The following is a 43,005-nucleotide window of genomic DNA, read 5'->3' on the forward strand; positions in this document are numbered from 1 at the left end:
GTGCAGGTGAAGAAACGGTATTAGCGCGTGTAGGTGAGGGTATTGTATCTTCAATCGGTTCTTCGATGTCGCACAAGGCGGTATTGGAAAACCCGGATTCAATCTCAAAAGTGGTTTTGGAAAAAGGACTGGATGCAGGTACCGCATTTGAAATTCTTTCCATTGATATAGCCGATGTTGACATAGGTAAAAACATTGGTGCGGTTCTGCAAATTGACCAAGCTGAAGCGGATAAAAACATTGCCCAGGCCAAAGCCGAAGAGAGAAGAGCGATGGCTGTTGCGGAAGAGCAGGAAATGAAAGCCAAAGCCCAAGAGGCAAGAGCCAAAGTGATCGAAGCAGAAGCTGAAGTACCATTAGCTATGGCAGACGCATTTAGAAATGGTAATTTGGGTGTGATGGATTATCTAAAAATGAAGAATGTTGAGGCCGATACCGCCATGAGAGACTCTATTTCGAAGACGCCACCAGATAAACCCGAAAAAAAATAAACTAAATATATGGGGCTTAACAAGCCCCTTTATTTTTGTGCTGCAATTTGTTACAAAAACCGAACAGTAAAGTGTGTTTATTTAGCTTTATTTTTTTTATAAATTGTATTGCAGCATTAAAACATTTTCCTACATTTGCACTCGCAATAACGAAATGAGTATTGCTGACGGGGCTTGAAAAGTGAGGCCCGAACAAGTATTGGAGAGGTGGGTGAGTGGCTGAAACCACATGTTTGCTAAACATGCGTACTGGGAAACTGGTACCGGGGGTTCGAATCCCCCTCTCTCCGCATCTTACTGAAATCAAAGAAAAATATCACGGGGTGTAGCGCAGTCCGGTTAGCGCACCTGGTTTGGGACCAGGGGGTCGGGAGTTCGAATCTCTCCACCCCGACTTAAGATAAAATAAATTATAAAAAGCCCGTAAATCATCGATTTACGGGCTTTTTTCGTTTTACTCCTATTAAATCATATCAATTGAAATCAATGTAAATGCGGATCACGCACAAAGTTTGGGTCTGTTAAAAAAAGTATCCCAATGGATAGTGATGATAAATAGACTTTTTTTAAGTATGTATCTCTGTGTAATCGGCATCCGTTTTATTAAGCAGAATATGGCAATAAAAATTTGGAGGAAAGTTTATTATTCATCGGCTAAAAGTTATTGCTCCCTTTAAAATAATAATATTTAACCTGGTAACTACTTGTTGAAACCTGCCAACACCATTGTATTCCCCGTCAAACAATATAAGTCATTCAACTGTTAGTTAATTCATTCAAAGATGATTTTTTACTTTCATCAATAGTACGTTTTTTATAAATGTTAAGTATAAAACTGATATTAAAATGCTATTAAAACATTCCAACACAGTAGGGCTGCTTATCTTATTTCTGTTTTCAAATGCTGTTATTGCGCAAGAAAAATCGGTTGAGGTAAAGGGTGTTGTTGTAGATAATCAGGGAAATAAGCCCATTGAGTTTGCCACAATAATCCTGAAAGATAAAGAAACAGGTAAGAATATTACCGGAAGTGCTTCGGGAGAGGACGGTTCATTTGTGGTTCAGTCAAAATCAATCAATTTTTACGTAGAGGTCAGTTTTATCGGCTATCAGCCAGTTATTATTAAGGATATCAAAGCAAATGATATGGGTGTGGATTTAGGGACGGTGGCTTTGTTGAAAAGCAATAACCAAGTAAGTGAGATAATGGTTAGGGCAGAAAAATCCCAAACGGAATTTAAACTTGATAAGCGGGTTTTTAACGTAGGAAAAGATATTAGTAGCACAGGCATGAGTGCCCTGGAAGTGCTTAACAATGTGCCATCGGTAAATGTTAATATTGAAGGGGAGATAAGCCTGAGAGGTAGCAGGGGAGTCCAAATTCTTATTAACGGCAAACCTTCGGTCATCGCAAGCGAAGAAAGCAACGCACTCGGTACAATAACAGCCGAAATGATTGAGAAGATTGAAGTTATCACCAACCCATCGGCCAAATACGATGCAGAGGGTACATCTGGAATCATTAATATAGTGATAAAAAAAGATGAGCGGAAAGGCCTCAATGGTTCTATCTCTATGAATACCGGAAGCCCAGACAATCATAGTGCAGGTATTAGCCTTAATCGTCGTACCGAGCGGTTTAACTTGTTTAGTCAGTTTGGAATTGGCCATCGAGAATTACCGAGAGATAAAAAGAGCATCAATAGTGACTTAATCAATAACTCGTCGGTATATACCGAAGGAACCGAATACAGGAATGAGACCTTTTATAATGTGATATTGGGAACAGACTATCACCTAAATCAATACAATGTATTAACCCTTTCCGGTAATTTTGCCTACGAAGTGGAAGACCAACCTTCGTTAATAAATTACAGCTTGCTTAACAACGGTGCAGAAGAGGCTGGCTGGTTCCGGGAGGAATCGACCGATGCAAACAATCCAAAATGGAGGTATGAGTTGCAGTATAAAAAGGATTTTAAGGATCATAAAGAGCATCAGCTATTGTTTAGTGCCTTAGGAAACTTTTTTGGCAAGGATCAGTCTTCTGAATTTACCAACACCGTTACTGCCGGAAGCATTCAGGAGGATGACCAGCGTACGGCAACAGATTTTAAAGAGGCCAAATACACATTCAATTTGGACTATACCAAGCCATTTTCAGAAGAGTTTACCATGGAGGTGGGCGGTCAGTATGTGTTACAGCAGGTGAGCAACGACTACGAGGTACATAACTGGGATAATAACATTTGGGTTCAGGATGCTGGGTTAACCAATGTGTTTGAATACGATCAAAACGTGTTGGGATTGTACGGAACGGCTGCATACGAAGGGGAAAAACTAGGGGTAAAACTTGGCTTGCGCTTGGAACATACCGATTTAAAAACTTTACTCATCAATACCAATGAGGGCAACGACCAGAATTACGGTAATTTCTTCCCGTCGCTCCACACTTCTTTAAAGTTGACAAGTCAATTTTCGCTGCAAGCCGGTTATTCCAGAAGGATATACAGACCGAGGCTTTGGGACTTAAATCCGTTTTTTAACATCAGAAATACTTACAGCATCAGGGCCGGGAATCCTAACCTGAAACCGGAATTTACCGATTCCTATGAACTAACCAGTATTTATGTGCTCAACAAAGCCTCTTTAAATTTTGGTGTCTATTACAGGTATACTACAGATGCCGTTGAAAGGATTTCGGTTTATGAAAATAATGTGAATACCACAATGCCCATGAATATTGGGATCAATCATGCCGGGGGAATTGAATTTAATGGCAAGTACAGTCCCAATAATTGGCTGTCTTTCAATGGGGATTTCAATTATAATTATTATAACAGGCAAGGTGAATATGACGATACTTTATTTGACTTTAATGCCGACCAGTGGTCGTCGAAACTGGTGGGTAAAATTATATTGCCGGCAGAGATTGAGGTTGAGGTGACCGGCAATTTTAGTTCGAAACGAAAAACAGTACAACTTGTATATCAGGATGATTTATATGCCAGCTTAGGTCTGAGAAAGAAAATGTTGAAAGGTAAAGCTGTTTTAAACCTGGGCGTCAGAGATGTTTTTGCTTCCCGAAAATCAGAAAGCGAAACCAACGAAAACGATTATTACCTATATAATTTAACTGAGAGTGGCAGGTTTGTCACACTAGGGATAAGTTATGGCTTTGGAGATGGTGAGGCAATGGAGTATTCCGGAAGACGAAGGCGTTGATTCATTTGAGTGATCTCAAAACAGTAAGGTAAAATCCGCATACAACAAAAAAATCCACCCCAAACTAATGGAGTGGATTTTTTTTAAGACTATGTTGTCTAGTTCTGAAATAACGTTACACAAAAGGCCATGTTATGGAAGAAAAGGTTAAACCCGGATTATGTATTGGGGGTTCGTCATGAGCATTGCAAGTACAATAAAACAAGGCATTACCGAATCGAGGCATAACATCGTTCTGGTGAGTTGAAGTGATGCAACGAAGTGTCTTGTTTTAAAGTAATTTCAATGTGTAATAGAATTTCTAATGCATATTGCGGGTTAAACAAGAGTAACGCATGAATTGGCGTTTTTTTGTACAGACTATCTATCTTTTTTAAGTCTATCTGCCATAGCTTGTCCTAACTTCAAACAAGCCTCGTATTTATCCGCTTTAAGCGCATGTTTTTCCTCAACGCTCTCGCCAACGATTTCCCATTTGAGCTGTTCGCCGACAGCGGTAAGTTTTTTAACCGCGGCACCTGCCCATGAGAACGATCCTAAAATCCCAAGATAATGATGCTGAACACCCATGTGCACCAGCTTGGTCGTCAGTGACTCCATATTTGGGTGCAGCTCGTTACAGTATGTAGGGCTGGCTAAAATAAGACCTTTGTATTTAAATATATCCGAAAGAATAAATGAAGCATGTGATTTTGATACATCATGCACACGGATGTGCTTAATGCCGTTCTCCGCTAATTCCCGTGCCACAGCCTCTGCCATTTCTTCCGTATTTCCGTACATGGAGGCGTAAGCTACAACCACACCTTCTTCGGTTTCGTACTTGCTCCATCTATCGTAATATCCAATTACTTCTTTAATATAATTCCTCCAGATTGGGCCATGTGTCGATGCGATCATTTTAATATCAAATCCGCCCAGCTTGCCCAATGCTTTCTGCACAGGCGATCCATATTTACCAACAATATTTGAATAATATCTGCGCATCTCGTCGCGGTAATATTCAAAATCAAACTCGTCATCGAAAATACCGCCATCCAATGTTCCAAAAGTACCAAAGGCATCTCCAGAGAATAAGATTTGTTCTTTAGACTCGTATGTTACCATTGTTTCGGGCCAATGCACCATAGGTACCATGTAAAAGTTTAAAGTGTGCTTACCTAAGCTCAAGCTGTCTCCTTCTTTAACTTCGATGGTATTTTCCGTAATGTCAAAATATCCCTGAAGCATAGGTAAGGTTTTTTTGTTACCTACAAATTGAATGTCAGGGTACATCTTGCGAATGATGTCGATAGAACCACCATGGTCAGGTTCCATATGATTTACCACAAGGTAGTCGATAGGACGATCGCCAATGATGGCTTTAATTTTCTTCAAGTATTTTTCAACCTGTCCTATTTCAACGGAGTCAATAAGTGCAACCTTTTCATCATTTATAACATACGAGTTGTATGCCACGCCACGCTCAATAGGCCACATGTTTTCAAATAGATGCGTTCTTCTGTCGTTAACACCAACATAAAAAACATCATCGGTTAGTTTTACCGGCTTATACATATATATCTTATTTATTATTTCGGTATTCGGGTGATACAAAAATATAGAAAACATTCAATTCCTGAAACGTAGAAGGATTAAATGATTTGTATAACGTGGTTTTTATAGTTTTCTGATCAAAAGCCAGGTGTCGTTATATTTTTCAAATTTTACTCTGATTGAACCTACTTTATTTCTTGCATCCATTTCGTCGTTATAAGCCGAAACAGAAACACGATAAAGTCCGTTTTGGTTTTCAAGTATAACCGGTGTAAACCCTTCTTCAATTAATGTGCTTTTATAGTTGCGTGCATTGTTAAGTACTTTAAACGAACCAATAATCACATAATATTTATGTGCGACATCATCATTCGACTCGATAACTTTAACTTTTTCCTCTTTAACCACTATGGGTTTTTCCTTAACTATTGGTTTAACTACGGGTTCCTCCTTAATATATGGTGAGTCGCTGTCGCTAAAACTAGAGCTTCCGGCATCTTTTAAAGTCCTACAGCTGATTAAGCATAGGGTAATGGTGGCTAATAGAAATAATTTGTTCATTGTATTAATTTTATTGATTCCTGATTTTAATTCCTCAAAAATATAATATTCTTTGCAAAAATTTTTATTTATTTTTAATTACGCAAGGTTAATATGTGGCAAGATACTTTTAGAAAGGAATATTCTGCTATATTTGAACGATTACTCTAGATATTATAAATGAAAAACAAAGTAAAGAAGACGAAGAGGAAAATGACCCGAAGGATCAAGAGAATGGGGTTGTTTTCTATTGTTCTGGTACTTATTGCAGTATTGTTTGGTGGTAGGTTTTATAGATATATCAATGCTGCCAACGTGGATTTAACCAATGTTGAATCGTCTTATATCCACATTCCCAACGGAACTAGTTTTGCCGAACTTAAAAAAATACTGGAGAATTCGGGAGCTATAAAAGATATGGTAAGTTTTGAGTGGGTGGCTCAAAAGAAAGAATATGCCGACAGGATAAAAGGGGGCAGGTACAAACTCGAAGACGGAATGTCTAACAATAAGTTGGTAAACCTGCTGAGAAGCGGAAAACAAGAGCCGGTCAACGTTACTTTTAATAATATACGAGAATTGGAAAAGTTGGCTTCGGTTGTGGGGAAGAAGCTCATGACAGATTCTACAGAACTCATCAACTTACTTAGTAATTACGAATATATTGAAAGGTTAGGTTTTGATAAAAATACTTTGCCAGCTTTGTTTTTGCCTAACACCTATCAATTTTATTGGAATACCGATGCCAACGGTTTTGTAAAAAGGATGAAGCGCGAATATGATAATTTTTGGACTTCCGAAAAAATAAGTAAAGCGAGAGAAAAAGGTTTAACGCCAGTTGAGGTAGCTGTTTTAGCTAGTATTGTGGATGAGGAAACCCAAATGGCAGATGAAAAACCATTGGTGGCGGGATTGTATTTGAATCGTTTAAAGCGCGGTATGCGTTTGCAGGCAGATCCGACTTTAAAGTTCGCTTTGGGTGATTTTTCTATAAAAAGACTTTTGAACGAGGATAAGGAAATCGAATCTCCCTATAATACTTATAAATATTCAGGTTTGCCTCCGGGACCTATTCGAATCCCTTCGATCGCTGGAATAGATGCGGTACTCAATGCCGAGACGCATAAATATTTGTACATGTGTGCCAAGGAAGATTTCTCGGGTTACCACAACTTTGCCAAAACACTCGCACAGCATAATGTTAATGCGGCCAAATATCGCAGAGAGCTTAATAAAAGGGGCATAAGTAGGTAGCCAATAGGTCATCTGCCCATAACGGATAGCCAATGGTAGTTGTTGATTAAACACAATGGACTAGTGGCCCATGCACCGTTTCCTATACGGAGATACTTCCTTTATACACAAAAGTAGCCGGGCCGGTAAGCCAAATATTTCTGAACCCGGCCTCTGCATCTCCTTCAAACCAAACCTGAAGTTTTCCGCCTTTTACATCAATATTAAAATCCCTGCACTCGTTATTTTTAACAAAAGTGCTTATGGCGGAAGCAACAACGCCGGTACCGCACGAATAGGTTTCGTCTTCAACACCTCTTTCGTACGTTCTTACCTTTATATGGTCTGGAGCAACTTCCTCTACCACATTCACATTGGTGCCACCGGGTTTAAAGGTATCCGAATATCTAATTTCCCTGCCAAACTTAACGATGTCAAAGTTATCTATATCTTTTTTGTGGGTAACATAGTGGGGCGAGCCGGTATCTAAAAAATGATATCCGTCTTTGATGTCAATGGAGTTAACATCTGTCATTTGAAGGCTAACAATGCCGTCATTATATCTGGCCGTATGCATACCGTCCACTGCTTCAAAGTCAAATTTGTCGGCAAATTTAACCGCGCCAATATGCACCGCAAAAGCAGCTATACATCTTCCCCCGTTTCCGCACATCGAAGCTTCGTTGCCATCGCTGTTGTAATAACGCATGGTGAAATCTACTTTTGGTGAACTATGGTTTTCAAGGAGCATTAGCCCGTCGGCCCCAATTCCCATCCTTCGGTGGCATAAAAAACTGACAAGGTCATTGTTTTGGCTGTCAAAATTACCATTTCTGTTGTCGATAATCACGAAGTCATTGCCTGTGCCTTGGTATTTGTAAAATTCGATTTGCATGGTATTTGCGTTCAAAGTGTTTGATATTTAGTTTCTTTTGTGCGAAATTTGTTAAAGAAACAGTGAACAAAGTTAAGGAAAAATCAGTTAAAATTAGGTTAACGTACTTATTCTGGCATGATAAGGGCATATAATTTGCCATTTTTGAATTATGATTTTCATTCTAAGACTTACATGAAATCATAAACAGAGTTAGACTCAGGTTTAAAGGTAAATTAAATTGATGGATGCCCCAGTGGCATATAAAACTTAAAGTTATTCGTTATGAATGTTAAAAAAATATTTTTTGTGTTCCTGACAGCTGTGCTCGGAGGGATTGTCGGAGTGTATGCTTATGTATTATTTGTTAAACCGAACAGGGAAATTGTTGCCATTGAACAGCAAGTAGTTCCTGCAGCCCGTTATGCCTCAATGGGTGTTGCTACGCCTGTGGGAGTGCCGGACTTTACGGTGGCGGCGGAGAAGTCGGTTGAGGCCGTGGTTCACGTGATGACAAAAGCTACTGTCTCGGGTGATGGCTATTCGCACGGAAATCCCTTTTACGATTTCTTTTTTGGCCCAAGGGGTGGCGTAACACCGGATAGAAGTCCTGTCATGGGATCGGGTTCCGGGGTGATTATATCCGAAGATGGATACATCATTACCAATAACCATGTAATCGATAATGCGGATGAAATAGAGGTGGTGCTGAATGACAGACGATCGTACAAGGCCACCTTGGTTGGAACGGATCCAACAACCGATATTGCCCTTTTGAAAATTGAAGAGCAAGGGCTTGTGTTTTTAACTTACGGTAATTCAGATGATATTAGGATAGGGGAATGGGTATTGGCTGTTGGTAATCCTTTTAACCTGACTTCCACGGTAACAGCAGGTATTGTAAGTGCCAAATCGCGAAGCATTAATATACTGGCCAATAGAAATCAACCCATGGGCATTGAATCGTTTATCCAAACCGATGCGGCTGTAAACCCCGGAAATAGTGGAGGGGCTTTGGTTAACACACGAGGTGAGCTGATTGGTATTAATACGGCTATAGCCTCGCAAACGGGTTCGTATGCAGGTTATTCTTTTGCAGTTCCGGTGGGCATAGCAAAAAAAGTGGTTGGTGACCTAAAGGAATTTGGCGAAGTGCAAAGAGCATTTATCGGGGTTCAAATAGTAGGTGTGACAGCAGAACTTGCTGAACAATATAAATTGGATGAAGTAGAGGGTGTGTATGTGAGTGCAGTAACCGTAAATGGCGGCGCGGATGCCGCAGGCGTGAAAGAAGGAGATGTGATTTTAAGCATCAATGAGGTTAAAGTAAACACAAATTCAGAACTGATTGAGCAAGTTAGTCAGCGTCGTCCAGGAGATAAAGTGAATTTAGTTGTAAAAAGGGATGGAAAAAGAAAACAATTTACCGTAATTTTACGTAATAGTTATGGTTCAACGGATATTGTAAAAGAGAAACAGGGAATCTCCGATTTGTTGGGGGCTGAGTTACGTGAACTGACAGTTGAAGAGAAAGCGAAACTACGCATTAACTATGGTATGAAAATTGTTAAATTAACAGCCGGAAAATTGAAACAAAGCGGTGTTACTGAGGGTTTTATTATTCTAAAAGCCAATAGAGAACCCATTAGCAATGTAACGGATTTAAAAAATGTGATTGCATCTACCGATGGCGGGTTGTTTATCACAGGAGTTTATCCAAACGGTCAAGTTGCCTATTACGCTATTAATCTTGAAGATTAGTAATAGTTTAATTTGTCTCACCCTTTAATAAAAGAGTTGGATAATTGAATTAAAAAGTATAATTTTGCGCCACATTTTGCATATAGGATATGAGACAACTTAAAATAACAAAATCAATTACGAATCGCGAGAGTGCTTCTTTAGATAAATATCTTCAGGAAATCGGTCGCGAGGAATTGATATCTGTAGAGGAAGAAGTAGAACTGGCTCAGCGAATTAAAAAAGGTGATCAAATTGCCTTGGAGAAGCTGACAAGAGCTAACTTGCGTTTTGTTGTTTCGGTTGCTAAGCAGTATCAAAATCAAGGGTTAAGTCTTCCCGACTTGATAAACGAAGGAAACCTTGGTTTGATTAAAGCAGCCGAAAAATTTGACGAAACCCGGGGGTTTAAGTTTATTTCTTATGCAGTATGGTGGATTCGTCAGTCTATTCTTCAGGCTTTAGCGGAACAGTCCAGAATTGTACGTTTGCCATTGAACCAGGTGGGGTCTTTAAATAAAATCAATAAGGCTTACTCTAAGTTCGAGCAGGAAAATGAGCGTAAGCCTTCACCTGAAGAACTGGCAGATAAGTTGGAGTTACCTGTAGATAAAGTAGCTGATACTTTAAGGGTATCGGGTCGTCATATTTCGGTGGATGCCCCATTCGTTGAAGGTGAGGATAACAGTTTGTTGGATGTTTTGGTAAACGGAGATTCTCCGAATGCAGATAAAACGCTAATTAACGAATCATTGGCTCGCGAAATAGAAAGGGCGTTGGCTACTTTAACTGATCGTGAGTCAGATATTATTAAATTGTTCTTTGGTATTCAGACGCAGGAAATGACACTGGAAGAGATTGGTGAGCGTTTTGGTTTAACTCGTGAACGAGTGCGTCAGATCAAAGAAAAAGCGATTCGTAGACTTCGTCATACGTCCAGAAGTAAATTGTTAAAATCTTATTTAGGATAATTTTATCTGATATAAAATTTAAAAGCCGTTCCAATTTGGAGCGGCTTTTTTGCGTTATAACCTTCCAACATGTCATATGGGTGGAATTTTGGAAGGTTAATCCCGCCATATGCATTAGAAAATCTATTACACATTGAAATTGTTTCAAAACAACACACTCCGCTGCTTCACTACAACTCACCATAACGATGAAAACCTAGTAAGATTGCACTTTCAATGTTCACGACGAAGTTCTGATGCAAAATCCGGGTTAATGTAGTGTATAAGGCTGAAGTCGCGTATCTAATTCAGGGTGCTGAAGGGTTTCTGCGATTATACGGAAATATTAGAATGGAGGACGTAAAATCAAAAGGTGTGGTTCAGTAACAGATAAGGAAGAGGTTACTCCCAGATATGGCTAAGCAGGCTTTCTTATACATTTGTGCACCGCTATTTGACGACTATGCATATTCAAAACGAAAAAGAGACTGTCCTTTTGCGACAGCCTCTAATTGATATGTTCAGTATTGATTAATATATCAATAACCTTTTAATTATGTTTAAAAATTGAATTGTAATCCGGCTAAGTATAATCCTCCGATGTTATCCATATATCCAAATTCGGGCTGATCGTTATCCAGGATATTTCTTCCATTTAAGTAAAAGGAAATATTCTTGCCGGCATGATAGGTGATCTTAGCGTTTAACAGGAATTTACTGTCGATGGGCACTGTGCCGTATTGATTCACAAACGTTTGTTCTCCGTAAAAATATGCCTGGGAATTGATGTCCAGCTTTTCGAAAGGCTTGTAATTAAGTCCTATGCTACCCCAAAAGGTGGGTGTGGCTTTGTTGTCAACGTCATCTTCTAAATCAGTAGGCATTAGGGTTGAACTGCCAAGGGTTACGTGCCCCACTTCTGCCGGGTCGATGGTTCCTGTGGCAAGGCCATAACCTATTGCCGTTAGTTGCGCGTTGATCTCCTGTGCAATGGCTGCCTCATCCGATCCGGCATCTAAGGCTTGATCAGAAATTAATTGATCCCGGCTAACGGCCGAATAATTGTCGAGTTTTGTGTTTTGGTAGGTGGCATGTGCATTTAATACTAATTTTTTATTCACAACCCAGTCAAGCCCGATGGACACACCCAGTTGCTCGGCGGTTAAATCCATGTTTTGATACATAACATTTATAAATTCCGGCAAAATAATAGCGTCCTGCCCGTTCATCACGCCCAGAGGATTATACAAAGATATGGTGGTGCTGTCCGGCATGAGTGCCCCAAAGTCGTTGGTTTTCTGGTAGAAAGCTTCAAGGTCTAGCAAGACACTTTTGGCAGGTCTGGCACGATATCCCAGTTCTACCATGTCCATGGTTTTTAAGGCGTAGTTGTCATTGCCGCCAAAATACATTGAAGAAGGGTAATCCCTATTGACAATCTGCCAGGAGTAATTGCTAAAGGAATTAACCAGGAATGCAGATTGATTGGCTCTGGAATATACAGCTCGTATAAGGTGGTTGTCGTTAATTTTATAGGAGCTAACCAACTGCCACGAACCATACCAATCGTCGGGTTGGCTGTAATTTTCTGCGCGCAGGGCAGCCACAAATCGAAGTTTCTCGAAGGCGGTGTAGTCCAGTCGCATACTTGCGGCAAAAATTTCAAGACTTCTTTCGCCGTTAAGATATCCTTGCCCTTCTTGGGTTAAATAAGGGGTGTCGTCGTATGAAATAGACTGATAACCTACACCGGGCCTAATTTTGAGGTTGTTGAGCTTCAGGTCATATTCGGCCAGAGCGTTCGTTTGTTTCAGGTCCAATTCAAAACCTTCGTTTCCGGTCATAAAGTCAGTCCTGCCTCCGTTATAATTGGCCTGGAAACTTAGTTTATTTATATGGGCGCTCACATCTACATATCCTGTTGATGAGTTACGGGCGGAATAAGGGGTGGGTATGTCTCCATAGCTGCTGCTGATGTTATCTGAACTTTGGTAACCTGCCGAAAGATGAATGTTGGTGGACGGTGAGAATTGATAGGTCAAGTACCCGTTTACTCCTAATTTGTCTTTCGAAAGCTCAGGGTCGGGAAAGGCATCATAGATATCAGAAGTCTCCGATTCATTGCTTTCATTGCGTGAAAATAGATAATCAAATTGATCATTCTCCGGTGCTGCAGGATCGTTGAATATCGAAGGTTTTTCGATAGTGGCAATTTCATCTGCGGTATACCAGCCGTTTCCAACTGTGACACCGTTTATCATGGCATCCGGGTTATTGTAAATGTAAATCTTATCCGTATTTCTATTGCGGTACTCATAATTAGCTGTGATGCCCAGCCCCAGTTTTTCGTTGATCTGTTTTCGGAAGGCCACATCTCCAATGTAAGTGTTTTGGTTTCCGGCCTGGAAATTTCCCGAAAATAACGGTGAGTCCTTGTCGATATCTTTGGTCATGATATTGATTACGCCGGTAACGGCATTGGAGCCATATAATGCGCTGGATGGACCACGTACCACCTCAATCCGGTCCACATCGCCTATACTAATGGGTAATGACTCCCATAGGGTACCACCGTGCGAATAATTAAATACGGGACGACCGTTTAGCATAACCAGTGTATTGGTGTTTTCTGAGTATAACATCATGTTTTTGGCTGGTAAGTTGTCGTTGCCCCTGATGTGTATATCGTAGTTTCCGTTGGTTTTCTCCCTCACAATCATGCCGGGTACCAAGCGCAACGCTTCCGGGATGCAAGTGGCGCCTGAGGCAACAATTTGATCATGACTGAGAACGGTAGTGGATAGTGGAGAATCAAACAGGCTTTCTTCCGATTTTGATGCGGATGTAACGTCCTTGTTTAAAAGTAGTTCGTAAAGTTCATCTAAACTCGATGCGCCCACAATATCCATTAACTTGGTGAGTTCCTCCAGGTCATATAGCGATAGTTCTTCAATGGTCATTTCCAATACTTGACCACGTGTGAGACTGTTGATGTCTCTTTTGTTTTCTTGTGCTATTACGGATGCAGTAATAAACATCAATAAAACAACAGTAATATATTTTCTAAATAACATGCTTTGTGTTTTATTTAATTTCAATTCCTAACGTTACTAATTTGGGGTCGATGTTTAAATGGTGGGAGGTGATGTTCCGCTTACATATTTCGAATTTCATTTTACCTCCCTGCATGGTGTAATTAATGCCTGCACCTTTATTGCAAAGGTTGGTGTTGTCAGTTATAATAAGCGTGGATTTTCCGGCGAAGAAACTGGTTATCTTGCCAATCTCACCGGACTTGGCACTGGGCACGTAAAAAATGTTGGCATTACCGGCTTCTGAAGGTGAACTTACGTTTGCAACAACAATGCTTTTGTTGTTGATTTTTCTGGCGGCAGCCAGTTTATTAAGCTCTGCAATAATTTCATCATCCCCATATACACCTATGATGAACTCTTTCTGGGATTCTTGGTTGGGCCACTCAATGTACTTGGCAAAGTTAAACATAAACAATGCCTTGAACATAGATTGCTGACCACTGAGCGACAACGACATAAGAATCATCATCATTGCAATCAACTTCTTCTTCATACTTTAATTGATTAAGTTATTCGATTAAATAGTTAAATTATTCTATTCTTATTCGCATAGGTGATGATAAGGTTTCAACCGATCATGCCGTTTTTGATGACATATGGTCTGTTAATTATTATTAAAATCTTCAAAATCCATTAAAAATTTGGTCAGGGGATTAGAAAATAATTTTTAAAGTACTGAAAAATAGTGCGCTTAAAACGTTATTGTTTTGGGGGCTTAATTATTAATTGTCAAAATTAAACATAATAGCGGGTGTTTGTTAACAACCATTAATATGTGATAATCCTTGATTAACGCGGCCAATTATTAGACGAAGTTTTGTTGAAAAAAACGCTCAAATGGACAAGCTATGTTAATATTTTTGAGTTGTATACCAAAAAGGTTGAGAAATATTGAATTGTCGATTGATAACGAAACGGTTATATTTAGATTGAATATAAATAGTTAAAAAAAACAAATACAATGTTAGTAAATGTTAATTAAAACTATATTTTTATGCAAGAAAACAAGTAGGATAAGTAGGATACAAAAATTACATCATTATGAAAAAAAGGATTGCTGCATTAATAATCTTCCTAACATGCATTTCAAGTTCGATTGTTATAGGACAAACAAGTTATCAACTTGATCTGGAAAATAGTTCTTTGACCGTAAAGGGAACTTCGACCATTCATGATTGGGAAATGAACGTAGAAAAGTTTAAAGGACAGATGGTGCTTGCTGATGAGGATATTCATGGATTGATGTCGGGCAGTTTGGCGGTTGAGGTAAATTCAATAAAAAGTAATCATAAACTAATGAATAAGAAAGCTTATGAGGCTCTTAAAGAGGATGAATTTCCTCAGATTGTAGTTGATGTTATTCAAGTATCAAATCAGTCAAGTAAGGGTAATGCTAAGGTAGTTATAACTATTGCAGGTAAAAAAAGAGAGATAACGGAGGAGTTTTTAATCATTTACCTAGAGAATGGAGGCATAGAAATCAAAGGAGAACTCCACCTTAAAATGTCTGATTTTGATGTTGATGCGCCCGTGGCTATGATGGGTACGATTAAAACGGGTAATGAAGTACAAGTAGCATATAGTTTTGTCTACAAGAAAAGTTAAAACTTTGATTGTTTTTTTTAATAGTGAAAAAATAGAATTACTAATTTAATTAATTTCTTATGAAAAAATTCACGTTTTGTGTTTTAGCGTTGGTAGTTGCATTTTCTACATTTGGGCAACAGTTTGAATCAGAAAAATTAAATCCAGAAGATTTTAAGAATGTGAAGGTAAGAGTTGGCGGTGCATATGCCATTCAGTTGCAAAGTATCAGTCATGAATTGTCTGGTTCGTCGGCAGATACATTATTAGATTTAAAGAATAACTTCAACTTACCCACAGCAAACCTCACATTACGAGTTGATCTTGCGCCTGGTATCCAGTTGTTTATTAATAACTATATGTCGTCTAGGCATCATCAGGAAGCTTGGGTTGAAGGTGGTTATTTAACCTTTGATCATCTACCATTTTTACCTTCCACAGAGAATTTAATGAAATATTTGACCATTAAAGTAGGTGTGATGAACCCTAATTATGGCGATGCTCATTTCTTCAGGAGTACCAATGGCTCTGTTAAAAACAATCCTTTTGTTGGTAACTTTATCATGGACAATTATACCACAAATCCAGGAATGGAATTCATGTATCGAAACAAAGGCATATTGGCTCTTGTTGGATTAAATAATGGACGACTGAATTATGGCAGAGGAAACGATATTGGCGAAGATCTGGTTTATAACTGGAAGTTAGGTTATGATAGTCAGATAAATGATGATTTAAGAATACGCGGTACTGTATCTGGTTACCATGTTGGTGAAGGACATAGCGGATCTTACCTTTGGGATGGTGATCGTGCGGGTGCAAGATATTACAATGTTATGCAAATGCACGATGCTAGTGATAATTTCAGATCGGGGCGCTGGAGTCCGGGTAGTGGTCAAACGGAAATGAATAGTTATATGTTCAATGTATTTGCCAAATTTAAAGGCTTGGAAATATTTACTGTAGTTGAGGATATGAAAGGAGTAAAAGAAGGAGCTGATCAGCATTTTTCTCAAACAGCAATACAAGGTATTTATAGGATAGGAAGTTTTTACTTTGGAGGTAGATATAATAAAGTATCTGATAATGAAGATGATGAGAGTACTGTAAAACGCCTTAATATAGGTGGTGGTTGGGACATGACCAAAAATATTGTGGTTAAGTTAGATTACGTAACTCAGGATTATGAAGGGCCAGCGCATGGTAAGATAGATGGTGGAAAATTTGATGGTTTGGTTGTGGAAGCAGCTATTTCGTTCTAAAGAGGTTTGGGTAAGGCTGTTCAGTTCAAAGCTGAACGGCCTATGATGTTAGTTATGTTAGTATTATGAGGATCGGAAAGAAATATTTGACTTTAGTTCTGTTGATAAGCAAATTGTCGGTTTATGCTGGTAATCCTAACCCCACGGCGGTTCGGTTAGAGCGATATCAATTTGATAAAATTGTTATTAAGGGCGTAACTAATGTTAGTAATTTTGTGCTTAAATATAGTGAGCAAGGTTATGTTAATGTACCTCATGCAGACTCTAATGTTGTAGATAGTATTACCATTGCAATACCAGCTGAAGATTTTGAGGCTGATTCTAAATTAATGTTGAAAGACTTTCTCAGTTTGATAAATGCCGATAAACATCCTAATATTGATATTTCGATAGACGAAAATTTCAAGAACGAGTTATTATCATTTAATACGGGTGGGATGAATCGGGTTCAGATAAATATGAATGGGATAACCAATTCATATACTTGTGCATGCGAATTCAGTAAATGTTTATCCGGTCAATGGTGCCTTTTAGGTCAGCTTGAGGTTAAACTGACTGATTTTGAAATAGACCCGCCCAGTAAGTTCTGGGGACTTATAAAAGTTAAAGATGAAGTGACAATTGGTTTTAGAATTTTGTTTATTTTTGCACCAACTGATGTTACTCAATGAAATTTAGTACACGAACAAGATATGGAATTAGGGCTATGCTTGATATAGCTGCGGACAAAAGTGATAATGGTGTCTTTCAAAAAGATATTGCAGAAAGGCAAGGTATCTCCAATAAATATCTGGATCAAATTATTAGAGCACTAAAAGTGGCCGGTTTGATTGTTAATGCTCGTGGAAAAAAAAGCGGATATATACTTACCAAAAAGCCATCAGAAATAACATTGTTGGATATCCATAGTGCTTTTGAACCAGGCATTACTGTTGTGGAATGTATGAACAGTTCTGTGAATTGCAATTTTGAAGATAGGTGTAAGGCAAAAACCTTTTGGGGTAATTTAAATCAACTGGTAATAAAATATTTTAAGTCAGTGTCCTTGCTTGATTTAATCGAAGGCGATATACCGAAGGAAATTAAGATTTAGCTGCGATTTATGAAAATATGTTTTGTTTTATGATAAAAGTCTGCCTGTCATTTCATGGAGATAAGCCTTGTTTTTAATATATTTGTACAATATAATTAATACAGGGTATGAAAATTATTCTTACCATATTGTTGTTTTTAACTTTCCATTTGTTCCTGAATATCAAAAACCGGGACTCTTTTTTAGCGTAATTTCTTGATTTAATGTTATTGTTTGAATGAGCAATGGTTATTAATTTTCAACCGTTGGTATAACTGTATTTCTTGTTTTGGTATAGGGATATAAGTAGTTCATTCACTTTTAAATTTATTATCATTTGATGTAATTATCATGGAATTACCATTTTCAGAATCATATAAAATTAAGATGGTTGAACCCATCAGAAAAAGCACCCGGGAAGAACGTGAACGTTGGATCAGAAAAGCAGGATTCAACCTTTTTAACCTAAAGAGCAACCAGGTTTTTATCGACTTGCTAACAGATAGCGGGACGGGGGCTATGAGCGACCGCCAGTGGGCCAGTATGATGTTGGGTGACGAAAGCTACGCGGGAGCTTCTTCCTATTACAATGTTAAGCAAGCTATCAAAAACATATTGGGTTTTGATTATTTTTTACCGACACACCAAGGTCGTGCTGCGGAAAATGTGTTGTTTTCGGCATTGATTTCAGAGGGAAACGTGGTTCCCGGAAACACCCATTTCGATACCACCAAAGGACATATTGAGTTCCGCAAGGCATCTGCTATCGATTGCACCATTGATGAGGCTTTCGATACGACTGTTCACCATCCCTTTAAAGGAAATATCGATTTAAATAAACTGGAAGCTATATATCTTAGGTATTCCAAAGAACAGATCCCATGTGTCATTGTCACTGTTACCTGCAATTCGTCGGGGGGTCAGCCTGTATCCATGGAAAACATGCGTGAGGTATACAAGCTCTCTAAGCATTATGGTATCAGGGTCATATTCGATTCGGCCCGTTTTGCCGAAAACGCCTATTTTATCAAAACACGTGAGGAAGACTATGCCGATAAAACCATAAAAGAAATTGTGGCCGAAATGTTTACCTATGCCGATGGGATGACCATGAGCAGTAAGAAGGATGCCATTGTAAATATGGGTGGTTTTATTGCCTTGCGCGAGGAAGAGTTGTTTAAAAAGGCAGCTCAGTTCAATATTATTTACGAAGGATATATTACCTACGGAGGTATGTCGGGTCGCGATATGAACGCTTTGGCACAAGGACTGGATGAAGGTACGGAATTTGATTACCTGGAAACCAGAATTAAACAGGTGGCTTATCTGGGGCAGAAACTAAAAGAGTTTGGTGTTCCGGTGCAAGAACCTTTTGGTGGGCATGCCATTTTTGTGGATGCCAAACGTTTTTTGCCTCACCTTCCGGTTGAACAGTTTGTGGCACAGACGCTGGCTATTGAGCTGTACAAGGAAGCCGGAGTTAGAGGAGTAGAGATAGGAACCCTACTGGCCGACCGTGACCCGGTAACCCGGGAAAACAGATTTCCGAAATTGGAGTTGTTGCGCTTGGCTATTCCGCGAAGGGTATACACCAATAACCATATGGATGTAATAGCTGTTGCCTTGAAGAATGTTTATGATAGGAGGGAGGATATTAGGTCGGGCTATCAAATCATTAACGAAGCCCCTATATTAAGACACTTTACGGTTGAGCTAGCGCCATATCAAGAGGAAGAATGCAGTATTTAGTGTAATCTGCAGCTCATACCAATAGCTTGTGGCAGCTGGTCTTAAATGATGACCGAAGTGGAATTGATTCTGCTTCGGTTTTTTTGTATTTTGATGTGTTTTAACCATTGATTTAATATTCATGATACAAGGCAAGTTCAACGAAATTAGCAATTTCTGCCAATCGAATTCCAGTCACAAGATCGTCAAGAAATATGAGCGATATTTTAAGGAAGGTTTTGACGGTTATGGAATAGAGCAGAAGACATTTGAGAGGCAAAGGGACAAATGGATTCAGGAATGGAACAGTGAAATGACGATTGACGATTATCTTGACCTTGGAGATATTGTATTTGAAAACGGGCGGTACGAAGAAAAGTCTTTTGTAATTGCGTTTGTACAGTCGCAACGTGACAATTACACTAAAGAAACCTTCGACAGAATAGGGCTGTGGTTCGATGTTGGTGTATATAATTGGGCTACTACCGATGTGTTTTGTATGCTGGTAATTTCCGCATTTGTTATTGATAATGTTATTGACCTCAGGAAACTTAAGGCATGGAACAAGGCTGAATCGGAATGGAAAAGAAGAGCGGTGCCTGTAACTTTGGTTGAGTTGATAAAGCACGATTTAAAGCCGGAGGATGCCATTGAAACGGTTGAAGATTTGATGCTGGATAATTCGCAATACGTGCAGAAAGGCATAGGCACTTTGATGCGTGGTTTATGGAAAAAGTATCCCTTAGAAATAGAAGATTTCCTTTTAAAATGGAAAGATAGGTGTGGCAGGCTTATCATACAGTATGCAACGGAGAAAATGGATAAGGAATACCGAAAGAAATTAAGAAAAGCCAGGTAACAAGTAATTACATAAAACTATTATAGAGATTATCATGCATATCCGCCAGGTAACCCAACACGATAAAGACAAGCTTTACCTTTACCTTAAAACGTTATCGGAAGAGACACGTAAACGATTTGGGCCTCACCCTTTTGATGAGCATACTGCATGGTTGGTATGTTCAGGCGGCTATAAAAATTGTATGGCCTATATTTGCCTAAACGACGTGCTCGTTGTTGGCTATGCCATTGTTAAACAAGGGTATGTGCCCGGGGATAGAAACCGTTATATAGGTTATCCTATAACGTTAAGCGATCGGCACGATTATACGCTGGCTCCATCCGTTGCCGATGCCTACCAGTCGCGGGGAGTGGGAAGTCTTCTGTTGGAATTTGTACTTGAAGATTTAAGAAAAAGAGGAGCGTATAAAATTATATTATGGGGAGGGGTGCAGGCTTCAAATCTAAAGGCGGTAAACTTTTATAATAAACATGGCTTTCGGAAGGTGGGTGAATTTGAGTATTATGGAAATAATTATGATTTGGTAAAATATTTGCAAAAGCTGTGCTAGAATGTACCCATTCAATATGTCAATTTTTTCTGATTTAGATAATCTTATATACTTTTATGCGTTATAATCATTCAACACAACATTAATATTTATCATTATGAAGAAGTTATTTTTAAGTTTATCGATTGTGGCTTCATGGCTCGCCGTTTCGTGTGTCGAAGAAAGCAATAGCAGCAGCGAAGAATTAAGCAGCCCAAAGATAAGCATCAGGTTAACCGACGCTCCGGCTAGTTACGACGAAGTATTAATAGACTTGCAGGAGGTGCGTGTACACTTCTCTGGAGAGGGAGAAGAAGAAGGAGGTTGGCATACGCTCGAAAATGTAAATACCGGCATATATAACTTGCTTGATTTTACCAATGGCGCAGATACGCTGATTGCAGAGGAGGAGTTTACGGTAGGTGAGATATCTCAAATCAGGTTGATATTGGGCGAAAACAACAAGATTAAAAAAGACGGTGTTTACCATGATGTTAAAACGCCATCGGCACAACAATCGGGTTTGAAGCTTAATGTGCATGCCGAACTGGAAAAGGGAGTAGCCTATCGTGTGTGGCTCGATTTTGATGCCAGTCGCTCAATAGTTGCCAAAGGAAACGGAACTTACTCGTTAAAGCCTGTAATACGGGTATTTACCGAAGCTGCCAGTGGAGCTCTAAAAGGTATGGTTTTTCCCGTCGAATCAAAGCCGTATATCCAGGCAATTTCGGCTAATGCCGATACCTTCTCTACTTATGCCGATACCACTACGGGTTATTTTATGATTAAAGCCTTACCGGAAGGAAATTATAAGGTTGACTTTAATCCCGTTGAAGGTTATCAAATAAAGGAAATCGATGAAGTTGAACTAGTCAACGGCGAGATAAACGACATGGGTACGGTTACAATTGAAGAGGCCGTAACTGCCGGGTAAGGTGTGTATGTCAATAAAAATTTTATCAAGAGAGGTCGTGGGGCCTCTCTTTTTTTTGTGGGTATTTTATGCTTTACATTCTGTTTCATTTTATCTACATTTGATTACATTGGAAAATACTTAGATATGGATATGGTTAGAAACAATAACTTTAGAAATATGTTATACCTCACAAAATGTAAAAATTATGAAATACTGTTTCCTGTTTTCTTTGATTATTGCCACACAAATGATGGTATCGTGCCAAACCAAAAACGAAAACAATAATAAGGTTTTGGTAGTAGGGACAGACGCGGAAGTCAATTTCCAAAACTTTTGCCTGGGTTGCCATAACGATAAAAAATCATCCTTTGTGGATAGGACCTGGTTGTGGGGTAGCGGAAGGGAAGATCTTTATAAAAGCATAAAACTTGGACGTGTGGCTCATGGTATGCCCGGCTTTGCCGATGGAATGAGTGATACCACTATTTACGCATTGGTCGATTATATTTTAAGTCTGGATACCATGGTTCCGCTGGGCGAGGATGAAGATATTGCGAACCAGGATGGGGTGGTTGACAGCGAAGACCAGAAATTCAGGGTGGATACCGTAGTGGAGGGATTGGAGGTGCCCTGGGGACTGGAGTTTCTGCCCAATGGCGATTTGTTGATATCGGAACGAAAGGGCGAGTTGTTACGTTTTACCAAAAATGGAGATTTGCAGCAGATATCGGGATTGCCCCCCATAAAAGCGGCAGGGCAAGGGGGATTGCTGGATTTGGAGTTACATCCCGGGTACGAACAAAATGGCTGGTTGTATTTTGCCTATTCGTCGCCTAACGAGAAAAAGTCAAGTTTGGCCAATACGGCCATTATGCGTGCCCGTTTGAGCGGAAACACACTCGTGGATAAAGAGCGTATCTTTAAAGCCATGCCCGAAACCAATAAGCGCCATCACTATGGGTGTAAATTGGAATTTGACGGGGAGGGGTATTTATATTTTTCGGTAGGTGACAGAGGGGACAGAGACCGAAACCCGCAAAGCCTGGATAACCATTGTGGCAAGATCCATCGCATATACGATGACGGTAGTATTCCTGTTGACAATCCTTTTGTGGGACAGAAAGATGCCATGCCGTCCATTTATTCCTATGGCCACCGAAACCCTCAGGGCGTTTGCATGCATCCCGAAACCGGAAGGATATGGACCGACGAGCACGGCCCGAAGGGTGGCGACGAAATCAATATCATTGAACCCGCCAAAAATTACGGCTGGCCTGTCATCTCATTTGGGATCAACTATAACGGAACCACCTTTACCAACGATACCGCCAGGGCAGGTATGGAACAGCCTTTGCTGTACTGGGTTCCGTCCATTGCGCCTTGCGGTATGACGTTTGTGAAAGGAGACCGTTACCCCAACTGGAGAAACGATATCCTGACAGGTTCGCTTCGCTTTGAGTATTTGCACCGGGTAGTGTTAAACGGAGATCAAGTGGTCAGGCAAGAGAAGTTACTTGAAGGTATAGGAAGGGTGAGGAACGTGGAAATGAGTCCCGATGGTTATATCTATGTGGCAGTTGAAAACCCGGGGAAGATATTGAAATTGATTCCTGTGGAATAGTCAAGGGGCACCAGTATTCCATACATGGTTGATTAAAAGAACACCAAGGTGGAAAGCCTAAAAAATAATAGCCCAGGGCAAGATGGAGCTTAGCTTAATCGACTCCCTGGGTTTAGTTTTGCAAAACCATCCGACGCATGGCAAAACATAGCAGTTATACATCAATATGGTGCGTCGGAAATTATAGTAAAGTGTTTGTGGTGATAAACGTACAACAATGGGTAACTGGCTTTCGGTATTTGTCTGTGTTCCTTTGATGTAAAAAACAGTGTGCGGCGTGTTAAAAGTAAATGCACCACAGCGTTTAACAGAGATGAATTCTAATATTTATGATCCGTATTAAGGTTTTAATGCTATTGTTAATGATGATTGAGTTTGTATTTGCTCAAGGCAAAACAGATTCAATAACAAATCACTTCAGCGATACCTCTGCTTACCAGAGCCAACGTTATATCCAGGAAATCACTATTCAGGCGCCCATCCAGGTTAAGTCGGAAGCCCAATGGCCGGGCGCTTACGTTAAACTGAACAATCTTCAGCTGCAATCCGGGAACGCATACAACGTAAAGGAGCAGCTCAACAAAGTTCCCGGGGTTATGATGCAACAGGGCACCATGAATACAAACCGAATCACCATCAGGGGTATTGGCTCGAGAACACCTTACGAAACCAACCGTATTAAAGCCTATTGGGGCGAGATGCCCTTGACCGATGGCGACGGGGCTACCAGCATCGAAGATATTGGGTTGAACGATATTTCCAGCCTCGAAGTATTAAAGGGGCCATCATCCGCATTGTTCGGGGCGGGATTGGGAGGCGTTATCCTTTTAAATCCGTTTATGTCTGATCAGGTTCCCCCATTGAACGTTAAAAGCGAGTTGGGCAGTTTCCGGACGTCTTCGCAGCATGCCCAAATGAACTGGAGAACTGCTGATAGCGGTTATTTGTCGATAGTGGGAGGCGCGCTTATATCAGATGGGTACAGGGACAACAGCGAATACAAAAGATATAACTTTACTTTTAAAGGGCAACAGCAACTGGGCATCCACCAATTGGCCTTCCTTTATAATTACCGCTACCTGAACGGCGGAATACCCAGTTCGCTGGATAGCATCGATTTTAAGGATAACCCGAAAAAAGCCGCCGACTCGTGGAACGATATTGGTGGTTTTGAAGAAAGTCCAAGGCATTTGATGAGCTTGGGCGTGTTATCCCCGCTGGGAAACAAATGGGTGAATTCGTTTACTTTGTTCGGGAAAATATCTTCCTTGGAGGAGCTTCGCCCGTTTAACCGGCTGGATGAAGAAAGGAACGCTATTGGATTCCGTGAAAAACTGAAATTTGGACATTCATGGTTTAAAGGGCAGTTGGGAACGGAAATGATGCGCGAACATAACAGTGTTTCATTGTTTTCGGTCCGGGGGGACAATACCGGCCAGCCCCTTTCGGACGCGGAACACAGGCGGTATCATTATAATATTTTCGCTTTGATGGAAATGAATCCAGTACCAAGGTTAGTGGCCCAGGTAGCCTTCAATTATAACCAGACCGGTTATCGTACCGAGGAAAGCGGTAAAACCCGGTGCCACGATTACGATCCCGTGTTTTCGCCAAGGCTGGGACTGAATTATCAGATCAGCGAACGTATCCATGCTTTTGCTGCCATAGGGCATGGTTTTTCGGCACCTTCCATGGAGGAGGCACAATGGCCGGATGGTTCGTTTAATCCCGACATAAGACCGGAGGAAGGGATGAATTACGAGCTGGGCTTCAGGTGGCAAGATGCCTCTAGGCGAATGAAAGCGGAAGTTACGGCTTATTATATGAAGATGAATAACCTGTTGGTCACCGAGCGTGATGTGGAAGATCAGTTTTATGGCAAGAATGCCGGGGAGACTTCGCATCAAGGGCTGGAATCGTCGCTGGGGTGGGCCGTGATGAATACTGAGCAAGCCGGTTCGTTAAACTTAAGTCTTTCCTGTTTCGCTTCTGCAAACCAGTTCGAGGATTTCGTGGATGACGGAACAGATTTCCGGGGCAATCACCTTCCCGGTATTCCCGATGCTAATTTCACAGGTGAACTGGCAGGCAGCTGGCGAGGTTTTCATTATCACCTGAATCATCAATATCAGGGAAGTCAATACCTCAACGATGCCAACACAAAACAATATGCCGCTTACCATAAAACCAACATTAAAGTATCGCTGGATATTCATTTGAAGAAGCTAAAAGCCAATATTTACCTGGGAGCAGATAATATCTTTGATACCCATTATGCCTCCATGGTGGTCATCAATGCCCAGGCCTTTGGAAGCAACTTGCCTCGTTATTATTACCCGGGTTTACCATTTAATGTGTTCGGCGGAATTAATGTGAACCTTTAAAACAGTATATATTTTAACCTCCAAATGGGATAACAAATCCTATAATTGGAAAGGCAACGAATGAATCACTTCCGGTATTAATAGGCATGGCAAACATATAATCCAACGAAGCCTTTTTCCATATCCATCTTCCTCCTAACGATAAACAACCACTTCCTCCGGGGAAAAGATAGTTTTCGGTTATAAAATATCCTCTATTTGAGGTTCTGGCTAAAGCACTAATATTTACAACAGGAGATTTGGCCCAATGGCTACCCGTATAACCATAAGATAGGGCAATGGATAAATTATTGTCGCGCGAACCAAAGGTTGAAGTACCATAAACCAGCCCATATGAATCAGCGTCTTCACCCAATATAGTGCCTATCAATGCCCCGGCTCCAATATTGAACTTTTCCTCTACAATTGGAAAAGATAGCTTAGGTGCCAGCATAACGGGTGTAGGGGCGCCATTGAACAAGAAAAACGGTATTATGGTTACCCCGAGCGAGAATTGATCTGTTATTCCAATGGAGAATTGATTCCAGAAAATATTAATATTTTGATAATACCCTTCGCCCTTTTTTAAACCATAACCGTTAGGGGCCCAGAAATAGCGCGATGATTGACGGTTTTCAAACCAGTATTTGCCATCTTTTATCCGTTGGATATTTACTGATCTTCTTGATTTGATCTCTTTTTTTTGAATAGTGATTAGTCCTAACTTGTCAGAACTGAATTTTAAAAGAAGAGAATCTTCCTCTATTATCTGCCCGAAGAATTCATTGCCATCGGTAGTCTCAATATATACCAATGTTGAATCTGCGCTTTTTTCCTGGCAATACGTAATGGAAGCTAGAAAAAGCATAACGATTATATAAAGTGAAGTTTTCATATCTGTTGTTTTGGTATCGTAAAGTTACGATGAGGGGCAGGTGAAAACAATGTTTTGAAGGTGCAGAATATGGCACTAAGAGCAATGGGTTAAATGAAAATTTATTGGAAAGTACTTCTTTTAATCACTTCTTAAAGGTTAGTTGCAGAAAATGCAATTATCATTTATGGAATTTGTTGAAAACGTTTTAGTGCTTGTAAGGAATTGAGGAAAAGAAAAAAGGAATAACTGTTTGTATCCCGCACCCCCTGCCCAATTACTCAAAGTCATCGGGTGATTAATTATCACAATAGACAAACGCCCCCGAAACGGGCGTATAGGAATATTTTCCTTCGGTACTAAGGCCTTATTGTGCTATGTTTCTAATACCAACCAATAAAACAGGTATAGTTGATTATACAAATCAATTAGAAAGGATAAACCTTTTGTAAAGGTTCAAACCTTGGAACAGTGGAACCATATTTTAGTGTGTTTTATGGAACCTGCCGTTAAACGCGCCCTATGCCTTAGAAATCCTGTTACGCTATTAAACTACTTCAGAACAAGGCCTTTCGCTAAGTTGCTTCAACTCCCAGAGCGGTGCTCCCGAAGGTATTCGTGACAAGTTATGCCTCGTTTCAGCAACGCCTTGTTGTATGGAGTTTAAATGCTCATGACGTACCACTCATACAAATTCCCGGTTAAACATATATTTTACACCGCCATTTTATTTTTGTAGCTGTGTTATTTTGCTTCAACTGAATAAAAAAAATGGTTTAATTGGCTATGTTTACTAATGTATGATGGGGTGTGTGAAATAAAAGTACCTAAATGAGCTTTTGGTGTCAGCTGAGCCGGTGGTTATTGTTAAAAAAAAACAAAAAAAGCATTAATAAAAATATGGAGCACATTAATTTTCTTATATTGCGTTATTAGTAAAGAAATTTTTGATGTATTCGCCAAATACCAAAAGTGTATGAAAGAATTGAAATCAGGGCTGCTTTCTTCATATGAAATTAACGATCATATTTTGGATGAAGTATTTACAAAAGATGGATTGCCTAACGAACAATACAGCGATCTATATAAACGATTTAACGAATACTCTTTGCCCGATTTTGATCGGATAAATAAAGAGGTTAAAGAAGCTTTTTTTAACCAGGGAATTACCTTTTCGGTCTATTTTGAAGATAAAAAGCCTGACGAAAGAATCTTTCCCTTTGATTTATTTCCGCGCATCATTCCGGGGAAGGAGTGGGATATGCTCGAAAAAGGTATATTCCAACGCAACAAGGCCTTAAATCTGTTTCTTTATGATATTTATAACGAGCAAAAAATACTCAAGGACAAAGTAGTGCCGCAAGACCTAATTTTCTCTTCCAAGCATTATTTAAAGGAAATGGTGGGTTTTGAGCCTCCGGGAAAAATCTATACCCATGTAGCCGGAACAGATATTATAAAACATAACGACGGTCAATATTACGTGCTTGAAGACAACCTTCGCTGCCCTTCGGGTGTAAGTTATGTGCTCTCCAACCGCCTGGCCTTGCGGAAATCACTCTTTGAGATGTTTGACAAACTGAAAACGAAACCTGTTTATGAGTATCCTGAAAGATTGCTCGAGGTATTAAAGACGGTTAAACCGGCTGGGGTTGATGTTCCAACCGTGGTTATCGTTACTCCGGGGATGTACAACTCAGCTTACTACGAACATACTTATTTGGCACAGACCATGGGGGTTCAGTTGGTGGAAGGGAGAGATTTATTTGTGGAGAGGGATTTTGTGTATATGAAAACCATTCATGGTCCCATAAAGGTTGACGTTATATATCGTAGGGTGGATGATGAATTTATTGATCCTTTATGTTTCAAGGAAGATTCTATGCTGGGCGTTCCGGGACTTATGAGTGCCTACCGAAAGGGAAACGTGAACCTGGCAAACGCTCCGGGAACCGGTGTTTCGGACGATAAGGCTGTTTACCATTATGTGCCGGACATCATCAAGTACTACTTAAACGAAGAACCTATTTTAAATAACGTAAAAACCTATCACTGCGGAAATCAGGACGATTTGAAATATGTATTGGAGAATGTGGACAAACTGGTGGTGAAGCCGGTGGACGAATCGGGAGGGTACGGTATCAGCATCGGGAATAAACTAACCAAAGAAGAAATAGAACAAGTAAAAAAACAGATAAAATCAGATCCTCGAAAATATATTGCGCAGCCCATTATGAGTTTGTCAACCCATGCTACTTACATCGAGGAGGAACAAAAATTTGAACCCCGGCATGTGGACTTAAGGACGTTTTGTTTAATGGGTGATGATGAAAATTATATATTGCCGGGAGGTTTAACGCGTGTTGCGCTTAAAAGAGGTAATTTGATTGTGAATTCTTCGCAAGGAGGAGGTTCAAAAGATACTTGGGTTATAAAATAAGGGTTTATGAATGTAATGTTATCAAGAGTAGCAGGTAATTTGTACTGGATGGGCAGATATGTGGAAAGAGCCGAGCATATTGCCCGATATGTGAAAGAATTGTATTTTTCATCCATTGATGCGCCAATAGAGGAAATGGACAGCAGAAAGTTTGTGTTGGAATCCATTTTGTATATGGTGGGTATATTTGATATGGATGATTGCGATGAAAGGGAGGTGCTGTATAAAATCGGTTTCGACAAGGAGAACAGCAATTCGTTGTTTAGCATTATTACCCTGGCACGCGAAAATGCCAGGGGTGCGCGAAACGAAATTTCAAGCGAGATTTGGGAGTCTATTAATACACATTATCATTATTTTAATACTTACCCGGTGGAAAACTATTTAACCGCGGGTTTGTATGATGTCATGCAAAAAATACTGGAGCAAACTTCGGTAGTGAGGGGTAAAATATATGGCTCCATATTACATGACGAAACATGGTCGCTGATATCATGTGCCATGCATATTGAGCGTTCGTTGCAAATGGTGAGGATTATCAATTCCAAACTGCACGACGTGTATAAAATTAAGGAGTTGGGATACCCGGTTACCAAATTGAGCTTTGAGTGGACAACGCTTTTACGTTGTACGGAATCCTTTGATATGAACCGCAAATATTATCGTTCTATCCCAAATAAACACGAGGTTCTTGAGTTTTTAATGCTTAACGAGCACAATCCAAGGTCGTTACAATACAGCATAAACAGAATAGCTGCTTATCTTTCGCACATATCCGAATCGAAATATATTGAGGAGGGTTCCATTGAATATAAAATCAATAAGCTGAATGCGCAATATAATTATTTTACTATTGATGAGTTTAAAGATGATATCTATAAATTATTAAACTATACCAAGGAAACCTTGTTTGAAATAAGTCAAGATTTTGAAAAGAAATATCTCTCGTATTAAATAACAATGGAATTTAGTATTTCATATTCTATAGAAAATAAATATGAAAATCCGGTCACAAAATCGTTTTTTCAAATTTTAGCAATCCCCGCTGTTTACGTAAATCAAAATATTTCGGAACTGGATATTAAGTGTAGCCTAAAAAGTACAGAATACTTTGCTAAAAATAGCTTTGGGTTTAATGTGTTGCAATATACCCGGCAAGAACCCATCGATGCTTTTAGTTTTCATCTGGATGTAAAGGTGAAAGTGAAGCATCAAAATCCCTTTAATTTTATTCCCTGGCCTCCGCAGGAAGAGTTGCAAAGCCTTTCCTCCGATGCCTTTAAGCTTGAGCATTTTTTATTTTTGCGGCCAACGCCCCTTACTGATATTCCCAAAGAAGCGGCAGAGGGTTTTATTTCATTTAAGAATGAAATGGGGGTGTTGAATTTTTTGCGGGAGCTGAATCAAAAAGTGAATGGCGCCATGCAATATACCGTGGATGTTACCACCACAAAGACTGCGGCTCTGGAAGCCTTTTGCCTGGAAAAAGGCGTGTGCCAGGATTATACCCATATTTTTATTTCCATAGCCCGGCAATTTGGCATACCTTGCAGATACGTTAGTGGATATATGAACCCGGGATTTTCACATATCGGAACCAGCCAAACACATGCCTGGGCCGAAGCGTTTATCCCCCATGTGGGATGGATTGGGTTTGACCCCACTAATAATTTGCTTGTTAATCATCATTATATTAAAATTGCACACGGAACAGATTATAATGATTGTAGCCCGATTAAAGGGATTATTCAAACCGTTGGGGAACAAAAGCACACCCATAAAGTAACCGTAATTAATCAGTAAAATGACTTTTTGTATTGGAATTAAAAGTAAAACAGGCGTAATAGCCCTGTCAGATACACGCATAAGCAGTGGTTTGGGAATCTCAACTTCGAAAAAGGTATTGACTTATCAGGACGGAAGGAATTCTTTTTTTGTTATGTCATCCGGGTTGCGCTCTATCCGGGATAAGGTAAAGAATTTTTTTGAGGATAAATTGGACCATCAATATCCGGATAAATTATATAAAGCAGCAGACCTATTGGGTGAAACGGTTAAAAAAGTCCGGCATCAGGATTTGAAAGATTTAACTGCCAGCAACTTTATGTTTGATGCTCATTTTATCGTGGGCGGGCAGTGTGAAAATGATAAAAAGGCATCTTTGTTTTTGATACTTCCAGAGGGTAATTGGGTGGAAGTATCGGATGAATCTCCCTATGTGATTATCGGGAATACCGGTTTTGGCAAACCTATTTTAAGAAGGCTTTTGCACGAAGAAATAACCTTTGACATGGCCATAAAAGTGGCTTATTTGTCGTTTGATGCGACTTATAAAAATGCCAGCGATGTGGATTTTCCGGTTGATTTTATACTGTATAAAAATGGATCAAAAGAATTGATGGAGTTTCGCAAGACAGAGCAGGAGTTAAAGGATACATCAACCGAATGGAATCAAAAGTTAGTGGATGCAGCCAATGCATTGCCGCCGTTTATTCATTTTGAGGATTAAGGCCGGCAAGTTGTAATGGGTATTATAAAAGGAAACAGACACCAACGAGAAACGACAAAAAAAATATAGTATACGAATGTTCTGTTGCCCTTGCAGGGTGATTGAATAGGATAACTTGTAACAGACCCCGGATGATACCCGGGGTTTTTTATTGAGCGTTAGAATAAACCCAAAATTGGCATTCATTCAATGCCCTAAGGCTTACATATGCATTAGGAATCCTGTTACGCCAACAAATTACTTCATAACACGGCGTTTCCTAACTTGCTTCAACTCACCGGAGCAGTGCTTCCGAAAATAATCGGGACAAGTTATGCCTTGTTTCTGCAGCGTCCGGTTTTATTGTACTTGCAATGCGCATGACGAACCCCCATACATAATCCGGGTTTAATGCTCATTACGTAACTGTAACAACCCAGGTTACATACCGCAATGTGAGATTGTATACACCGGGATTCCCCGTTACGGCAGAAGCCTGCTGTCATTAGGAATTTTAAAGATTCCCAATGACAGATCTCGGATAAAAATGCTTCAAATTAAAATAGCACCCGCCAGGCGTTATTTTAATTTTTTGAGTTTTTGTTTTCTGATGTCAAAAGTGCAAGGGTATTCCGGATCGGATTCGATATTGGTTGGCACAAAAGCTACCGTGCTCACATTATCTGTTGTACCCGGTGTAATATACCGTTGAATGTCTCCCTGAATAAAAGAAATTTTACCGGGGGTATGGCTGGTGTTTTTATACATGTTAAAATCAGGATACTCGGGTTGGTACATTCCCTGTGTGTGATTGCCTTCGTAAAAACGCGATACCCTTCGTCCTTCGGCATCGTAGCTGTTTACCGGGAAGGTTTCGTAGGCTCTGCCGCCCGGATGATATACATGGTAGGTACATCCTGCAACCGCTTTTCCTGTCCAGGTATCAAAAATATCGAATACCAGAGGAGTGTCCACACCCAAATTCGGGTGCAGCGCCGAAGGGGGTTGCCAGGCCCGGTATCGTATGGAGGCCACGTATTCGCCGGCTTTACCTGTTTTTACCAATGGCACTTGCATCTGATTACATAACACTTTATGTCTCTCGTCGTTTAAGCCCTCCACTTTTATCTCTACCCGTTCTACCGACGAATCCACAAAACGTGCGGTTCCCGAGCTTGACATTTCCTCTCCAAGCACATTCCAGGGTTCAATGCCCGATCTCAAAGAAAGTTCGATGTGTTCGTAATTAATACGACCGATATGCGCGAAGCGGAATTCAAAGAAAGGTTCCAGCCACTCTATATCGAAATGGTATCCTGCATCATTGAGCTGGCTGACCACATCTTTCAAATCTTCCTTCACAAAATGGTGGGTCAAAAACTTATCGTGTAATGCTGTACCCCAGCGTACCAGTTTGCCCTTGTAGGGTTTTTTCCAAAACCACGCGAATAAAGTTCTGATAAGCAATAACTGCATCAGGCACATTTGCTTATTGGGTGGCATATCAAAGGCTCTTAATTCCAAAATACCCAATCTTCCGGACATAGAATCCGGTGAGTAGAGTTTGTCGATACAAAACTCTGCTCTATGGGTATTGCCTGTTAAGTCGATCAAGAGATTTCTTAAGGTTCGGTCAATCAGGTAAAAAGGTATTTCTTTTTCGCCGGGGTTTGGTATCTGGTCGAAAGCAATCTCCAGCTCGTACAACATTTCCTGACGTCCTTCGTCGACCCTTGGCGCCTGGCTTGTGGGACCCACGAAAGAGGTTGAAAACAAATAAGATAATCCCGGGTGGTGTTGCCAAAATGTAATAAAGCTTCTTAATATATCAGGCCTTCTGAGCAAAGGTGAATCAGCCGGTTTTATTCCTCCCAGCGTAATGTGGTTTCCTCCGCCGGTACCCGTATGCTTGCCGTCTAGCATAAATTTTTCAGCACCTAGCCTGCACTCCCTGGCGCATTCAAAAAGCATGTTGTAGTTGCTTACCAGCTCGTTCCAGTTTTTTGAAGGATTGATGTTTACTTCAATTACGCCCGGATCTGGTGTTACCATCAATTTATCAATACGATTGTCGTATGGCGGGTTGTAACCTTCAATCACCACCTTCATTTTTAACTCTTCGGCCGTTAATTCAATGGCGGCCAACAGGTCTAAATAATGCTCGATAAGATCGGTTGGTGGGATAAAGATGTGCAGCCTTCCATCTCTTAATTCGGTCACCAGGGCTTTACGGATGGTAAATGTATCGTACAGGGGTTCATAATCGTCCTTTTTTTCTTTTTTGGTGCTAAAAGGCATGAACTTTTCTAGAAGGTTTTCTTCCTCTTCCTCCGCGTTGTGCTTTATTTTAGGCGGGTACAAAAGTTCGTCGGGAATGCTGTAGTCTGCTTCTTCCTTCGATCTTTGGTCCACTAACTGATGATAGTCGGGTAGTTCGTCTACCTCTTCAAAGGGGCTGCGCTCATAGGGCTTTTGTCTTCTGGCTTCCGCCATATAGGGAAGGGAATTTAGCGGCAAGCGATGACCCACTTGCGAGTTGCCGGGTATTAAAAGTAATTTACGGCCATTAAATTCCCATGCACAGCTGATCCAGTTTTTCTTTTGGTAAGCCCATTCCAGGGGTAATACAAAAGCTACCGCTTTGTTTAAACCCCTGTCCAGTTGTTCCATCATGGATCTTCTTTCCAGGGAGTCGTTGAGGTTAATGTTAAGCGGGTCAATGTTTTTGGGTAGGTTTCTTTCTTCCCATAAATAATAAAACGCATCTTCGTAGGCGGGCATGGCATTGTTTTTTTCTACGCCAAGCTTAGTGGCCAGTACTTTTATGAAGTTTTCTACGTCTGCATTGGTGTAATGGTGTTTTTGGCTCACATCCGCAAACAATTTTTTGTTTTTCCAGATGGGTTTATCGTCTTTTCTCCAGTAAAGCGACATTTGCCAGCGCGGAGTAGGTTCGCCCGGATACCATTTGCCTTGACCGTATTGATGCAGGGTACCGTAGCCTATTTTTTCGCTTAGCTTGTGAAGCAGTTGGTAGGCCAGCTCTCTTTTTTCTTTTCCGTCGGCATCGGTGTTCCATTGCGGAGACTCCATGTCGTCCATAGACACAAAGGTAGGTTCCCCGCCCATGGTAAGCCGTACGTCGCCCTCTTCGAATTCCCTTTCCACCTGATCGCCAAGCGCCATAATGTTAATCCATTGCTGATCGGAAAAGGGTTTGGTGACGCGAGGGTCTTCGTGGATTCTTTTTACATCGTTAACAAAGCTGAACTCCACTTCGCATTTATCCGTAGCCCCGGTTATTGGTGAAGCACTTCCGTAGTCGGGCGTACAACATAATGGAATATGCTCTTCGCCCGCAAATAAACCTGAGGTGGCATCCAGTCCAATCCATCCCGCTCCCGGAATATAAACCTCGCACCAGGCATGCAAGTCTGTAAAATCTTCCTCGGGGCCGGAAGGACCGTCTATTGATTTTTCATCTGACTTTAACTGTACCAGATAACCTGATACAAAGCGGGAAGCAATGCCCAGGTGCCGCATGATTTGAACCATTAGCCAGGCAAAATCCCTGCACGAGCCTTTCTTCTTTTCCAAAGTCTCTTCGCAAGTGTATACGCCGGTTTCCAATCGAATGGTATAATCCAGATCGTCATATAGCATTTGATTGACATCCCTTAAGAACTCAACAATTTTATCGTTTTTGATATTCTTAATTTTTTTGAGCCATTTCATCAATAATGGCCCGCTTTCAACGATCTCGAAATATGGCGTCAGCTCTTTTTTTTCTACTTTTTGGTACGCAAAAGGAAACGTTTGCGCATATTCTTCCACGAAAAAATCAAAGGGGTTGACCACAGTCATTTCTGCAATCACTTCAACTTCCACTTTTAATTCCTTGAGTTTATCTTTAAAGACCACACGTGCCAGGTAATTGCCAAAAGCATCCTGCTGCCAATTGATAAAATGTTCTTTGGGTGAAATATTTAAAGAGTAGGAATGAATGCGCGTGCGTGAATGCGGCGCCGGTCTTAACCGGATTACGTGCGGGGAGGCTGATACTAGTCTGTCGTACTTATAGTAGGTGTTGTGCCGGATTGCTACTTTTATTGCCATGGTTGCTAGTTTATGTATACCGTCAAATGTATAACCTTTATTCCAAAAAAAATATTAAGAAGTCTTAAATTACTATTGGGGAGTTAGCCGTATATGCTGCCTCTTGATGACTCGGGCTAAATATAGGCTAAATTAATGATTGTTAGCCAGCGTAGAACAACCTGTTTTTTTGCTTTGGTTCAGGATCTGGGAAAAGGGTAATAAACCCTTAAAACGAATCAATACCGTTCATTAAACCCGGATTATGCTTTAGAACTTTGTCGTGAACATTGAAAGTGCAATCTTACTAGGTTTTCATCGTTATGGTGAGTTGAATTGAAGCAGCGGAGTGTCTTGTTTTGAAACAATTTCAATGTGTAATAGATTTTCTAATGCATATTGCGGGTTAAACTTATGTTTTACCTATTTAACTTCCGCAAACAAGTTCGATGATTTTGTGGATGACGGAACAGATTGCCATGGCAAGCACATTCCCGGTATTCCTGATGTTAACCTCACAGGTGAAGTGGCAGGGAGCCGGCAACGTTTTATAATAATCTAATCATCATTTCCAAGGCAGTCCATACCTGATCGATGCCAACTCCAAACCTTACTCCACTTAACGTAAATCTAACATTAAAGTATGGCTGGATATTCATTTGATGAAGCCAAAGGCCTATGTTTATCTGGGCGCGGATAACCTTTTTGATACGCGTAATGCTTCCATGGTAATTATCAATGTTAATGCTTTTGGTAACAGTCTGCCAAGGTATTACTATCAGGGATCGCCTTTTAATGTTTTTGGCGGGGTGAAGTTTGTGTTTTAGGGAATGGATTCTTTCTATATTTCTGTATAAGATATCTATTGTACACAGGCCCCGGTCGCACCGACAAGGTTCTGAACTTTGGAAAAGGTAGAAACTATAAATTAATCTATTTTATATCATTTGTTACCGGATCTAATGGGCCCCACGCCTTCTAAGGCAGGGGTAAAGGAATTGATGCACACACTTTAGGTAAGGTTGGGTTAGCGAACAGTCTGCGTTCTAAAATCAATGTAAAACTAGCTAACTACCTCCAATGGTACTATTTGTTATTATGCTAGCATGCGTTTCGCCAATGATGTGATCGTGCTTTAAAAGGAATGGAGGGAAAAGCTAAGGTAACAAAAAACGACACTAACAAATGCCAGTGCCGCTTTGAATGTTTTCACAACGGAATAATCCTTATTGTGAATTGCTTCAATATTGTATGAAAGCAAATTTAGCAATAAATAGCACGCAAGCAAGGATATTTACAAAATTTTTAATTGATACTAGTTGATTTCATTATTTGTTTTGTTAATTAAATATTTTAACTTTATTAACGTTTATTTTATTTAACTAAAACAATAACCTCATGTCAATTAAAATTAAAGTTGTTGAAAAAGGCCAACCTGGCGTGGCAGGTGGCGGTATTAAAAAGTTTTATGCCAGTGCTACTACCAATGGTGAGATGACCTTAACCAAACTTACCAAACGTATTGAACAAACCAGTACAGTTAATGGAGCAGATATTAGAGCCGTGTTGTATGCTATGGTTGAAACTATGCAAGATGCCCTGGAAGATGGTCAAATTGTTCGTTTGGGCGATTTGGGTAGTTTACGCATTAGTGTAAGTAGTAACGGCGAAGAAACTGCCGAAGATGTTACTTCGCGTTCCATTAAAAGCGCAAAAACGGTATTTACGCCCGGTAAAAACCTAAAGAGCATGCTCAAGACTTTGGAGTATGAAAAGCAATCTTGAAAAGTAAGTTTTTAGCGCTCAAAAAAAACGTAATGAGGTTTTACCAAAAAACACACTACGTTTTTGTGAAAAACACACGTCTTTTTTTTAGAAACACGTGTGTTTTTTTAATGATGTAAGGCAGGTGTTGTAAGTGGTGGATTTATAGACAAGTATAACTAAACGAAATTATGAAGAAAATATTAGGGCTGGATTTGGGAACTACCTCAATAGGGTGGGCCTTTGTACACGAAGCAGAAAACGAAAATGAAGAATCGAAAATAATAAGGTTAGGAGTAAGGGTTAATCCTCTTACTACTGATGAGCAACAGGATTTTGAAAAAGGTAAAAGTATTACGGTTAATGCGGACAGAACATTAAAACGAGGAGCTAGAAGAAATCTGGATAGATACCAGCAAAGAAGGGATGGTTTAATTAAACAATTAATTGGAGCTGGGTTAATAAATGAAGAAACTATACTAACAGAGAATGGTAAGTTCACAACGCATCAAACACTTGAGTTAAGGGCAAAAGCAGCCACAGAGAGAATTGAAAAACAAGAGTTGGCCAGAGTTTTATTGACAATCAACAAAAAAAGAGGTTATAAGAGTAGTCGTAAAGCCAAGAGTGAGGATGAAGGTGCTGTGATTGATGGCATGGAAATAGCCAGGCGACTATATGAAAATAATGAGACACCAGGGCAATTTTGTATAGGGCTATTGGAAAAAGGTAAGAATGTTATGCCCGATTTTTATCGATCCGATTTAAAGGCCGAGTTTGATAAAATATGGACTTTTCAGAAGAAACATTATCCTGAGGTGTTGAGCGATGAGCTTTATAAAGCGATAGAAGGTCAGGGACAGCAAAATACACGCAAACGTTTTTTGGCTATTAAAGATATTTATACTGCCGAAAACAAAGGAACACGAGAAAGTAAAAAACTTACTGCTTATACGTGGAGAAGCCGGGCGGTAAATGAAAAGTTAGCTATAAGCGAGGTAGCGTATGTGCTGACCGAAATCAATAACGATTTAAATAAATCGAGCGGTTATCTTGGTGCTATTAGCGACCGTAGTAAAGAACTCTATTTTAATAATGAAACAGTTGGACAGAATTTATATCATCAGATACAGCGTAATCCACATACAAGATTAAAGAGCCAGGTGTTTTATCGCCAGGATTATTTAGACGAATTTGAAAGAATTTGGGAAACACAAAAACAATTTCATCCGGAATTGACCAATACTTTAAAGTCTGATATTAGGGATACGGTTATTTTTTATCAGCGCAGGTTGAAGTCGCAAAAAGGTCTCATTAGTTTTTGTGAGTTTGAAAGCAGGCAAGTTGAAGTTGAAATTGAAGGAAAAAGGAAAGTGAAAACAATAGGGATGCGTGTTGCACCCAAATCATCTCCTTTGTTTCAGGAGTTTAAAATATGGCAGATACTTGCCAATGTAGAAGCTAAGAATAAAGAATCCAAAGAGATACTTAGCCTTAACCAAGAGCAAAAACAATTGCTTTTTAATGAACTGAATATCAAGGGAAACCTAACAAAAGCACAGGCTCTTGCTTTGATAAGCGATAAACCTAAAGTGTGGGACTTAAACTATAAAACTCTTGAGGGTAACAAAACTAATCTGGCATTTTACGAAACATACCAATCTATCTTACGCCATGAAGGGAATGATAATATTGACTTTAACAAACTTAATGCATCAGAAATTAAAGATGCAGTTGCTTCCATTTTTTCTTCATTGGGTATAAACACAAAGATACTTGATTTTGATGCAGAACTGGACGGGAAAGCATTCGAGAATCAGGCTTTTTATCAGCTTTGGCATTTATTGTATTCCTACGAAGGCGATAATTCAAATACGGGTAATGATGCTTTATACAAAAAGCTGGAAGAGAAATTTGGGTTTAAAAAGGAACATGCTCAATATCTGATTAATGTTGATTTACAAGATGATTACGGAAGCTTATCTACCAAGGCTATCCGAAAAATATTTCCTTATATCAAGGAAAATAATTATAGCGAAGCATGTGCATTAGTGGGGTATAATCATTCTAATTCCTTGACAAAGGAAGAGAACGAAAAGCGAGATTTAAAGGATCGATTAGAATTGTTACCTAAGAATTCGCTGCGGAATCCTGTGGTGGAAAAAATATTGAATCAGATGGTTAATGTTATCAATGCCATTATTGATGATGAGGAACTTGGCAAACCGGATGAAATAAGGATTGAACTGGCAAGGGAGTTAAAGAAAAATGCCAAAGAGAGGGCAGAAATGACTCAGAATATCAATAGAGCCAAAATTGAACATGAGGCGATAAGAAAGAAGTTACAGAACGAATTTAATGTAGCCAATCCTACCAGAAATGATATTATTAGGTACAGACTTTACCAAGAGCTGAAAAGTGAAGGGTATAAAACACTTTATACCAATCAGTATATTTCACCTGAATTGCTTTTTTCTAAGGAAATAGACATTGAGCATATTATACCTAAAGCACGATTGTATGATGATAGCTTCTCTAATAAAACACTTGAATTCCGTCAGGCTAACATCGATAAAAGTGATGAAACAGCCTATGATTTTGTATTAGATAATTTTGGAGAAGATGCTTTGGTAAACTATAAAAAAAGGGTTGAGAATTTATATAAGCTAAACGAGATAAGTAAAGCTAAATACCAAAAGCTTTTAAAAACAAGTGATGAAATTGGAGAGGGCTTTATTGAACGAGATTTAAGGGAAAGCCAGTACATAGCCAAAAAAGCAAAAGAAATGCTGTTGGAGTTGTGCCGTACGGTGGTTGCTACAACAGGAAGTATTACCGATACCTTACGTGAAGATTGGGGACTGATAAATACGATGAAAGAACTGAACCTTGATAAATATAAAGCATTGGGTTTAACAGAAGTTCATGAAAACAGGGACGGTAAAAAGATTGACCGCATCATCGATTGGACTAAACGTAACGATCATCGTCATCATGCTATGGATGCGCTAACAGTAGCTTTTACAAAGCATAACCATATTCAATATTTAAACAATTTGCATGCCCGCAAAAACGAACATCATAAAAAGCATGGTAATATAATTGCTATTGAGAAAAAGGAGCTTAGTAGAGATGAGAATGGGAAAAAGAAATTTAATTTACCGATGCCTCACTTCCGCACCCAGGCCAGGAAGCATTTAAATAATATTCTTATTTCGCATAAGGCCAAAAACAAGGTGGTTACCCGAAATAAAAATAAGATTAAAGGGAGTGGAGTTGTACAAACCGCATTGACCCCACGCGGGCAGTTACATTTGGAAACGATTTATGGAAAGTCATTAAAATATGAAACTAAAGAAGTAGCTGTAGGTGCCAGGTTTGATACAAATACGATTGCAATGGTTGCCAATAAGGATTATCGGGAGGCTTTGTTGAAACGGTTGGTCGAAAATGGTAATGATCCTAAGAAAGCATTTGGTGGTAAAAATAGTCTTAAAAAAAATCCTGTTATATGTTCCAATAGCAAGCTTGTACCCGAAAAAGTTAAGCTGGTATGGCTAGGTAAGCAATATACAATCAGAAAAGATATTACCCCTGATTTAAAGATGGATAAAGTAATTGATAAAGGCATTCAGACTTTGTTGAAGAAAAGGCTTGAGCAGTTTTCCGGAAATCCAAAAGAAGCATTCTCGGACCTGGATAAAAATCCAATCTGGTTAAACAAAGAAAAAGGTATAGCCATAAAAAGAGTTACTATTTCAGGTATTAATAATGCCGAAGCCTTACATGTAAAAAATAACCATTTAGGTAAACCTGTTTTGGATAATAATGGCCAGCAGGTGCCTGTTGGCTTTGTTAATACAGGTAATAATCATCATGTGGCTATTTATAAAGATGAAAAAGGAAACCTGCAAGAAGAAGTAGTTTCGTTTTATGAGGCAGTTGCCCGTGTAAATGCAGGTGTCCCTATTATAAAAACAAAACATGAAAAAGGTTGGCAGTTTTTATTTACGATGAAACAAAACGAGATGTTTGTTTTTCCATCGGATGACTTTAATCCTAAAGAAATTGACTTGTTAAGTCCGGAAAACTATAGCCTTATAAGCCCTAATTTGTTTAGGGTGCAGAAGATTTCTACTAAGAATTATGTATTTAATCATCATTTAGAAACAAACGCAGTAAATAATGATACATTAAAAAACAAAAAGCTAAATCGAGTAACTTATAATTTTATACAGTCTCCAGCTAAATTGGATGGTTTAATTAAAGTTCGAATCAATCATTTAGGAAAAATAGTTCAAGTAGGTGAATAATTATATACTTAGCGGTTTCGCCAAAACTGGCGAAACCGCTAAAAATTAAAAATATAATAAGCGAACATTAAAAAACAAAATCATGCCTCCACGTAACTTTCGTATACCGATACAGGAAGAAAAGTTTTATCATATATGGAATCGGGGTAATAATCGTGAAAACTTGTTTTATAATAATGGCAACTACGAATATTTTCTCCGTTTGTATGCCGAAAAGTTGGACGATGTATTAGAAACGTATGCTTTTTGTTTATTGCCAAATCATTTTCATTTGTTGGTACGAACTAAGCTGTTTCGCTATCATAGCCAAACAGCTGCAAATATGAATCCGGTTAGTAATGCTTTTAAAAATTTTTTTGCAGCCTATTCGCAGGCTATTAATATTCAGCAAAAACGTACCGGTAGTTTGTTTCAAAAGCCTTTTAAACGTTTGGAAGTAAAAACAACAAAGCAGCTGGCTAATCTGGTTCATTATATACATATTAACCCACAGAAGCATGGTATATGCGGTGACTTTAGATATTATCCCTGGAGCAGTTACGAACGAATGTTGAAAAACAAGCCATCAAAACTTAAAAAAGAAGAGGTGGTAACTTGGTTTGGTCATAGTGATAATTATTTGCGATATCATGCCCGGGATGTTGATTTAGATGTGATAAAATATCTAATCATCGAATAAGTTCGAACATTTGTTTATCTAATGTTGTAATTCGTTAGTCAACTAAAATGTTTTATGTATCAACATATTAAAGCCTGGTTGTTTGTTGTGCGTATTGATTTATAGAACCTTAAATATGGAACTATGATTAAACGGACACTTTATTTTGGGAACCCTGCCTATTTGCATAAAAATAACCTACAGTTAAAAGTTCACGAACCAAAAACAAATAACGAACTTGGTTCTATTCCGATTGAAGATATAGGGGTAGTATTGCTCGACAATCCGCAAATTACATTAACCCATGCATTGATGTCTGCTTTGCTCGAACGAAATACGGCCATTATTAGTTGCGATAGCAAACATTTACCCACCGGGCTTATGTTGCCACTCGAAGGCAATACCCTGCAAAGTGAACGTTTTCGGTATCAGGTTGAAGCCAGTGAACCCTTAAAGAAAAACCTCTGGCAGCAAACAGTAAAGGCTAAGGTTGAAAATCAGGCAGCTCTCTTTCAGCGCTTTGCTATTGATAACAAAAGGCTAAAGGCCTTGGTCCCGCAAATTCAAAGCGGCGACCCCGACAATATTGAAGGGAGAGCCGCATCGGTGTATTGGAAAATATTGTTCGAAGAAGATGATTTTACCCGCAACCGCTTTGGAGAAGCTCCTAATGCGTGGAAATAACGGTGATGTTGACCCCTCCAACGGTCATATTGACCCCTCTTGGATTTGGGTAACCGAAAATGGTTAGT

The 43,005-nt window shown here is 39.6% G+C and carries 32 protein-coding genes and 2 tRNA genes (1 of these 34 cut by a window edge); 27 read left to right on the forward strand and 7 right to left on the reverse strand.

Going from position 1 to position 43,005, the window contains the following annotated elements; translation table 11 throughout:
* The 4 genes from floA to ACRD64_RS10960 form a co-directional block, all read left to right on the forward strand.
* Positions 1-491, forward strand: the final stretch of a protein-coding gene (floA, locus tag ACRD64_RS10945) for a flotillin-like protein FloA (protein ID WP_430933389.1). Its footprint begins 496 nt before the window's first position; the window shows 491 of its 987 coding nt (coding positions 497-987); its start codon lies beyond the left edge, outside the window; the stop codon is at positions 489-491.
* 201 nt (positions 492-692) lie between these two features.
* Positions 693-781 (forward strand) — tRNA-Ser (locus ACRD64_RS10950).
* Positions 782-810: 29 nt separating this feature from the next.
* A tRNA-Pro gene (locus ACRD64_RS10955) sits at positions 811-885 on the forward strand.
* A 452-nt stretch (positions 886-1,337) separates the two neighbouring features.
* Entirely contained in the window at positions 1,338-3,716 is a 2,379-nt protein-coding gene (locus ACRD64_RS10960; RefSeq protein ID WP_430933390.1) for a TonB-dependent receptor domain-containing protein, read from the forward strand.
* 360 nt (positions 3,717-4,076) lie between these two features.
* Here the strand turns inward: ACRD64_RS10960 and ACRD64_RS10965 are convergent, their stop codons facing one another.
* Together ACRD64_RS10965 and ACRD64_RS10970 are read right to left on the reverse strand one after the other, a co-directional pair.
* Complete coding sequence (locus tag ACRD64_RS10965) at positions 4,077-5,273, reverse strand: FprA family A-type flavoprotein (RefSeq protein ID WP_430933391.1); 1,197 nt, start codon at positions 5,271-5,273, stop codon at positions 4,077-4,079.
* A 102-nt stretch (positions 5,274-5,375) separates the two neighbouring features.
* On the reverse strand, positions 5,376-5,813 hold the full coding sequence (locus tag ACRD64_RS10970; RefSeq protein WP_430933392.1) for an SPOR domain-containing protein: 438 nt from the start codon (positions 5,811-5,813) through the stop codon (positions 5,376-5,378).
* Positions 5,814-5,972: 159 nt separating this feature from the next.
* Here ACRD64_RS10970 and mltG point away from each other — a divergent pair, with 159 nt between their 5' ends.
* Positions 5,973-7,046, forward strand: coding sequence for an endolytic transglycosylase MltG (mltG, locus tag ACRD64_RS10975; protein WP_430933393.1), 1,074 nt, complete (start codon positions 5,973-5,975; stop codon positions 7,044-7,046).
* A gap of 82 nt (positions 7,047-7,128) precedes the next feature.
* On the opposite strand, the gene dapF is transcribed toward mltG, so the two are convergent.
* Positions 7,129-7,920 carry a diaminopimelate epimerase gene (gene dapF, locus ACRD64_RS10980; protein ID WP_430933394.1) on the reverse strand — a complete coding sequence of 264 codons (792 nt, stop codon included), beginning with the start codon at positions 7,918-7,920 and terminating at the stop codon, positions 7,129-7,131.
* Between the two features lie 264 nt (positions 7,921-8,184).
* Between dapF and ACRD64_RS10985 the strand changes: the two genes are divergently transcribed.
* Positions 8,185-9,660, forward strand: a complete 1,476-nt coding sequence (locus ACRD64_RS10985; protein WP_430933395.1) for a Do family serine endopeptidase — start codon at positions 8,185-8,187, stop codon at positions 9,658-9,660.
* 89 nt (positions 9,661-9,749) lie between these two features.
* A complete protein-coding gene (locus ACRD64_RS10990) occupies positions 9,750-10,610 on the forward strand; it encodes a sigma-70 family RNA polymerase sigma factor (RefSeq protein WP_430933396.1) in 861 nt (286 codons plus the stop codon).
* Between the two features lie 539 nt (positions 10,611-11,149).
* On the opposite strand, the gene ACRD64_RS10995 is transcribed toward ACRD64_RS10990, so the two are convergent.
* Together ACRD64_RS10995 and ACRD64_RS11000 are read right to left on the reverse strand one after the other, a co-directional pair.
* Positions 11,150-13,663, reverse strand: coding sequence for a TonB-dependent receptor plug domain-containing protein (locus tag ACRD64_RS10995; RefSeq protein WP_430933397.1), 2,514 nt, complete (start codon positions 13,661-13,663; stop codon positions 11,150-11,152).
* 10 nt (positions 13,664-13,673) lie between these two features.
* Positions 13,674-14,177 carry a YfiR family protein gene (locus ACRD64_RS11000; RefSeq protein ID WP_430933398.1) on the reverse strand — a complete coding sequence of 168 codons (504 nt, stop codon included), beginning with the start codon at positions 14,175-14,177 and terminating at the stop codon, positions 13,674-13,676.
* 548 nt (positions 14,178-14,725) lie between these two features.
* Between ACRD64_RS11000 and ACRD64_RS11005 the strand changes: the two genes are divergently transcribed.
* The 10 genes from ACRD64_RS11005 to ACRD64_RS11050 all read left to right on the forward strand — a co-directional run bounded on the left by ACRD64_RS11005 (position 14,726) and on the right by ACRD64_RS11050 (position 25,642).
* Positions 14,726-15,289 (forward strand): YceI family protein, encoded by a 564-nt coding sequence (locus ACRD64_RS11005; RefSeq protein ID WP_430933399.1) that lies wholly within the window; start codon positions 14,726-14,728, stop codon positions 15,287-15,289.
* Between the two features lie 59 nt (positions 15,290-15,348).
* Entirely contained in the window at positions 15,349-16,530 is a 1,182-nt protein-coding gene (locus tag ACRD64_RS11010) for a hypothetical protein (RefSeq protein WP_430933400.1), read from the forward strand.
* Positions 16,531-16,595: 65 nt separating this feature from the next.
* Positions 16,596-17,201, forward strand: a complete 606-nt coding sequence (locus tag ACRD64_RS11015; protein ID WP_430933401.1) for a hypothetical protein — start codon at positions 16,596-16,598, stop codon at positions 17,199-17,201.
* On the forward strand, positions 17,198-17,623 hold the full coding sequence (locus tag ACRD64_RS11020) for an RrF2 family transcriptional regulator (protein WP_430933402.1): 426 nt from the start codon (positions 17,198-17,200) through the stop codon (positions 17,621-17,623). Before ACRD64_RS11015 ends, ACRD64_RS11020 begins: the two co-directional genes overlap by 4 nt.
* A 330-nt stretch (positions 17,624-17,953) precedes the next feature.
* Positions 17,954-19,351: a tryptophanase gene (locus tag ACRD64_RS11025; RefSeq protein ID WP_430933403.1), complete on the forward strand. Its 1,398-nt coding sequence runs from the start codon at positions 17,954-17,956 to the stop codon at positions 19,349-19,351.
* A 121-nt stretch (positions 19,352-19,472) separates the two neighbouring features.
* Positions 19,473-20,189 carry a DNA alkylation repair protein gene (locus tag ACRD64_RS11030; RefSeq protein WP_430933404.1) on the forward strand — a complete coding sequence of 239 codons (717 nt, stop codon included), beginning with the start codon at positions 19,473-19,475 and terminating at the stop codon, positions 20,187-20,189.
* A gap of 34 nt (positions 20,190-20,223) precedes the next feature.
* The gene (locus ACRD64_RS11035) at positions 20,224-20,742 is read left to right on the forward strand and encodes a GNAT family N-acetyltransferase (RefSeq protein ID WP_430933405.1); all 519 of its coding nucleotides are present in this window, start codon (positions 20,224-20,226) and stop codon (positions 20,740-20,742) included.
* A gap of 97 nt (positions 20,743-20,839) precedes the next feature.
* Complete coding sequence (locus ACRD64_RS11040; protein ID WP_430933406.1) at positions 20,840-21,655, forward strand: DUF4382 domain-containing protein; 816 nt, start codon at positions 20,840-20,842, stop codon at positions 21,653-21,655.
* A 187-nt stretch (positions 21,656-21,842) separates the two neighbouring features.
* The gene (locus ACRD64_RS11045; RefSeq protein ID WP_430933407.1) at positions 21,843-23,258 is read left to right on the forward strand and encodes a PQQ-dependent sugar dehydrogenase; all 1,416 of its coding nucleotides are present in this window, start codon (positions 21,843-21,845) and stop codon (positions 23,256-23,258) included.
* A 329-nt stretch (positions 23,259-23,587) separates the two neighbouring features.
* Positions 23,588-25,642, forward strand: coding sequence for a TonB-dependent receptor (locus ACRD64_RS11050; RefSeq protein WP_430933408.1), 2,055 nt, complete (start codon positions 23,588-23,590; stop codon positions 25,640-25,642).
* 13 nt (positions 25,643-25,655) lie between these two features.
* Here the strand turns inward: ACRD64_RS11050 and ACRD64_RS11055 are convergent, their stop codons facing one another.
* Complete coding sequence (locus ACRD64_RS11055; RefSeq protein ID WP_430933409.1) at positions 25,656-26,516, reverse strand: hypothetical protein; 861 nt, start codon at positions 26,514-26,516, stop codon at positions 25,656-25,658.
* A 955-nt stretch (positions 26,517-27,471) separates the two neighbouring features.
* Between ACRD64_RS11055 and ACRD64_RS11060 the strand changes: the two genes are divergently transcribed.
* Genes ACRD64_RS11060 through ACRD64_RS11075 form a run of 4 tightly spaced genes read left to right on the forward strand, consistent with a single transcriptional unit; the run spans position 27,472 to position 31,444 of the window.
* Complete coding sequence (locus tag ACRD64_RS11060; protein WP_430933410.1) at positions 27,472-28,935, forward strand: circularly permuted type 2 ATP-grasp protein; 1,464 nt, start codon at positions 27,472-27,474, stop codon at positions 28,933-28,935.
* Between the two features lie 6 nt (positions 28,936-28,941).
* A complete protein-coding gene (locus ACRD64_RS11065) occupies positions 28,942-29,889 on the forward strand; it encodes an alpha-E domain-containing protein (RefSeq protein ID WP_430933411.1) in 948 nt (315 codons plus the stop codon).
* A 6-nt stretch (positions 29,890-29,895) separates the two neighbouring features.
* A complete protein-coding gene (locus tag ACRD64_RS11070) occupies positions 29,896-30,738 on the forward strand; it encodes a transglutaminase-like domain-containing protein (RefSeq protein WP_430933412.1) in 843 nt (280 codons plus the stop codon).
* 1 nt (position 30,739) lies between these two features.
* Positions 30,740-31,444 carry a peptidase gene (locus tag ACRD64_RS11075; RefSeq protein ID WP_430933413.1) on the forward strand — a complete coding sequence of 235 codons (705 nt, stop codon included), beginning with the start codon at positions 30,740-30,742 and terminating at the stop codon, positions 31,442-31,444.
* A 558-nt stretch (positions 31,445-32,002) separates the two neighbouring features.
* On the opposite strand, the gene ACRD64_RS11080 is transcribed toward ACRD64_RS11075, so the two are convergent.
* The gene (locus ACRD64_RS11080; RefSeq protein ID WP_430933414.1) at positions 32,003-35,539 is read right to left on the reverse strand and encodes a DUF2126 domain-containing protein; all 3,537 of its coding nucleotides are present in this window, start codon (positions 35,537-35,539) and stop codon (positions 32,003-32,005) included.
* 352 nt (positions 35,540-35,891) lie between these two features.
* On the opposite strand from ACRD64_RS11080, the gene ACRD64_RS11085 reads away from it, so the two are divergent.
* The 6 genes from ACRD64_RS11085 to cas1 all read left to right on the forward strand — a co-directional run bounded on the left by ACRD64_RS11085 (position 35,892) and on the right by cas1 (position 42,937).
* The gene (locus ACRD64_RS11085) at positions 35,892-36,080 is read left to right on the forward strand and encodes a hypothetical protein (protein ID WP_430933415.1); all 189 of its coding nucleotides are present in this window, start codon (positions 35,892-35,894) and stop codon (positions 36,078-36,080) included.
* A 100-nt stretch (positions 36,081-36,180) separates the two neighbouring features.
* Positions 36,181-36,345: a hypothetical protein gene (locus ACRD64_RS11090; protein ID WP_430933416.1), complete on the forward strand. Its 165-nt coding sequence runs from the start codon at positions 36,181-36,183 to the stop codon at positions 36,343-36,345.
* A 571-nt stretch (positions 36,346-36,916) separates the two neighbouring features.
* A complete protein-coding gene (locus ACRD64_RS11095; RefSeq protein ID WP_430933417.1) occupies positions 36,917-37,303 on the forward strand; it encodes an HU family DNA-binding protein in 387 nt (128 codons plus the stop codon).
* Between the two features lie 170 nt (positions 37,304-37,473).
* A complete protein-coding gene (cas9, locus tag ACRD64_RS11100; RefSeq protein WP_430933418.1) occupies positions 37,474-41,595 on the forward strand; it encodes a type II CRISPR RNA-guided endonuclease Cas9 in 4,122 nt (1,373 codons plus the stop codon).
* A gap of 82 nt (positions 41,596-41,677) precedes the next feature.
* A complete protein-coding gene (locus ACRD64_RS11105; protein WP_430933419.1) occupies positions 41,678-42,274 on the forward strand; it encodes a transposase in 597 nt (198 codons plus the stop codon).
* Positions 42,275-42,397: 123 nt separating this feature from the next.
* Positions 42,398-42,937, forward strand: a complete 540-nt coding sequence (gene cas1, locus ACRD64_RS11110; protein ID WP_430933420.1) for a type II CRISPR-associated endonuclease Cas1 — start codon at positions 42,398-42,400, stop codon at positions 42,935-42,937.
* Positions 42,938-43,005: the final 68 nt, after the last annotated feature.

The sequence above is a fragment of the Saccharicrinis sp. 156 genome, from assembly GCF_050589685.1.
GTDB lineage: Bacteria > Bacteroidota > Bacteroidia > Bacteroidales > Marinilabiliaceae > Saccharicrinis.

Excerpts from the sequence above, each read along its gene's own strand:
- ACRD64_RS11015 (WP_430933401.1), top strand. The coding sequence starts at position 16,596 with ATGAGGATCGGAAAGAAATATTTGACTTTAGTTCTGTTGATAAGCAAA.
- cas1 (WP_430933420.1), top strand. The coding sequence starts at position 42,398 with ATGATTAAACGGACACTTTATTTTGGGAACCCTGCCTATTTGCATAAA.
- ACRD64_RS11050 (WP_430933408.1), top strand. The coding sequence starts at position 23,588 with ATGATCCGTATTAAGGTTTTAATGCTATTGTTAATGATGATTGAGTTT.
- ACRD64_RS11010 (WP_430933400.1), top strand. The coding sequence starts at position 15,349 with ATGAAAAAATTCACGTTTTGTGTTTTAGCGTTGGTAGTTGCATTTTCT.
- ACRD64_RS11095 (WP_430933417.1), top strand. The coding sequence starts at position 36,917 with ATGTCAATTAAAATTAAAGTTGTTGAAAAAGGCCAACCTGGCGTGGCA.
- ACRD64_RS10995 (WP_430933397.1), bottom strand. The coding sequence starts at position 13,663 with ATGTTATTTAGAAAATATATTACTGTTGTTTTATTGATGTTTATTACT.
- ACRD64_RS11075 (WP_430933413.1), top strand. The coding sequence starts at position 30,740 with ATGACTTTTTGTATTGGAATTAAAAGTAAAACAGGCGTAATAGCCCTG.
- ACRD64_RS11035 (WP_430933405.1), top strand. The coding sequence starts at position 20,224 with ATGCATATCCGCCAGGTAACCCAACACGATAAAGACAAGCTTTACCTT.
- ACRD64_RS10990 (WP_430933396.1), top strand. The coding sequence starts at position 9,750 with ATGAGACAACTTAAAATAACAAAATCAATTACGAATCGCGAGAGTGCT.
- ACRD64_RS11000 (WP_430933398.1), bottom strand. The coding sequence starts at position 14,177 with ATGAAGAAGAAGTTGATTGCAATGATGATGATTCTTATGTCGTTGTCG.
- ACRD64_RS11090 (WP_430933416.1), top strand. The coding sequence starts at position 36,181 with ATGAAGCCAAAGGCCTATGTTTATCTGGGCGCGGATAACCTTTTTGAT.
- ACRD64_RS11045 (WP_430933407.1), top strand. The coding sequence starts at position 21,843 with ATGAAATACTGTTTCCTGTTTTCTTTGATTATTGCCACACAAATGATG.
- ACRD64_RS10970 (WP_430933392.1), bottom strand. The coding sequence starts at position 5,813 with ATGAACAAATTATTTCTATTAGCCACCATTACCCTATGCTTAATCAGC.
- ACRD64_RS10960 (WP_430933390.1), top strand. The coding sequence starts at position 1,338 with ATGCTATTAAAACATTCCAACACAGTAGGGCTGCTTATCTTATTTCTG.
- ACRD64_RS10965 (WP_430933391.1), bottom strand. The coding sequence starts at position 5,273 with ATGTATAAGCCGGTAAAACTAACCGATGATGTTTTTTATGTTGGTGTT.
- dapF (WP_430933394.1), bottom strand. The coding sequence starts at position 7,920 with ATGCAAATCGAATTTTACAAATACCAAGGCACAGGCAATGACTTCGTG.
- ACRD64_RS10985 (WP_430933395.1), top strand. The coding sequence starts at position 8,185 with ATGAATGTTAAAAAAATATTTTTTGTGTTCCTGACAGCTGTGCTCGGA.
- ACRD64_RS11065 (WP_430933411.1), top strand. The coding sequence starts at position 28,942 with ATGAATGTAATGTTATCAAGAGTAGCAGGTAATTTGTACTGGATGGGC.
- ACRD64_RS11085 (WP_430933415.1), top strand. The coding sequence starts at position 35,892 with ATGTGTAATAGATTTTCTAATGCATATTGCGGGTTAAACTTATGTTTT.
- mltG (WP_430933393.1), top strand. The coding sequence starts at position 5,973 with ATGAAAAACAAAGTAAAGAAGACGAAGAGGAAAATGACCCGAAGGATC.
- ACRD64_RS11055 (WP_430933409.1), bottom strand. The coding sequence starts at position 26,516 with ATGAAAACTTCACTTTATATAATCGTTATGCTTTTTCTAGCTTCCATT.
- ACRD64_RS11030 (WP_430933404.1), top strand. The coding sequence starts at position 19,473 with ATGATACAAGGCAAGTTCAACGAAATTAGCAATTTCTGCCAATCGAAT.
- ACRD64_RS11025 (WP_430933403.1), top strand. The coding sequence starts at position 17,954 with ATGGAATTACCATTTTCAGAATCATATAAAATTAAGATGGTTGAACCC.
- ACRD64_RS11020 (WP_430933402.1), top strand. The coding sequence starts at position 17,198 with ATGAAATTTAGTACACGAACAAGATATGGAATTAGGGCTATGCTTGAT.
- ACRD64_RS11005 (WP_430933399.1), top strand. The coding sequence starts at position 14,726 with ATGAAAAAAAGGATTGCTGCATTAATAATCTTCCTAACATGCATTTCA.
- ACRD64_RS11040 (WP_430933406.1), top strand. The coding sequence starts at position 20,840 with ATGAAGAAGTTATTTTTAAGTTTATCGATTGTGGCTTCATGGCTCGCC.
- ACRD64_RS11105 (WP_430933419.1), top strand. The coding sequence starts at position 41,678 with ATGCCTCCACGTAACTTTCGTATACCGATACAGGAAGAAAAGTTTTAT.
- ACRD64_RS11080 (WP_430933414.1), bottom strand. The coding sequence starts at position 35,539 with ATGGCAATAAAAGTAGCAATCCGGCACAACACCTACTATAAGTACGAC.
- ACRD64_RS11060 (WP_430933410.1), top strand. The coding sequence starts at position 27,472 with ATGAAAGAATTGAAATCAGGGCTGCTTTCTTCATATGAAATTAACGAT.
- ACRD64_RS11070 (WP_430933412.1), top strand. The coding sequence starts at position 29,896 with ATGGAATTTAGTATTTCATATTCTATAGAAAATAAATATGAAAATCCG.
- cas9 (WP_430933418.1), top strand. The coding sequence starts at position 37,474 with ATGAAGAAAATATTAGGGCTGGATTTGGGAACTACCTCAATAGGGTGG.